Here is a 57,671-nt window from a genome sequence, read left to right on the forward strand (position 1 = left end):
GCCGGACTAACAACCAATTGCCCTGCCACCCCATGATCCGCCATTTCCAATATCTGGCTGTAATACATAAAAGGGTAATGTTCATACGATGGCTGCATCATATTCACCAGCAACTCTGTTCTGCCATCAACCCAGACAGTATCTTTCCAGCCATAATCCTGAGGCTCTGGCCGCACACCGTTGTGGTTGATGACCTTGAATCTGGCACCTTCAATATGGAAAGGTTGTGGAACCGAGGTAGTGACTACCCAACGCTCCCATGCCCCCTGGTGGCTGGTTATATCCATACGGCCTGAATTCAATAATGCGCCATTTATCCCTTGTGTTTCATCCCCTAAAACGATCTGCCGATTGCGAATCGAAGTATTAATTTCCGCCGTATCCACTACAAGCTGAGAGGGTAACGCTTCCGTGACCAGGGGTAATAATCCCCCCGATTTAATGGTCAGAACATTCGTTGAGCGTAATTTGTTGGATGGTTCAAACATCTCTTTCAGGCGATCAATCATGCCAGCAGATTCACCTGCGGTAATAACCACACTATCCACTTTTGACATATCCACCAGCACTTCACGACGTTCTCCCGGTGCAAGAAAAAGTGTCTGTACTGCAACCGGGGCTGGCAACAATCCCTGATCAGTCGCAATCATATAAAAAGGGTTACCATCACTGAGCTGCAATTGGAATCGGCGAGCGTTGGCTGCATTTAATAAACGCAGTCTGATCCAACCTTTGGCAACTTCAATAAAAGGATCTTCCACGCCATTAACAACTAATGTATTACCAAGAAAGCCCTGACCAGCTGAGGCTTTGTCATACCGGGGAGTACCAAAATTATCCAACCGTTTGTCTTGCAGAATAACTGGGAAATCATCAACCCCATAATGTTTAGGCAAAGGCAAGTTACGACTGCTTTCATCTTCTACCAACCACATTCCCGCTAATCCTGCATAAACCTGTCTCGCCATTCGGTGTGGTGTATTAGCGTGATACCAACATGTCGCTGCCGGCTGCTCAATAGGAATGACAGGCGACCAATTTCCGTTAGAGGGGATCAGACGTGATGCTCCACCCATTAATGTTCCGGGTACTTGTAACCCACTTACCGTCATTGAAACAGGCTCTGACAAGCGGTTGCTATATATCAGCTTAACGTTATCTCCTTTACGGACACGAATAGTCGGCCCCAAGTAAAGCCCATTGATACCCAATACCGAAGCCTTATTTTTCCCATCAAAAGACCAGTTGGATTTCTGTAGAGCCAAAAACAGAGGCTGTCCGCCGCGGGATTCCAGCAAAGGGGGAACAGGCAATGCCGTTTGTTGATCTTTATTAGCTCGAACCGCAAAAGGGAGCGCCCCTAAACACATTGCCAAACCAGATGCCTGAATAAATTGGCGCCGACTCAGTGACATATTTTCTCCACGGCAGGAATAATCTCCACGACAAGAAAGAATAGCATCCCAATTGATTGCTTATGCATACTCAATAGATTTCGAGTTACATCACGGTGACAAGTGCATGAATTCCCCAATGTGGGGATATTAGGATTTATTATTCTGTCGAATTATGTTCTGTTGATTACGTTTTATCGATTGCGTTTAATAAAAACGTTAACTTATTAAAAAACAATCATATCGCGAATAGGGGATAAATTCTAAAACTATCTTAAATTTATAGTCAGAATTCATCCCCAAACCAGAAAGGAAGGGACTGTAACGCTAGAATATTTAGTTTTAATTCAACTGACTACGTTTGTTAAGTTCGTCTACTTCTTTATCCAGCTCTTCAATCTTGGCTTGCATCATTTGGCGACAATGTTCAGCCAATTCACGCACCTGCTCTTTTGTATATTTCGCCGTATCAATGGGAGGCAACATCTCAACAATAACAGCACCATTATTCCAACGATTGAGTTTTATTCTGTCATGGGTTGAGGAGACGCAAACAGGTACAACCGGTACACCAGCCGCAATGGCCGCATGAAAAGCACCAGTTTTAAACGGCAGTAAACCACGTCCACGGCTGCGAGTACCTTCCGGGAACATCCAGACAGAAACTCGATTCTTTTTGATCTGATCCACAACTTGTGAAATCGTTCCGTGCGCTTTTGTTCGGTTTTCCCTGTCAATCAGGATATTCCCCGTCAGCCAATACAACTGGCCAAAAAAAGGAATAAAGAGCAAACTCTTCTTACCAACAGTCACCGTGCGTGGCTGCACGGCATTCGACATGGTTATCATGTCATAGTTATTCTGGTGATTACCAATATAGATGCTCGAACCATATTGAGAAGTATCTTCAGGAATGCGCTCTATCAATGTGATACCGAATATTTTGTGTAGCTTGCCAAATGCCCGGCCAAAGGTCATCACATGGCTCGGATTACGCGGATTAAATAAACAGTAAATTCCACCAAATATACAGATCAAAATGGTGAACAAAATAACAATGATCCCACGAATAATGGTTAACATAGTTTTCTCTTGCGGTTTCCTGTAGCAAGGCAGGCCAGCATCATACTGGCCCGCTATTAAGGTTATTTGAGATGTTTCTATTTATTACACACTCAGCACTTCTACACGTTCAACGCGCTGTAATCCGCGTGGCAGTGAAGTTCCTTTGCGTCCTCTCTCTGCCCGGAATTTCTGCAAATCCTCAGGGTGAAGCTGCCATTTGCGCTTACCGAAATAAAGCGTAATTGAAGATTTCGGAGACAGTACCAGCAGCCAGCTCAACATATCTTCTCCTGAAGCGGCCTGAGCAGCGGTAATGGAAACAATTTTGTTGCCTTTACCTTTTGAAAGCTGTGGAAGATCTGTGACCGGGAACATCAACATACGTCCTGCTTTAGTGATCGCCAGTAACATATCATCCTGCTCATTGGTGATCTCCAATGGTGGCATGACCTTAGCATTTTGTGGCAACGTGATCAGCGCTTTCCCCGCCCTGTTTTTAGCAATCAGGTCATTGAAAGTACAAATGAAACCATAACCTGCATCGGATGCCATCAAGAATCTTTGATCTTCTTTCGCCATTAACAGATGTTCAACAGATGCCCCTGCCGGTAATGCCAGTTTGCCGGTCAAAGGTTCCCCCTGCCCTCTGGCAGAAGGCAAGTCCAATGGGTCAACGGAATAACTACGCCCCGTGCTATCAATAAAGACCACCGGCTGATTACTCTTACCACGAACAGCACTACGGAAACTGTCACCAGATTTGTAATTTAAACCCGCCGGATCGATTTCATGCCCTTTCGCACTGCGCACCCAACCCATTTGAGACATAACAACAGTGATCGGCTCAGATGGCAGGATATCGTGATCGCTCATGGCTTTCGCTTCTGAACGCTCTTTCAGCGGAGAACGGCGCTCGTCACCATAGTTTTCCGCATCCGCAATAATTTCTTTTTTCAGCAGGGTATTCAGCTTACGCTCAGAACCAAGGATAGCCTGAAGTTTGTCCCGCTCTTTTGCCAGCCCATCCTGCTCACCACGGATTTTAACTTCTTCCAGCTTCGCCAAATGACGCAGTTTCAGTTCCAGAACCGCTTCCGCCTGTGTTTCCGTTAATCCAAAACGCTGCATCAGCACTGGTTTTGGTTCATCTTCACTACGGATGATATGGATAACTTCATCAATGTTAAGATACGCTGTCAGCAAACCTTCCAGAATATGCAAACGCTTAAGTACTTTTTCCAGCCGGTGATTCAGGCGGTTACGTACCGTTTCACGCCGGAAAACCAACCACTCACTGAGAATTTCGACCAAACCTTTTACACTTGGACGATTATCCAGACCAATCATGTTGAGGTTAACACGATAGCTTTTTTCCAGATCAGTAGTTGCAAACAGATGATTCATAACCTGCTCAACATCCACACGATTCGTTCTTGGCACAATCACCAAACGTATCGGGTTTTCATGATCGGATTCATCACGTAGATCATCTACCATCGGCAGCTTCTTCGAACGCATCTGGCTTGCAATCTGTTCCAACACTTTCGCACCGGATACTTGATGTGGCAGAGCAGTAATAACAACATTACTCTCTTCTTTTGACCACACGGCACGCATACGTATTGAACCACGGCCATTTTTGTAGATTTTGCGGATATCTTCTTTTGAAGTGATGATTTCCGCTTCTGTTGGATAATCCGGCCCTTTCACATACTCCATGACTTCATCAAGTGAACATTCAGGTTTATCCAACATAGCAATCAGCGCGTTTGCTACTTCACGTGTATTGTGTGGAGGTATATCGGTCGCCATACCAACAGCAATACCCGTAGTTCCGTTTAACAGGATATTTGGCAGACGCGCGGGCAGCATTTTGGGCTCCTGCAACGTACCATCAAAGTTTGGCACCCAATCTACAGTACCGTGACCAAGTTCACTCAGCAGTAATTCTGCATATTTAGACAGGCGGGATTCGGTATAACGCATCGCCGCAAAAGATTTTGGATCATCCGGAGCACCCCAGTTCCCCTGACCATCCACCAATGGATAACGGTAGGAGAAAGGCTGTGCCATCAAGACCATCGCTTCATAACAGGCTCCATCTCCATGTGGATGGTATTTACCCAGTACATCACCGACAGTACGGGCAGATTTTTTGAATTTTGCACTGTTATTCAGCCCAAGTTCTGACATCGCATAGACAATACGACGCTGAACAGGCTTTAAGCCATCACCGATAAAAGGCAGCGCCCTGTCCATGATGACGTACATGGAATAGTTCAAATAGGCGTTTTCAGTGAATGTGTGGAGCGGTTGACGCTCTACACCATCGTGAGTTATCTCACTCATGTATTAATTTCCTCAGAATCTGTCTTGACTACCGTGCGCTATGCTTCTGTTGGTTACCCTAAGCGGCGCTATAACTCAATCTCGATGGCATCACCCTTTTCTTGCAGCCAATTACGGCGATCTTCCGAGCGTTTTTTCGCCAGAAGCATATCCATAACGGAGAGGGTTTCCTGATAATTCTCATCGTTGATAGTCAATTGCACCAGACGGCGAGTATTGGGATCTAATGTAGTTTCACGCAATTGCATTGGGTTCATTTCACCCAACCCTTTGAAGCGCTGAACATTCGGTTTGCCACGCTTGCGGCTCAGGCGGTCCAATATCGCACTCTTTTCACCTTCATCCAGTGCATAGTGCACCTCTTTACCAAGGTCAATGCGATACAATGGTGGCATTGCCATATAAACATGACCACGTCTTACTAATATCGGAAAATGGCGGACAAACAAGGCGCACAAAAGTGTTGCAATATGCAAGCCGTCAGAATCCGCATCCGCCAGAATACAGATTTTACCGTAACGTAGTTGGCTGATATCTTCACTATCAGGATCAATACCGACGGCTACAGAAATATCATGCACTTCCTGTGAAGCCAGTACCTCATCTGAAGAGACTTCCCATGTGTTCAGGATTTTACCGCGCAGAGGCATAATCGCCTGAAATTCACGATCACGTGCTTGTTTGGCAGAACCGCCTGCGGAATCCCCTTCCACCAGAAACAGTTCAGTGACATTCAGATCCTGTGACGTACAATCTGCCAGTTTACCCGGTAGTGCAGGGCCGTTGGTCAGTTTTTTACGCACGACTTTCTTTGCTGCACGCATACGGCGCTGTGCACTGGCAATTGCCATTTCAGCCAGTTGTTCGGCTTCCTGAATATGTTGGTTCAGCCACAGACTGAAAGCATCTTTGACAACACCGGAAACAAAGGCCGCAGACTGGCGCGATGATAAGCGCTCTTTAGTCTGTCCGGCAAACTGTGGATCCTGCATTTTGAGGGATAACACATAGGCACAGCGATCCCAGATATCATCTGCGGAAAGTTTAACACCGCGAGGCAGTATATTGCGGAATTCACAGAACTCACGCATTGCATCCAACAACCCTTGACGCAAGCCATTAACATGGGTTCCGCCTTGTATCGTCGGGATCAGGTTAACATAGCTTTCTCCCAACAATTCGCCACCTTCCGGCAGCCAGAGCAAAGCCCAGTCAACCGCTTCGGTTTCACCGCTGAGAGTGCCCACAAATGGCGATTGCGGTAATGTCACCAGCCCATTGACGGCTTCCAGCAAATAATCTGTCAGACCATCGGCATAACACCATTTTTGTTCTGTTCCTGCCAGTTTGTCCTTAAAGACAATTTCCACACCCGGACACAAGACCGCCTTCGCTTTCAGAAGGTGAGTCAAGCGCGAAGTCGAGAAGCGAGGAGTATCGAAATAACTTTCATCCGGCCAGAAATGAACACTGGTGCCTGTATTACGTTTTCCGCAACTGCCGATAACTTCCAGTTCCTGCACCTTATCGCCATTTTCAAAAGCGATCTGATGAACCTGGCTGTCACGACGAACGGTCACTTCAACTCGTTTGGACAGGGCATTAACTACTGAAATCCCCACGCCATGCAAGCCGCCAGAAAATTGGTAGTTTTTATTGGAAAATTTGCCACCTGCATGCAGGCGGGTCAGGATCAACTCAACTGCTGATACTTTTTCTTCAGGATGGATATCAACCGGCATACCACGGCCATCATCTATCACTTCCAGAGACTGATCGCTGTGGAGGATCACTTCAATATGCTTCGCGTGACCAGCTAGTGCTTCGTCCACACTATTATCGATCACTTCCTGTGCCAGATGATTCGGACGGGCTGTGTCGGTATACATTCCTGGACGACGACGAACTGGCTCCAGGCCACTGAGGACTTCAATGGCCTCTGCGTTATAACTAGATTGAGTCATGTTGTAATTCTGTCGGTTGCTTCATGATTTAAAGAGGGTCAATCAGTATTGATTACCCTGCGTTTCCCGGGTTACCGATTTATTGGTTGCGGCCTCACCCGAAAATCCATTGGGTAGATACTGTTGATAATACCAGTCACTTACTTGTTTTTGGCAATTTTTTTACTATCACCACTGGTTAGCCCCAAGAAGTCAATGATTTGAGGAAAATAGTATTCGAAACCAATAAAAGCATGATTCCCACCTGATTCGACCGTCTGCCTGCATTGCATCAGGTATGCAACTGCCTGACGGTAATCCAGCACTTCGTCCCCGGTTTGTTGCAATAACCAGATAAGATCCGGTGACTCCAACGGGTCAATGTGCATCACTTTGAGATCATAGATGTGGCTTTGTTCAAGAGTATACCGCTCTTTGGTATAGGGGTTCACGTTTTCCCCGAGATAATCCTGAAGAATATCGAATGGGCGAACCGCAGGATTGACGACTACGGCTGGCAGGCCAAAACATTGTGAAAGCCAAATCGCCAGATAGCCACCGAGTGAAGAACCGACCAAACCAATGTGTTCCCCGGCACGACTTATTACCAGTTCTTCCAGCAAGGCGGCTGCATCTTCAGGATAAGGAGGTAATTGTGGCACCAACATATCTATTTCAGAATGCTGCTGGTGCAGCCATGTTTTCAGCGTATTTGCTTTCTCTGATTGTGGCGAACTGTTAAAACCATGTAGATAAAGTAACGTTGACATTAATACCCGTCCGAATCTAAATCCGGGCAAAATTCATTACTCTTGAGCCTGTGAAGCTGCGTTTGCAATTTCGCTTCTCCCTCGCCAGTCACAGACAATTCAAGATAACGCCAACCCGGGGCCACTGTATCAAGCATAAAATTAGTACAATGTGGTTTAAATTGCACACAGGTTGATGGCGTCGCCATAACACGAATACCATTCCACATGTCATCCAGTTCCTGATGAATGTGCCCACACAGCATTGTTTTCACCTGCGGTTTATCTTTCAAGAATTCTGCTAATGCAGGAGCATTACGTAAACAGTGCTGATCCAGCCAGGTGCAACCCGATGGTACAGGATGGTGGTGCAACATGACAATCGCATAACGATCACTGTGCTCATCCAGGCATTTTGTCATCCACTCAAGCTGATAATCCGTTAATTCACCGTAAGGAACTCCCTGCACTTGACTGTCCAGCATGATTAATTGCCAGTGTTGACCAATGAATATTTGCTTAGAAAGAGGGAGACCCGCAGCTGCCAGTACATCAACCATTGCAGGCTGATAGTCATGATTACCGGGTAACCAAACGCAAGGGGCAGACAAACGGGCAACGCCTTCAACAAAATGTTGATAAGCACCGATAGTTTGATCCTGAACCAAATCACCTGTAGCAACTACCAAATCGATATCGAGATTCTGCTCAAGGATCGCATCCAGCACAGCATGATAACTGCAGTAGGTATTAACACCTAGCAGCGAGTTACCCTTATTAGCGAAAAGGTGCATGTCGGTGATTTGCAATATTCTTGCTGTGGCACCTTTTGCCACAGGTATTTCAAGCAGGCGTTCCAAATGGTTTCCTTTTCCTGTCGATCATAGGAGATTATTCTAACGTACCTTTTCACATAAGATCTGCTGACTGGGGCACACTTCACGTTTCCCAAGGCAAATTTAGAGATTATATCTCCAACCACGCTTTTTTGAGTTTTTCATGGTGCAACGTCAACCACTGTATTGCAATAACTGAAGCCGCATTATCGATAATTCCCTCCTCTACCCATTGGTAAGCCTGTTCACGACTGACAGTCAGCACCCGGATATCTTCATTTTCACCTTCCAGACCATGAATACCAAAAGCAGTAGAAGAATCGACTTCCCCAACAAAAATATGCATACGCTCTGTTGTTCCTCCGGGGCTTGAAAGGTAACTCAATGTCGGTTGACAACGTTTGACCTCAATACCCGCTTCCTCCATCGCCTCACGGCGAACAACCTTCTCGGCATCTTCCCCTTCTTCAATCATGCCTGCAATCACTTCTAGCAACCACGGCGTCTGACTGGTTTCAATTGCCGGAATGCGGATTTGTTCAATCAGAACTACTTCATCACGTATCGGATCATAAGGTAACAAAACGCCTGCATGACCTCGCTCAAACACTTCACGTTTAATGGTTTCGCTCCATCCTCCACAAAACAGACGGTGCCTGAATTGATATTCCGTCATTTTAAAAAAACCACGGTAGAGCGGTTTGCGAGAAATAACTTCAACATCTTGTTTCGTAAAAGTACGTGGTTTTGTAGAAACTAGAGATTTTGCAGAAACAAGCGGTGAGGTAAGATCTTCACGCATAAAGACTCCTGATTGTTATCTTTTAATTACCTATTATTAAAATGTATTTTGTCATATTGGTCTAAATAAATTCATTTTGAAGATACAAACAGACCGGAAAATAAGGCAATATGGCACAAACAGCCACCCTGTCCTGCAAGTATTCTCTGCTAGAATCTGTAATATTGTTTTTTATGCAGAGGCAACTTAGGCAAAATAGCTGCACAACAAGGAACGCAAATGAAAAAATTGCTATCTCTTTTTATCGCTATAAATCTGGTAGGTTTCAGTACCTCAAGCCATGCAGAAGATCTATTGCAAATTTACAAACAGGCAAAAGAAACTAACCCTGAATTGCTTAAGGCGCTGGCTGACCGCAATTCGGTTTTTGAAGGAATTAATATAGCCCGTAGTCCTTTGTTACCTCAATTAGAGCTAGGGGCGGGAGTTAACTATGGCAAAAGTTTTCGCAATAGCAAACAAGAAAACTATAGTACTGATGCGAAGTTAACTCTGAGCCAGACGATTTTCGATATGTCCATATGGAACAAACTGAGTCAGGCTGAAAAGAATGCGGGAATTGCCGATATTACTTACCAAAAAACCCAGCAACAATTAATTCTGGATACTGCCAAAGCCTATTTTGATGTTCTGAGTAAGATTGATTCTCTGACCTATACCGACGCCCAGAAAGCTTCACTGTATCGACAATTAGATCAAACAACCCAACGCTTCAATGTAGGGCTAGCCGCCATTACTGACGTGCAGAACTCCCGTGCCCAATATGACACCATTCTGGCACAGGAAGTTTCTGATCGTAACAACCTGGACAACTCTCTGGAACAATTACGTCTGATTACCGGAGTTTATTATCCACAGCTGGCTTCATTAAATATTGAACGCTTCAAGACAAATAAACCAAAACCTGCCGAAGTTATACTAAAAGAAGCTGAAACCCGCAATCTGAGCTTGTTATCCGCACGTTTGACACAAGATTTGAGACGCGAGCAAATTAAAGAGGCACAGACTGGCTATATGCCAACCATCAGATTATCGGCAAGTACAGGGGTCGATAATGAACATTCCCGTAACGGTCAATACAGCAATCGATATTCTGGAAATAATTCTGTCGGTGTGTCATTAAATCTGCCACTTTATAGCGGCGGTGCAACCAGTTCTCAAGTTGAGCGGGCCAAATATGATTTTGTCGCCAGTAGCCAAGAGCTGGAAAATACTTACCGCAAGGTAATTCAGGATGTACGTTCTTCCTCCAATAATATTTCGGCCTCTATCAGTAGCATTGAAGCTAACAAACAAGCTGTACTCTCTGCCGAAAGCTCATTACACTCCACAGAGGCTGGTTATCATGTAGGAACCCGTACCATCGTTGACGTACTGAATTCCACCTCTAAGCTGTACGAGACGAAACGGAGTCTCTCTCAAGCGCGTTATACTTACCTGATCAATCTGTTAATTAATCAGCAGGCCCGCGGTACTTTAAATGAAGAGGATCTGGCGGCACTGAACAACCTGTTAGGTTCACAGGTTCCAACTTCCGCCAGCAGTATTATTAAAGAGATGAAAACGCCATCAATTCGATGAATTAATGCACTATCGTTTTCAATTAAAAAACGTTACATTAAAGAAGCTATACTAAAAAAGCAGCCCGCCGTTGTGTGGGCTATTTTTTAATAAGATCCCCGGGAGCCATCCCATTGCGCATCATTGGTGGGATTTGCTCTTAATCTGATACCTTTAAGATGGATGTCCCCTATGACAATGAAACGGACAAAAGAGATTAACCGTGATAATTTTCGTAAAGCATGGCGAAATTATCGTCTTGCACCTGTGGCAATCGCTGTCAGTGCGGTTTTCATGCTTTCTGCTTGTGAACAGAACGATGAAACGGTATCGCTCTATACCAATGCCGATGAGTGTTCCAAGGCAAATCCTTCTCAAAGTGAACAATGCACTATCGCTTATAACAACGCTCTGAAAGAAGCGGAAAAAACGGCACCGAAATATGCAACCCGTGAAGACTGTGTTGCTGAGTTTGGTGAACAACAATGTGCTCAGGCCCCTGCACAGGCAGGCGTTGGTAATCAGGCTCAGGCTCAGGCACAAAGCAGCAGCGGTAGCTTCTGGATGCCGTTGATGGCAGGTTACATGATGGGTCGCTTGATGGGCGGTAACTCAGCCCCTTCACAACCGCTGTTCTCATCAAAATCTGCCAGCAGCCCGGCTAATGGCAAGTTTGTTGATGCAACAGGTAAGAGTTATGGCCCGGCTACGGCTGGCGGTCGTACCATGTCTGTACCCAAAACAGCAATGGCACCAAAACCAGCAACCACAACGACCATTACTCGTGGTGGGTTCGGTGATACAGTAGCAAAACAATCCAGTATGCAGCGTTCATCTGCTGGCTCAAGCTCCAGCTCTTCCCGTTCAATGGGCGGTTAAGTCAACGTGAGTGATTAAATAAAGATGAAACGCATTAATATTACTGAGCGCCCGGACTGGCGCGAAAAAGCAACAGAATATGGTTTCAATTTCCACACCATGTATGGTCAGCCCTACTGGAGTGAAGAAGCTTATTATCAATTCAATCTGAGCCAGATTGAAGAAATTGAAGGCACCACCGAAGAACTGCATCAGATGTGTTTGCAGGTTGTGGAAAAAGTCGTCAATAGTGAAGAATTGCTGACAAAGTTTCAGATCCCTAAGCATTGTTGGGAATTTGTCCGTTCTTCATGGGTAACCAGCCAACCTTCACTCTATTCCCGCCTGGATTTAGTCTATGACGGCCAGAATCCACCAAAATTGCTGGAAAACAATGCAGATACCCCGACATCGCTGTATGAATCTGCTTTCTTCCAATGGATCTGGCTGGAAGACCAGATGAATGCCGGCAATCTGCCTTCAAATGCAGATCAGTTCAATAGCTTGCAAGAAAAACTGATTGAGCGTTTTGAGCAGTTACGTGAAAAACACGGGTTTGGCCTGTTGCATATGGCGTGTTGTCAGGATAGTGAAGAAGATCGTGGCACAATCCAATATCTACAGGATTGTGCCTCAGAAGCAGGTATTGCAACAGAATTTTTGTTTATTGAAGATATTGGTCTTGGTGAAAAGGGACAGTTTACCGACTTGCAGGATCAAGTGATCGGTAATCTGTTTAAGCTGTATCCGTGGGAATTCATGCTGCGTGAAATCTTCTCGACCAAGCTGGCTGATGCGGGAGTCCGTTGGCTGGAGCCTGCATGGAAGAGCATTATTTCTAACAAAGCGTTACTGCCAATGCTGTGGAAGATGTTCCCGGATCACCCAAATCTGTTGCCTGCTTATTTTGCTGATGAACGCCCGTCAGAGATGAACAGCTATGTAATTAAGCCTTTCTTCTCCCGTGAAGGGGCCAATATTCGTATTATCGAAAATGGCCGGGAAGTTGCCAACGCCGATGGCCCATATGGTGAAGAAGGGATGATCGTTCAGCAGTTTCATGCTCTGCCGAAATTCGGCGATAGTCATGCGCTGGTAGGTAGCTGGTTAGTCAATGATCAAGCGGCGGGTATCTGTATTCGTGAAGATCGTGAATTAATCACACAAGATCTGTCCCGTTTCTACCCGCACATTATTCTGGATTAAGTTATTTATCCGAATTGGATTGTCAACATACTCAAAGAGCCGTCTTCAATACCTTCAACAGGCGTTGAAATTGGCTCTTTTTTATCCCATGTTCCCAACACATAGAAAAGTGGCAGAAAGTGTTCTGATGTCGGGTGAGATAACTTACCATCTTCCCTGTCCAGGGCCTGCAATAAAGGATGTGGTTCCTCAAGGCTGGTCAAATTCTCTCGCACAAACTGCTCAAAAGACAGAGCCCACGAATAAGGATCAGCTCCTACCTGCTCTGCAAGCTGGTTATGCACCACATTCCCGCTTCCTATGATCATAACGCCTTCATCACGGAGCATAGATAATTTTTTACCCATCTCATAATAGAAAGAAGCGGATTGATTACGATCTATACTCAATTGGATGACAGGAATATCCGCATCAGGATACATTTTAGCTAATATTCCCCAAGTGCCGTGATCTAATCCCCATTCTTCAAAATCAGTTTCGACCTCAATGGGTTCAAGAATATCCTGTACCAATACAGCCAGTTCAGGAAAACCTTTCGCTGGATACTGTTTCTCATGTAACTCTCTGGGAAAATTGCCAAAATCATGGATAGTTCTTGGTCGGGCCATTGCCGTAACAGCCGTGCCGTTTGTATACCAATGTGCAGAAATCACCAGAATTGCCCTTGGTCTGGGTAACTTTTGTCCCAATCCGAACCAGGCACGTGAATAACAGTTGTCTTCAATGGCATTCACTGGACTACCATGACCAATGAATAATGCGGGTATTCTCAGGAGACTCATTTTCGTCCCTCATGCGGCAAATCAAACACGATAAATTATGATAATGACAAAAAAATTATGGCAAGATTATGAAGCTTCTTCCTTGAATATGACCAATCAAAAAATAATGGAGCACTTCAAAAATACTGAAAGGCCACAGGGTGTGGGCTGCGGCCTTACAAGCGTACATGCGATATAACTGATATATTCTACCCCGTCCGGCGCTTTATGCCGAACTATTTTTACCCTTCATCGTTCAATTTGCAGTTTTATTGGCTGCGTATTGAGAACTATGGGGGATTCCATGCTAGTGGAAGAAAATCTCAGTAGTAAGAAACAACTATGCTGAGTCAACTAACCGCTTTTTCCAGCTTAATACGATAATCAACCAGATCTTCAATGGTGACCACTGGCATATCGTGCTGTTTTGCAAACTCGATAACCTCAGGCGCTCTGGCCATTGAGCCATCATCGTTTGTCAGTTCACACAGCACCCCTGCTGGTTTGAAACCCGCGAGTTTCACCAAATCAATCGTCGCTTCGGTATGACCACGACGGGTTAACACCCCCCCATTCTGTGCCCGCAGAGGGAAGACATGCCCTGGACGATTCAGATCATTTGGTTGTGCATCATCTGCTATGGCTGCACGAATGGTAGTAATACGATCTGCGGCGGAAACTCCGGTTGTCACTCCCTGTGCAGCTTCAATAGTGACAGTGAAAGCTGTCTGATATTGGCTGGAGTTGTTTTCGACCATCATAGGTAACTGCAATTGCTGACGGTGTTTTTCCGTCATACAAAGGCACACAATCCCGCTGCCATGGCGGATAGTTAATGCCATTTGTTCCACGGTCATAGTTTCGGCAACGAAAATCATATCCCCTTCATTTTCACGATTTTCATCGTCCAGTACCATTACACCACGGCCTGCACGCAAAGCAGCTATCGCACGTTCGACACGTTCAAATGGAGTACCATAGGAAGAAAGTAGCGTCTGATTCATGGTAAAGAAGCCTCTTTAAAAATATATGGATTACCAGAATCAGGGCGATTTTGAGGAGTTGATATTGCTTAAAAATATAGCAATAAAAACAACAGACGAGCGCAAGCACCCGGTTGATGCTGTTATTCTCTCCCATCCGGACTATCACCGTCGGCTCCAGAATCACACTGGATCTGCTGACCTCTGTTTTATCCTCAGTTGTTACGATAACCAGTTACGACAATTAGTTTCTGACAACCAATTTTTGACAACACGTTTCTAGCAACAAAAGGATAACGACAAACAGAGCGCTCGCGGGCTTCATGAAATCACCAGAAGTCATTTCACTTTACCGCCGGTAGGGACTTTCACCCTGCCCTGAGATAAACAATTTGACTATAACGTTTATAATTTATCAGGGTAATCGACAAAAGCAAATATAAAACCGCTCTCTCAATCATTCATTTGTGCTTTCGCCAACAGGTATTAAAATAGCGACAACACTGTTTTGTTATTCATTTAACAGCCCTGTCATTTCAACAACGCAGCCATTAAAAGGATTATCATCATGCTTGATCCAAAAAAAATTGAACAAATTGCCCGCCAAATCCACAGTGCTATGCCGAAAGGCGTAAAAGAGTTCGGTGATGATGTAGAGAAAAAATTGCGTACTATATTGCAATCCCAACTGAGTAAACTGGATCTCGTCAGTCGTGAAGAGTTTGATATCCAGACTCAGGTATTACTGCGTACCCGTGAAAAATTGGTTAGTATGGAACAGCGCCTGAGTGAACTGGAAGCCCGTCTCGAAAGCCAACAACCGAGTGCTGAAAAGAAAGCTGAATAACGGTATTAAGGAGAATTACTACAAGACACAATTCTCCCAATTCTTCAAGCAATGCCGTTTATGTTACAAGTTAAATCACGAAAGGAACATAACGGCATTATAATGCAGGTAAACTTACTGATTTTTAATCATTTTGATGATATTGGTCGTTGAGATCCCATCTTCAAAATTTAATACCTTCACTTCTCCACCAGCAGCCCAGACTTCTTTGCTACCGGCAATCTCTTCTGGCTTATAATCCCCACCTTTGACCAGGATATCAGGCAAAATTCCCGCAATTAAGCGCTGTGGAGTATCTTCTTCAAATGCCACTACCCAATCCACCGATTCCAACGCAGACAATACGAGCATCCGTTGTTCCAGTGGATTCACTGGCCGTGTTTCCCCTTTCAGGCGCTTGGTTGAAGCATCACTGTTCACCGCCACGATCAGACGATCACCCAGTTTACGGGCATTGGACAAATAAGATACATGACCAGCATGGAGAATATCAAAACAACCATTAGTCATCACGATACGTTCACCGCGCTGACGCGCCTGTTCGACGACTTCTTTCAGACGTGATTCATTCATCACACCAAAGCCTGTTTCTGCACGACCACGTACTGCGTTTTCCAGTTCCACCTGAGAAACAGTAGATGTTCCCAATTTTCCAACCACGACTCCTGCGGCTGCGTTAGCAAGATAACAGGCCTCCGCCAATGGTTTTCCTGCTGCAATTGCCGTTGCCAAAACACCAATCACTGTGTCACCAGCCCCCGTTACATCAAAAACTTCTTGTGCCTGAGTTGGCAAATGCAGAGGTGGCTGTCCCACACATAGCAAACTCATACCTCGTTCAGAACGGGTGATCAACAGGGCTTTCAGTTCCAGATCCTGCACCAGTTGTGTGCCTTTCTGCACCAGCTCGTCATCATCTTTACAATGACCAACCACAGCTTCAAATTCTGACATATTCGGTGTCAGCAATGTTGCACCCCGGTAACGTTCAAAATCGTTGCCTTTGGGGTCGATCAAAACTGGGACACCCGCGTCATTCGCCAATTTGATCATTGCCTGAACCTGATGCAACGCTCCCTTGCCATAATCTGAAAGCACCAGCGCTCCGATATGTGGCAAGGATTGCTGGATTTTTTCCAACATTGGCTGTGCGTCTACGCCCTGGAACCCTTCTTCAAAATCCAGACGGATCAGTTGCTGATTACGGGATAGAATACGTAGCTTGGTGATGGTTGGATGCGTTGCCACAGGAACAAAATCACACTTAACTTTCACGCTACTGAGTTTTTCGCTCAATGCCCGCGCAGCATCATCAATACCCGTCAATCCCACCAAATGTGAATGGGCACCCAGTGACGCGATATTCATGGCGACGTTAGCCGCTCCTCCCGGACGCTCTTCAATGGTATCGACCTTAACGACAGGAACCGGAGCTTCCGGTGAAATGCGGCTGGTTGGGCCGTACCAATAACGATCTAACATGACATCACCAACAACCAAAACACCTGCGCGGTGAAAATCAGGGAGTGCTACGTTCATCCCATGCTCCAAATATCAAAATAAATTGTTGCGGATATTACCATAACCAGCCTAAATGCCAGCAAGAACCTCAGAAAAAGCCTATTTCTCTCTGGCTTATTCTTCCTGATTAGCGCCAAGCCACTTCTGCCAGCTATTGTGCACCAGTGCTTTCTGCTGGCTGAAACGTTCAGCAGAGACACAATTGGATAACGCCTGCAAAGTAAGATGATGCAGTTCATTGCGCAGGGTGATATAAGCCTGCTTCAATGCCACTGCTTCCTGTTCATCCATAATATTGTGTTCAGCCATGAGTTCAAAAATGCGTACATTATCAGACCAGCGGGTCAATCTGGCATTTTCCTGTGCATAACGCAGTACCTGATATTGAGCGATAAATTCAATATCGGTGATCCCACCGGGATCAGTTTTAATATCAAACTGGCTATCTTGATGACTTCCCAAATGACGATACATTTTTTCCCGCATCTCACGTACCTGCTGACGCAGCAGATCAGGCTCACGTGGCATACATAACGTTTCCCGACGAATACGTTCAAAATCCGCCCGCATTTTTTCATCGCCGAATACCATACGGGCCCGAATCAATGCCTGATGCTCCCACGTCCACGCTTCGTTTTTCTGATAATCATCAAAAGCTTCAAGGGTACTGACCAACATCCCTGATTCACCGGACGGACGCAAACGAGCATCAACTTCATACAACACGCCCGAAGCCGTCCGGGTACTGAACAAGTGAATAATGCGCTGAGCAAGACGCAAATAGAATTGACGGGCATCAATAGAACGAGCGCCATCAGTCATTACGCCCATCGGACAATCCAGTAAAAATACTAGATCCAAATCAGAACCATAACCCAGTTCCCAACCGCCCAATTTGCCATAACCAATAATGGCAAAACCAAGCCCCTGACGCTGAGATAAATGTGTCGGTACACCATAACGTTTTACCATCTGATGCCAGGCCTGTTGAACTACCGCACCGATAATCGCTTCTGCCAGATAAGTCAGGTGATCACTGACTTTCATAATCGGCAGGGCACCTGCTATGTCTTCTGCGGCTATCCGCAATAATTGCGCCTGTTTGAATTGTCTCAACGCCTCCAGCAATTGTTCCTCATCATCTTCGGGGATGCGCAATAAATATTGATACAGTTCATCCCGATAAGCCTCCAGAGGCAAAGGCTCGTATAATGACGCAGGATCGAGTAATTCATCTAATAATAAAGGATGGCGGCTAAGTTGTCTGGCAATCATCGGAGAAGCAGCACACAGACGAATAACGTGGGTCATCACCTGTTCTGATTCCAGCATCAGCTCCAGATAAGTTGTTCGGCTGACAATACTGAGCAGCAAAGGAATAATCCGCTCCAGCACAGTATTTGTATCTTCCCTTGCACTCATTTTCTTTGCAGCAATCTTTGCCAAAAGACGCGGCATCAAATGATCCAGTACATCACGCCCCCGTGGGCCAATGGTGCGCTTACTGATATCGTGGCGTAACAGGGCAACCATATCGAACATTTTCTGAGTTTCAGACTCATTCAGGTGAGGAACAAGTACCATTAGTTCATCCCTGTTCAGGCTTTCCTGCCATAAACTTTTAAACGGTACATGTGCAGCTTCCTCATTATTTTCCTCCGTTTCATCTCCTATAAGATGCTGAAAAATGCCCCGGACGGCAGACATTTTTTTCTCTGCTTCCACGATTAATTCATTCCAGTCAGCAAATCCCATACCCCAGGATAAACGGGCACGATCCAGCTCATTCTCCGGTAAAGTTTGTGTCTGTTGATCACGAATGGATTGCAGCAAATTCTCCAACCGACGCAAAAACAGATAACTTTCTTCCAGTTGCCTGACCTGCTCTGTGGTCAATAACGCCAATGTTTCAATGGATTTCAGTGTCAACAATAATGAGCAGGATTGCAGGCTTGGCTCCCGTCCTCCACGGATCAATTGAAATACCTGTGTGATAAATTCAATTTCCCGGATACCTCCCGCTCCCAGTTTAATGTTGTCTTTTAAACCCCGTCGGCGCACTTCCCGCTCAATCATGCCTTTCATATTGCGTAAAGATTGGATCACGCTGAAATCAATGTAACGACGAAATATAAATGGCCTCAACATCTGACGTAGCTCATGACAATATGCCTGATCATCAGACCCCAAAATCCGGGCCTTTATCAAGGCGTAACGCTCCCAGTCCCGTCCCTGTTCCTGATAATAATCCTCCAGCGCCGGAAAGCTGAACACCAACGGCCCACTGTCACCAAACGGACGCAATCGCATATCAACACGATAAACAAAACCATCCACCGTCTGTTGATCCAATACCTTGATAAGTTTCTGCCCCAATCGGGTAAAAAACTGAGAGTTATCCATCTCGCGGCGACCACCTTGTGTCACACCATTTTCTGGATACGCAAAAATCAGATCGATATCAGAGGAAAAATTAAGTTCTCCTCCTCCCAGTTTCCCCATGCCAAGGATCAACAGCGGCTGCGCTACACCCGCTTGATCAGTCGGTGTTCCCCAATCCTGACAACAATGCCGATACAACCAATCGCGGGCAGCAATAATCAGACTTTCAGCTAACACACTCAATTGTTGCAATGTTTGTTCTGTCGTGCTTATTTGCAGTGCTTGCAACCATGCGATTCTTACCAGCATCTTGTGACGGAAAAGACGCAGAGTCCGCATCAATGAATTCTCATCCCCCACTGCTGACAAAGCCTGATTCAACCAATCTGCGTAGTGTTGCCACTCATCAGGCTGAGGGGGATTCTGACAAATTTCAACCAACCATACAGGACGTGACAGTATGTTTTCTGCGACAAAATCACTCAGTGCCAATACTACCTGTTCATGAGGTGCAAAGACTTCTGTCGTTTCTATCGCTTGCTGGAAATTCGCAATAACATGTTGTAATTGGTGAGTTAAAATTGATGAAAGTGGCAACATAAGTAAGGCTTCCCTTTTTAAATTGTTATTGAGCCATCAACCACTGAATCAACGCCAGTTTGCATTGCAACCATTTTGCGCTGTAACACAATACTTCTGCATCACCTGTAGAAAGTGCCTCTTTTAATTCAGGTAATAAACCCAGTGCCGGAGCCGTTTCACCCTGCTTTTCAGTCAGAAGTTTTACCCATTCCAGAGTCTGTTCTAATCCTGTTTTTCCTGTGGCTATTCCTGCCAACCACTCTTCCTCCTGCGCCTGCCACTGATCCAGAATTCCGGCAAGAAGAACAGATAACGGTTGCTGCCATTCGAGTGCTTCAAGTGCCTTTCCTTCCACCAACTTGGCAGGAGATCTATTACTGGCAAGAGCATATCCCCGTGCAGCCTTACTTTTGTTCGCCAGCCGCAAACCACCCTGTATTGCCAGTTCATCTGCTAATAACAACACATCTGACACATCGCCTGTTTTCAGCTCCAGTTCAAACTCACAAATTGGCGAAGTTCTCTCTCCGGCCCGGATTTCCCCTTGATCCAACACAACTTCAATTTCACTCTGACCATAATTCACAACCCATTTTTCACGGCAAAAATCTGTACTGAACAGTTCAGTCAACTGAGCCTGCAATCGGGTAAGGTCAGTATTCTCAGGCCAGATTTCAGCAGGAAAGCGGGCTAAATCCAGTTCTGGCTGCTGAAGAGCAACATTAAATTCCGGCCGCTGATGGAGACCTCCGATAACTCGCCCCGCTGTTTTGATAGTCATTTCATACTGTTCATCGAAACTACGGATACGCAATCCCATATCCCAACGACGCAATTGACTATTCGGTGTTTCAAAGTAAATATTAGTTAAATGTTGTGGTGAAGTGTAATGATTAGGAAGCTGAAACAACTGGTTACGAATTGCCGATATCGTTTCGGGTTTTACAGACAGTTTCAACTCTATCTCTACAGAACGCATATTTTTTCTCTCTCAATTAACACAGGGCGGATCATGTTTAACCCTAACCACAACTTTTTTCAGGAACAGGAAAAATAAACCACAACTGTGTGTTATCTCAACAATGATTGTGTTATCTCAACAATAATTCTGTTACATCGCCAAGTAATCGTATTACTCCGCCAAAAAAGCGCTAACAATGCCTGTATTCGATCAGTTAAATGAGGATTCATTCTGGTTTACTGATTGCACCCGCAAACTTTACTCTTTACTATCAGTTTGCAACCCTATCAGTTTGTAACCCATACACCAAAAACAGTAGAAGACAGAATGCAAAAACTACATCGATTACTTATTTTATTACTCAGTATTACACTTCCATTATCCGTGTATGCTGAGGAAAAACGTTACGTCTCTGATGAATTATCAGCTTATATTCGCAGCGGCCCCAGTAATCAACATCGCATTATGGGTTCATTGAATGCCGGTGCTGAGGTTATTCTGGTAAATCCAAAATCAGAGAATGGCTATTCACAAATAAGGGATAATAAAGGGCGTACAAACTGGATCTTAACCAGTGAGCTCAGCGCTATTCCTAGCCTACGTGAACGCATTCCCGCCATGGAGCAGAAAATCAAAACTCTGACCGAACAATTGGCTAATATTGATAATAGCTGGAATCAACGTACCGCAGAGATGCAGAACAAAGTAGCGGCCAGCGATAAAATCATTAATGATTTAAAAGCAGAGAATGCGAAGCTCCAGAGCAAGCTGACTGTAGCGGAGAAAAAAGTCGAAATCGCCAACTTACAACTGGATGATAAGCAAAGAGCCATTATCTTGCAGTGGTTCATGTATGGTGGTGCAGTTGCAGGTATTGGTTTATTGTTAGGTCTTGTATTGCCACATATCGTTCCACGCCGTAAACGCAAAGATCGTTGGATGAGCTGATTTAAGGACGGTAAGTTTAAGGACACAAGAGTGAAAGTTTATTTGGTTGGCGGTGCCGTTCGTGATCAACTGCTGGATCTGCCGATTACAGAAAGAGACTGGGTTGTCGTTGGCGGCAGCCTGGAAGAGCTGTTATCTCAGGGATACCAACAGGTTGGAAAAGATTTTCCGGTTTTTCTGCATCCCAATACTCATGAAGAGTATGCGCTGGCACGGACAGAGAAAAAATCCGGTCAGGGGTATACCGGCTTTACCTGTTACTCGGCTCCCGATGTTACTTTGGAAGAAGATCTGTTACGTCGGGATCTGACCATCAATGCCATTGCACAAACTCCTGAAGGTGAATTGATCGACCCTTATCACGGTATAGAAGATCTTAAGTATCGTATCCTGCGTCATGTTTCGGAAGCATTTTCAGAAGACCCACTACGTGTACTCCGTCTGGCACGTTTTGCTGCCCGATTTGCTCATTTAGGCTTTTCCATTGCTACAGAAACTCAAGCACTGATCTCTGAAATGACAGCGAGAGGTGAGTTATCGTCGTTAACACCTGAACGGGTTTGGCGGGAGACTGAAAAAGCGCTCGCCTCACAATCTCCATACGTTTACTTCCAGGTCTTACGCGACTGCGGTGCTCTGGCGATCCTTTTCCCTGAAATCGATAATCTGTTTGGTGTGCCTTCTATGGAGACGGATATGGGGATTCATTCTCTGAATATCCTGCAAATATCCACTCAACTGAGTACTGATATCGATATCCGCTTCGCCTCACTTTGCATTCACACTGGAAACAAGCAGATTAAGCAGATGTGCGAACGGTTGCGCATACCTAATTCAACACGTGACCTTGCCGGCATCGTGGCGCAATACTATGACTGGGTACACACTGCCGAACAGTTACCGGCAGAAAAATTGTTGATACTGTTCAATACCATCGACGCATGGCGAAAACCCCAACGTATCGAGCACTTAGCTGTCTGTAGCAAAGCCGATGCCTTTGCCTGTACAGGGCTAAAAGCGTCTGTTTATCCACCCGAAAAATATTTGCGGGAAGCCTTTGCTATTGCCAGTCAGGTTAATGTTCAACAGATCATTGCCCGTGGTTTTCAGGGGGCTGAAATCCGTACAGAGTTAGAACGACAACGCCAGCTCGCCATTACTCACTGGCAACAAAATCAGCATTAACTCGCTCTGCGTTCAATCACGACACCCACACTTTTTGCTTGTGCTACTGCGCCTGGTTTAGTGACTTTAACTTTGACCCACGGCGCATTAAACTGATTCAGCAAAATATCAGCTACTTCTTCTGCCACGCGTTCAACTAAAGCAAACCGCTGATTTTCCACATGCCAGATCACTGTTTCACTGACTTTGGCATAGTCCAGACAGTGCTCAACATCATCACTGGAAGCTGCACGTTTATTGTCCCAGCCCATTTCGATATCAAACACCAGCTTTTGCTTAATTGTTTGTTCCCAATCATATACGCCAATGGTAGTAATGATGCTTAATTGTTCAATAAATACGATATCCATCACGCCGTTTCTCCGTTTTTCGGTTCACCGGATACCACTTCCGGCTAAATGTGCGTATTATCCATTGTTATAGTAAAGAAAACGACCTTTATTCATTGGAGATATCTTATGAGTGCTATCGCGCTTGGTATGATCATCTTCGCGTATCTGTGTGGCTCTATATCCAGCGCGATATTGATCTGTCGTCTGGCAGGATTACCCAATCCCCGCCAGCATGGTTCCGGTAATCCGGGAGCAACAAATGTACTGCGTATTGGCGGCAAAGCCGCCGCGCTGACAGTACTGATCTGCGATGTCCTGAAAGGCATGATCCCTGTTTGGCTGGCATATAAACTCGACATTCAACCTTTTTATTTAGGCATTATCGCCATTGCTGCCTGTTTAGGGCATATTTACCCAATCTTTTTCCATTTCAAGGGAGGCAAAGGTGTCGCCACCGCATTCGGCTCTATTGCTGCCATTGGCTGGGATTTAATGGGGTTGGTTGCCGGGACATGGGTGCTGACCGTATTATTGAGCGGCTACTCCTCATTAGGCGCAATCATCAGTGCCCTCGTCGTGCCTTTCTACGTCTGGTGGTTCAAACCGGAATTTACCTTTCCTGTCGCAATGCTTTCATGCCTGATACTTATGCGACACCACGATAACATCCAACGTCTCTGGCGAGGTCAGGAAAGCCGCATCTGGCAGAAACTGAAAAAGAAACAGGAAATGACAGATAAAGAGAAACTCCAGGCTGCTAAAGAGCAAGAACAACAAGACGAATGACACATACAGCCCCAACAAGGGGCTGCTTCTGCCCTGCTTCTGTCCTGTTTCACTCCTTCCAGAATCTGCTAAACTTTAAACAACTAGTAACGTAAGTGACAACCATCACCTGTGAAGGGGGTTATATGAAAGCACTTGTTTATCACGGAGCCGGAAAAAAACTCTGGGAAGAAAAAGCGCCACCCCAACTCATCGAACCAACAGATGCTATCGTCCGCATCGTCAAAACAACAATCTGTGGCACAGATCTGCATATCCTCAAAGGAGACGTTCCTACCGTAGAACACGGCCGGACATTAGGACATGAAGGCATTGGGATCGTTGAGTCAGTTGGAAAATCAGTCCGCAATATCAAGGTCGGTGATAAAGTGATTATTTCCTGTATCACCGTCTGCGGTAGTTGTATTCATTGTAAACGTCAGCTTTATGCGCACTGTAAAGATGGGGGCTGGATCCTGGGGCATAAGATTGATGGTACACAAGCAGAAAAAGCGCGTATTCCCCATGCTGATAATAGTCTTCATCTCCTGCCAGAGGGTGTCGATGAAGAAGCTGCCTTAATGCTGAGTGACATCCTGCCAACAGGTTTTGAAATTGGTGTTATTAATGGCAGAGTTCAACCCGGAAATACTATCGCCTTGATTGGTGCAGGGCCTGTCGGACTATCAGCACTGCTGGCATCACAGTTTTACTCTCCGGCACATATCATCATGATCGATACTGATGATAACCGTCTTAGCGTCGCCCGGCAGCTCGGCGCTAACACAATTATCAATCCGACACGACAAAACGTAGTAGCAATCATCAACAAACTGACTGGTGGCTTTGGTGTAGACGTTGCCATTGAGTGTGTGGGTATCCCCGCAACTTTCAAAATATGTCAGGACATTATTGCAGCGGGTGGATTTATTGCTAATGTGGGAGTCCACGGTAAATCCGTCGATTTACATCTGGAAAATCTCTGGATCAAAAACATCACTATTACTACTGGACTGGTCAATACAAGCAGTACTCCGATGTTGCTGAAAAGCGTTCAATCCGGCCGAATCGCACCTGAAAAGCTGGTCACTCATTATTACCCATTGAATGAAATAGAAACCGCTTATGACGTATTTAATAATGCAGCGCAAGAAAAAGCATTGAAAATTGTCTTGTCAGCATAATTGATTAGCAGGAAGTGTAGCTTAACCACACTTCCTGCTAAATCCCTGGCGTTGAGGTCTATCCAAAATTGGCTTTTAGGCATTACAGTTACTTGGGAATTAGTATTTAACCTTATATAGTCGGGAGCATAGATAACCGTATGTTTATAAAAACGGTGACCGGGGTGAGCGCGCACAGCCAACAAAGAGACAACTTGAAAGACAAAGGGTATAAAACACAAACAGCTATTTATTATTCAACAACTGCTTCATGTCCTGCTTTTCAGCTTTTTCCGCCAGCATTGGAAAATCTTTCACTGTCCAATAGCGTTGTGGCACAGGTAGGTTTTTCATCTTATCCGTTGGCCATAACTGGAATTCTGCCAACTTATCCAGCGAGAAATGTTGATAAGATTCAGGTAAAGAAAGACGCAAAGCAGACTTCTCTTTATCAAATGGCATTAATGAATAGCGATCATCCTGGGTTTCATAGTTCCTGCGCAGCAGCAGAAATTTTTTAGAAATCCGCTGATAACTGTTCCACCATATACCATCAACCTGATCAAACATCTCTTTTGTGCCTGATCTATCGTAAGCGCCCAGTTCATGTAATGCGATTGGCAGAATATTTGCGATGGCAGCAGAAAACTGACTGACGGAAGATGCCTGACCTTGCAAAATCAGCGTCAGCGCCAATCTCGCGCCCAACAGATTGGAATAGAGGTCTTCCGGGGAAAATGCCGAAACAGCTTCTGAGAATCCTGGAATAGACTGATAGCCGTACCATTGGGCAATTTCATGCCAGGCGGCTAACTGAAATGCCAGTTTTGCGGCCAGATAAACACTCAGAGTATAACTTTCAGCGGGATCTTCCGGCGGTGTAAATGCAAAAAAGTGGATCTTACGCGCCGCAAGCTCATTATCCAGCGTCAGCACCCACTCTTGCCCAAGGTGAGCATAAATTTGGCTAAAGAAATAAAGGGTATAGTCTGCGGTATCCCTTACATGGGCAATATCAATAAACCCGCCTTTCTCGGTATATAACAAACCGATTTTTTCATTACTGATCCCCAATAACGCAGCACTCGCCCCCAAAACGCTATCGTTATAGTGGTGCTCTCCCAATTTTTCAGCTTCAACGATATTGTCGATACTAAAGAGAGGCATCGGGATCCCCAATGTCTCTGCTTTAAGATTATAACCAAATACACAGCACGCTCTTAACCCTTCCGGAGGATCGAGAGGACTCAGAACTGACCAATCGGTTTCCGCCTGTTCATATGTCTCACTTCTGAGCATTGGCTCGACAGGTGTCGCAGGAGCTGGTTTGCTTTGGCATGCTATCAACAGAAAACTTAAAAACAATGTTGCTAAAAACATTGTTACCAAACACTTCAAAATGCTTCTCCAACCTGAAAATAGAACCCGGTGCTGTCTTTCCCGATACCAAAATCTAACCTGACGTTCATACGTGGTTTAAACTCAAAACGATAGCCCACACCAACTGAAGGGAGCCAATGCCTGTCACCCAATTTTGAAGGGGTATCACTCAATGTTCCCATACCGATCCAACCAACAATACCGTGGCGCCAATCCAGTTTGTGTCTTAACTCCAATTGAGTGGTGAAAATGTTTTTATCACGATAGCGCCCTTCATAGTAGCCACGCATACGCCGACTATTCCCCAACAGGGATAACTGGTTCCACGGTACATCACCTGCACTGAAACGGGCATAATTATCAAAGGCTAGCACAGTTTTTTCAGATAGTTGGTGATAAGTCGAAAACTGTAATTGTGTGACATGGAAATGATGATCGCCCCCTAACTCAGGGGAAAAATAAGTATAAATAAGCTCAATAGTTTGGCCATGCTGAGGGTTAGGCAGAAAATCCCGTGTGTCATAACTGAAGTATGCACTGACACCAGAACTTATGACAGAAGCCCCACCAACGGACTGTGCAAAATATTTTTTCGCCTGAACATCGGTGTCACTGGCATTGACGGATGAGAAATTCCAGCCTAATCCCATATAGGTTGCATCAGCAACGCGATAAAGCACACGGGGACGAATATCAAACTCCTGCGAGCGATAGCTTTCTTTATTACGATTATTCTTCCCGGCGTGATAACCTTGCCCCCAATAATAGGTAGGTATGTTATTTAGCGTACCGGAAATAAATAACCGCCACTGATCATTAGCAAGAAAATTGTAATTGGTAAAATTCAGGCCAAATGCGCCAGTGGATGAGCCAAAGCCACTGAGCCCCAGAGAAGAGTTCTGACTGATATGATCGTTACTGTCAGGGCGATAAAGCCCGACTACCGCCACGCCAATCCCCACTCCCATTTCAGGTGTATAAAAAGGGCCGGGCAGCACACCCCAGTCAATTTTCTTGCTGGCATCAAATTGATTATTGCCACCTAACTTTTCGAGCCAGCCATCAATTTTTTGCCGATCAGGCAAAATATCCGCATGCGCTGATGTGACCGTAAAAATAAGAAGGCTGGATATTACCAGCCTTTTGATCGTCGTAACGCCCAACATTAAAAACGGAACTCCCCAGAAACGTAGAAGCTGTTTCGGTTACCAAAGCCAACTTCAGATAATATATTGAAATTACGAGTGACTTCGAAACGAGCACCGACAGTGTTATTCCATTTATGGGCAAGGTGTTGTTTGACGTCGAATTTGATGTCACCTCCACCCCACATTTCTGTCAAACTAATCCAATTAGCTATTTCAGTGGGTAAGTTATTAAGATTGCGAACATCGCCTTGAAAACGCTGAGTAATATCCTGATACATAGCACCCGTCCACAATTGGAGTTTTGTGTTACCTTGACCATCAAATAATGGATTAAATACAAACTCATAACCAATGCGAGGGCTTATAACAAGAGCACTAAGTTCTCCATCTAAAATATCCAGTTTAGTGCGGGTATAATTAGTATCCAAGACAGCAAAAAACTGGTTATATCCCCCTGCAAGAGTAAAACCTCCACCATAAGTCTTACCCTTAAAATTTAGTACGAAAGGCGTTGTACCATTCTCTAAGATGTTATTTTTCCCTAAGTAGATACCATCCAAGATGGTTTTTGATGTACCTTTGGTTTTTCCATATAAACCATATACATTTAAAAAAGGTAAAACCCAAGTATCTAATTTAAGCATATGAGATTCACTTTTTTGACGAGTATTACCTGTTTTAATAGTAGTTAATTCTTCAAAAGGTTTTAACATTGGGTTATCAAATCCAAACTTAATACTATCTACAATAACATCCTGACGCAGATTCATATACCCATAACCGACACCAAATGGCTCAGGAAGATCATAGCCTTTGGCTCGAGCTTCATCCCCCCAAATCGGCAGAACACGAGATTCTGATTTTGCAGAGCGGGACAAACTACCATCGCTATTCGTTTGCGATACACCAGATTCAGTCATCGTCAATGAAAAAAGTGGGCGCTCATTTTCTGCATAACTGTATGAAGTTACGAGACAGAATGTAGCGGCTAACAATTTGCTAAAGTTAGTTAAGGTCATAATACACTCAAAGTAAAATGAAAGACTCGGCAGACTAGCATGAGCCACCTTGTGCACGATTATCCAAAAGTGCTTGAAATTAATAAGTTATAGAAAATATTTTAATGAGTGACTTTTGTATAAATAATTTCAGATTGATTTTTTTATTCTAATAATTTCTATATGTTCTCGATAAATTGACTGGATCTGAGTAAATAACTATTCCTGATATCTATATCAGAAAAAAATTTTATGGCAGTTGACGAATAAATGCAGTCTCTATGGAATGTGAGTCAGCCAGAATTTTTTGCTAAAAACCGTATTATTAGGGTGTCTAAATGTGTTAAAACCACACTTAATTAGCTTGCTCCTCCCAATATTGATTGCACCGCATTGAAAATGAAGAAAAAACGCGCCGTTTTACAAGATGTTGCAGACCTCGTTGGAGTCACAAAAATGACGGTCAGCCGTTTCTTACGTAATCCAAGTCAGGTTTCCGAAGCGTTAGGGGAGCGGATTGCTGCGGCTGTGGATCAACTGGGCTACATTCCTAATCGCGTGCCGGATATTCTCTCCAATTCCACCAGCCGGACAATCGGAGTGTTACTTCCTTCATTAACCAATCAGGTATTTGCCGAAGTTATCCGCGGTATTGAACATGTGACAGACCGTCATGGCTATCAGACTATGCTCGCGCATTATGGCTATTCAGCACAGAAAGAAGAAGAGCGTCTGCTCTCCCTGCTTTCCTATAATATTGATGGCCTGATCCTGGCCGAACGAACACATACTCCCAAAACCCTGAAAGTATTGGAAACCACTGGTATCCCTGTTGTAGAACTGATGGACAGTGTATCGCCCTGCCTTGATGTCGCCGTCGGTATCGATAATTTTGAAGCAGCACGTCAGATGACAGAATCCATGCTCAGACGTGGTTGCCAGAATATTGTCTATCTCGGTGCACGACAGGATGAAAGAACGTTGATCCGTTTGGAAGGATATGAAGTGGCAATGTGCAGTGCGGGATTACAACCAAGAAAAGTAATGACGCCGGCCAGTTCATCTTATTCATTGGGTGCCCGACTCTTACAGGAAACTTACCAGAAATATCCAGATGTTGACGGCCTGTTTTGTACCAATGACGATATCGCGATTGGAGCAATATTTGAATGTCAGCGTCAGGGGATCAAAGTACCAGGAGACATTGCTGTAGCCGGTTTCCATGGACATGATGTCGGTCAGGTAATGACCCCCAAGCTTGCCAGCGTACTGACTCCCCGTGACCAAATGGGACACAAGGCAGCAGAAGCATTGCTTGCACGCCTGAAGGGCGAAAAACTAGAACAAACCCTTATTGACGTTGGATTTACGCTTTCATTAGGTGAAAGTGTTTAATTTTTGTAGCTTAAAATGATATTTCCCCATCTTCAATTGCGATAGGCTTCACATTTTCCTTTCTTACCAATCTTGATTGATTGCTCACTTTCCTTTGCTGCTGATAATGTTGCTAATAGATAGTTACCGGTAACATTAAACGGATAATATTTCACAAAGAAAATATTGCAGTTCGATCACAAGGACGACCAAGTGACAAAATCTGCACAAAGGAGTTTGATATGAGCGATACCCGGCAGCCAAGCCATGTTTTTATATTGATGGGGGTATCCGGCAGCGGCAAATCTGCCGTTGCCAATGGTGTTGCCCATAAACTGGATACCGCATTTTTAGATGGAGATTTCCTTCATCCCCGCGCCAATATTAAGAAAATGGCAGAAGGCCATGCCTTGAATGACGATGATCGTCAACCGTGGCTAGAAGCGCTTAATGATGCCATTTTTGCCATGCAACGTACCAGTAACATCTCTTTGCTGGTGTGTTCAGCCCTGAAAAAACGCTACCGGGATATTCTGCGTAACGGTAACAAAAACTTGTCATTCCTGTATATGCAGGGGGATTTTGAATTAATTGAGAGCCGCCTGAAAGCACGTAAAGGACATTTTTTCAGACCACAAATGCTGATTTCCCAATTTGAGGCATTAGAAGAACCGACGAGTGATGAGAAAGATGTCCATTTTATTGATATCAAACCAGCTCTTGATGAAGTAATTAAAAACACAATTAAAATAATCCACCATATTACTGAGGAGCATTAATGAGTACATTAACGCTGGTGCTGACAGCTGTCGGCTCTGTTCTTCTGTTGCTGTTTTTGGTGATGAAAGCCCGAATACACGCCTTTATCGCCTTAATGTTGGTTTCAATGGGAGCTGGTATTTTTTCCGGGATGCCATTAGAAAAAATCGCTCAAACTATGCAAAACGGTATGTCAGGCACATTGGGCTTCCTTGCTATTGTAGTCGCACTAGGGGCCATGTTTGGCAAAATCCTGCATGAAACAGGCGCACTTGATCAAATAGCCGTGAAATTACTGGGTAGCTTTGGTGAAAACAGGGCTCATTATGCGCTAGGTATTGCCGGCCTTATCTGTGCATTACCACTGTTTTTTGATGTAGCGGTTGTACTGTTGATCGGCGTGGTTTTTGCTGTTACACGTCGAACTAGCGGTAATGTGGTAAAACTGGCAGTTCCACTGTTTGCCGGTGTGGCAGCGGCGGCTGCGTTTCTGGTTCCGGGGCCAACTCCAATGATGCTGGCTTCTCAAATGGGAGCAGATTTTGGCTGGATGATCCTGATTGGCCTGAGTGCAGCAATCCCCGGTATGTTACTGGCAGGCCCAATATATGGCAATTTCATCAGCAAATATGTCACTCTGGATTTACCCAAAGATTTGAGCACACCAAGCATTAGTAAGAACCAAATGCCTTCTTTTGCGTTCAGTCTGGCACTGGTGCTATTTCCATTAGTATTAGTTGGATTGAAAACCATTGGTGCCCGTTTTGTTGATAAACAATCTGTACTGTATCAGTGGCTGGAATTTATCGGTCATCCTTTCACCGCGATTTTAATTGCCTGTCTGGTGGCGATTTATGGCTTGGCAATTCGTCGCGGCATGAGCAAAGAAAAAGTAATGGATGTCTGCTCTGCGGCAATCCAACCAGCGGGAATTATCTTACTGGTCACAGGTGCGGGTGGTGTCTTCAAGCAAGTGTTGATTGATTCCGGTGTAGGGCCTGCGTTGGGTAACGCATTGATTGGTATCGGCCTGCCAATCGCATTGGCATGTTTTATTCTGGCAGGTGCTGTACGTGTAATACAAGGCTCAGCCACTGTTGCCTGCCTGACCACTGTCGGCCTGATACTGCCTGTTATCGGTGAACTCGGCTATTCCGGTGCACAAATGGCAGCACTCTCTGTATGTATCGCTGGTGGCTCATTGATCTTCAGCCATGTCAATGATTCTGGTTTCTGGTTGTTCGGTAAATTTACTGGGGCAACAGAAGGACAAACCTTAAAAACATGGACAATCATGGAAACTATTTTAGGTACAACAGGAGCAATTGTCGGCATGATCTATTTCGCGATGTTATGATGTTCTAACGGTTTTTAGACTATCATTATAAAAAATAATCCACATTGTAATTAATACAGTGTGGATTATTGAAAAGTGACCATATTACTCATATTTATTGGCAATCACTTCCCGTATTCCTGTACTTGTGAAATCAATTCCTTATTGCCATTAAATACCTTATGTAAATAACGATTATAGCCAGCACCTAATTCGGAATAACCTTTAAGATGATCGATCAGTTTGCTGGTATTAAGTGGCACTTGTGCTATTCTCTGCCTTACACGTGAAGTACGCAGTGACTCATAAGCACGATGCGTATTCATATTTTTCATATAGGCGACGACAGAGTCTTCAATCGAATCATAAACTGAATAACCTTTAATTTTCCCTTTAGCCTTGCCGCATGAGCGACAACGCATTCCAAACAGGTTATTGTTTTTCTGCGCAAGTTCTGATGTTCCCCATCCTGATTCTGCGGCAGCCTGAGTAGCAACAAAATGGGTCGGAATAATATCAACCCTACTCAACAAATTATGCCAATCAACCCGTTTTAGTAAGGTACAAGTCATTTTGTAATCTGTGCAGATCCTCTGCAATCTCTTGATATCCTGTGCAGACCATTTATGTGATTCATGGTGTGACAGGAGCCATGTGCGGTCTTGCATAATCTGTTGATTATGCTTATCAATTACAGGGACAACAATATTTAAAAACGCTTTCTTCCTGGGTGTACCTGAAGGATATTTTCGCAAATCAGGCAAATGATGCTTTATGCCATTGTGAGAATACTCTTTCACTTTTGAGCTATTGGTTGAAGCATCGCTCAATCCAGTAAAGATTAAAGAGAGAAAGAAAGCGAAGACCGCAGTTGTCCTCATCATCATTCGAGAGGGCATTTGCTTCTCCTCGTTTTATTACTCTGGATAAAAAACACACGAATATTAACAAAGCAATCAATGTATAGCTATCTTTATTCGCGATTCGTAAGGTTAATTACGTAACGAATATTAGCACGTTACTGACAATAATCTATATTTTTTACTTAATACCGTAAATAAGTGTAATAATTATTGAGATTTTATCTGGCAAATAGTGTTATTTATCGCATATCTTCCTACTATTTTTTATCTAAAATAAAGAATATTTGATTCACAACATTATGATTAACTCATTTATTTTTAATAAAAAAATCATTTCGCACCCATCTTAAATCATCAATGCAGAAATTAATTTTGTTATGTGAATCATCAGATATGATTTTATCTATTTTTAGTTATCTATTTTAGTGGTCAATTATGTTTTAATAGTTAGATTAAATAAATAAGAAAGCAATATTAAATCAATTGATTTAATATTACCTCCTTACATCTTCTCTTCTTAGTGAAAGAAATATCTTTAAGCTTCTATTCTGATCTAACGCATTTTAGAATTAACAATGCACTGGCAATATCGAGAAAAATATTATTTTCACAATAACTGGTGTATAAAGCATAAAAATTAAAAAAGAGATTTTTATTGGGAAGTAATTAGGGGGCCTTAGCCCCCTAAATTAGACATAATAAAAAGTCACCGGAAAACTATAACCATTTGGCGACACCACCGTGGCGTGAGCATGCGCCTTTACGCGATTTGCTCTTACTATAAGTTCCATCTTTACAAAGCGCAGTATTCACACCTTTTTTAGCTTTAGTTTTTCCTTTCTTCGTTGATTTCTTGCTGTTTTCACCCGCTTTCTTTTCTAACGAACTCATTTTATTTTTGGTCTTTTTGACACTCTTTTCCACTGTTGTGCCAGTTTTGGCAGTGTGATCTGTTGATACCATGGGCGCTGCAATTACTGCACTTGAAAACAACACCAGTAATACTGCAACTGATAACTTCAAGCTTTTCATAATATGTATCCTCTGGTTAGAGTATTTAACCCGAAATCAACTCTTGTAGTTTGGAGTATAGCTTTGAATGATGCGATTACAAATCTGATATAAACAACAATTATCATTTGAAGACTCATAAAAACAGCTTTCTAATTATGCTGTATTTAGTAATAATACTCCTTAAACCAATTTCATTGAATCATAAAATTTAAAACCGATATCAGTTCAGTTTTATTTCTACCGGATAAATCTATTGATTAAATGAAAGTAATAAAAATAAAAGAATGATATGCTCGAATCTCCATAATGTATTCACTTCTCGACCAACGATTAAAACAAGCCAAAATGGAGCTTGGTATATATTTTATTTAAACGGATAAATACTGTGAAGGATTACCACAAAAAGCCAAAGCTAAGGACTAAGCACAGGACCATTCAAGAGCAATCATCTGACTAAAAATAACTTTAACGTCAATAACCCCTGAAATACCCCCAAAATTTTAAATCAAAAAATTATTATGTTTATCTATTAAATGGAAATACCATATTCTTAAGTGAATTGGTTTTAAACAAACAGAAAAAATCGTATAATATTCTTTATATTATACCTAGTTATGCCCTATGGATTTCAAGACAGAGCGCGATGGTAAAGGAACTCAACCAACCCACAAAGCTACCACTTGAAAAACAACGGATATACATTCATTTTACAATTGGACTACTTCATGAATACGGAATCTATGCCTATACCATCGTTCGATCGCCAAACCAACTCTACACAACTCGCGGATCGGATTGATCAGGAAAAAGTCAACGCTCTGATAGAGAAAATTGATATTTTCCAACCAACTGCGGTCATTAGCTATGGCGCTAAACCTATGGGTGAGATTGCCCGCTTTGCTGATTCTTTACTGGAGAATGTTCGTTCAAAAGAAGCCGGCGCTGTCGGTAAGAAATTATCTGATCTGGTCATGTTTGTACGTGAGAATGGCGCACTGACCGAAGAAGAAAAAACAAGTAGTTTTTTCAGAAACCTTCCTCTGATTGGTGGCCTGTTCAAAAAAGCAGAGTGCGCAGTTATTGATAGCAGAACCTTAACTCAACAGGTGGATACAATTACCGTCCATCTTGATAATGCAATGACTACGCTGGTTCGGGATATTAATGTACTAGAACAGCTCTATACCCGCAATTTGGATTTTTATAAAAACATTACACTCTATGTTGAAGCCGGTAAACAAAAGCTGGAACAGGTGAGAAACGAACTTCTGCCTGAACTGCGCATGAAAGCAGAGATGTCCAAAGACATGATGGATGCGCAGAGTGTGAAAGATCTGATGGAAAACATCACCCGGTTTGAGCGCCGTATCCATGACTTGGAACTATCAAAAGCCGTAGCGGTTCAGACTGCACCGCAAATCCGTATTGTACAAAGCAATAACCAACAACTGGCTGAAAAAATCCAAAGCAGTATCCTGACTACCCTGCCAATCTGGAAGAGCCAGTTAGTATTGCAATTGTCTCTGAATGCACAAGGCAAGGCAGCCAAATTGCAGAAAGAAGTTAGTGATACTACTAATGAATTACTGCGCAAAAATGCCGAAATCCTGCAACAGAACAGCATTGCCGTAGCGACAGAAGTTGAACGTTCCATTATTGATGCAGAAACCTTACGTGAAGTGCAAGACCGTCTGGTCAATACAATTGAAGAGACTATGCGCATTGCCTCTGATGCGAAAAGCAAGCGTACTCAAGTGGAGGTTGAACTTGCCAATATGGAAGAAAATCTACGCCAGCGTTTAAACGCCGCAGTGACAAAATATCAATAATCGGCTTGTTCATAAAGACATGTTAATTTTTTAAAATAGGAGCTTTCCTCTTACGGGAAGGCTTTTAAGGAATGGCTTTATTGTGGATACCATAAAAGCATTTATTAAGCGCTTGTTAATTCATGTCATGGGGCTGTTTACTAGCTCTATAGTCATTGGTATAACGACAAATTCGAAACTTTGGGAAGGGACTTATAACTCATCTATTGAAGGACTAATTGCTCTCTCTAATTATATTGGCACGGTTGCTCTTTGGCCTCCTCGTAATGAGCATAGTTCCGATGTTCGGCAATCTTTCATTATCGTATTACTGTTGATATTGTGTGCGTTTGCTAACTTATTACCTGTGTTCATTCTACTTACAGGCCTTGCTATGTTGCTTATCAAATCCATTGGTAAGCAATCAGTAAAAGGTGGGCGGTTTGCTCTATTGATAATGGGATGTCTTACTCTCGCATCAGCATTAATACAATATTTTCAACTATTTCCAACCTGGTTCTGTATCACATATGCTGTTCTACTTTTTGTAGCCTGTAATTTTGAGCGAAAAAAACTCAATGAAGAAATAAAAAAAGTTGAAGATGAGATAAAAAAAGCAGCAGAAGAGACCACAAGAAAAACAGTTGTTAAAAACCACGAACAGGAAGAAGAAAATACACCAGATGCTTTTAGAGAATATTATCATCAATTAGCTTTAATCATGGCCTACCAGCCTAATGTTTCGGATGAGATGTGGCCTTACCTTGGGAAAATAGAAGAAAAAACTCGAGCAATCATCGACTGTATGAAAGAAGATGAACGGGATATCCCACAGGGAACAACATTCCTTAACCGCTATTTACCTATGATCAGGAATGCCGTGGAATCTTTCACGACACTCAAACAGCATCAGGCTAGCAGCTCTCAATTCCAAGAAGCTAACTTATTGACCATACAGAGCTTGCAGGAAATGAGTGTTGCGTTTAGTGAAATGCACCAAAACTTGTTGAGTAACAATGTCGATGATCTAATGGCTGATTTGAAATCAATGAACCAATTGATACGTGCGCAGGGCTTTGAATTGAAAAAATAGCTAATCTAAATAATAAGGCTGATCAAAACCAGCCTTATTATTTAAAAATCAGGCTTTAAATGTGATCCACGGTCTGACCCTTGCTACTGATTGAATCAGCCCCGCTTGTTCCCATTGAACCGGGAATTAACGCCAATTCACCTGCTCGCGCTGGCGTTGCACCTTTACGGTGGAGCTTCATTCCCTGCTCAGGAAAAATAATATTATATGAGAGGTCAACAAGCAGCCGACTTTTGTCCTGAGCAGGTTGTAAATAGAATTATCCCATCACCCAATCTTCAACTCTTAATCCTAAAACTCATTCAAATTCACGGATATTATTTGTCACAAGCACCATAAATTAATTCCATCAATGTGATGAGCTGATGCATAGCTGACCATAATGTTGATAAAAAGCTTCCCTGACCTGTTCACCTGGTTGTTATCTATCAATCATAAAATCAGGAGTGACATCTTCACCATCAAACCAGCTATCCCAAGTTTCTCCTGCCGGAGTGATGATACTGGTTTGACCAATAGCAATAATATCAACGTGTTTTACATCTTTCGGTAAAGCAACTGCTTTGGGTAAACGTACAGCCTGTACCTCCAAAATATAAACCTTCCGATTAGGTTCATCGAAAAGAATAGCTTTTTATGGGATAGGTTAATGGGATATACGTTGCTTGATTTGTCTTAGTTCCATTGAATACCAGATAGTACTACTCATTCAACCAACACCTTGCCCTTCACCACTTTTGCGAGCATGATCGCAATACCTTTATCCATTAATCAAACAACTTACATGTCTACAATCAAAGAACTACAAGTTGCGATCTCAAACCTTTCTGTATGGCGCAAGGGTGATCAACGTGCACCACATAAACCATTATTGTTGTTGTATGTACTCTCTCAATACCAGAAAGGCCATGAACGACTGTTTGATTATGGAGAGGAGATCCACCAGCCATTACTGAATCTCCTTAATCATTTTGGCCCAAGACGTAAAAATCACTATCCCACCTTACCTTTCTGGCGACTGCGTGGTGATGGTTTTTGGGAGTTGCAGAATACAGAACTTTGCACACCACAAAAAGGCAGCAAAGAGCCACCGAAACGCGAGTTGATTGAATTCAGCGTCAAAGGCGGTTTCGACCAACAAAGCTATCAGTTATTACGTAATAAACCTGCCTTAATCGATAAACTGGCACAACAAATTCTCAGTGAACATTTTCCTGATAGCGTACAGGAACTGCTCGCCAATCAATTGAATTTCTCTTTGAGTGATATCCGCAGAATACGTGATCCCCATTTTCGCCAGCAGATACTGCGCGCCTATAATTATGAGTGTGCAATATGTGGCTACAACCTGCGACATGACGACACACCTGTCGGTCTGGAAGCAGCACACATCAAATGGAAACAATATGGTGGACCATGTACCATAAATAATGGGCTTGCACTATGTTCACTGCATCATTCTGCATTCGATATGGGCTCTATCAGTATTGACGATAATATGCAGTTACTGGTTTCAGAAAGTATTAATGGTGGCCCGATGGTTAAGCAACTTTTCTGGAATTTTGCAAAACAGCCAATATTACTTCCTAAAAACAGAGACTATTACCCCTTGGAAGGTTTCACTAACTGGCATCGTAACCAAGTCTTTAAACAGTAATCCGTAAGAATTAAAAAGGGAGCCAGACTCTCCCTTTCATTCTAATTAAATCCCGGATCACTGACCCGCTTTCAGTTTTTGGAAATAGTTTTCATATAGGACATTAGCATTGCCAACGTCGCTCTGCCATTCCCCTCTCTGGATCATTGCTTCATCAGGATACAGTGACTTATCCCCTGATACAGCGGCTGGCAGCAGTTTTTTCGCAGCCAGGTTTGGTGTCGGGTAGCCAATTTTTTCAGCAACCTGTGCCGCAATCTCCGGGCGCAGCAGGAAGTCAATCAGCTTCATCGCTCCATCGACATTCTTAGCATTTGCCGGAATAGCCAGGCTATCCATCCAGAAAATTCCGCCTTCTTTTGGCCAGATAATATCGATAGGTGTTCCAGCCTGACGCGCAACATAAGCAGAGCCCGTCCACATCATGCCGACATCAACTTCACCTTCCATAAATGGATTAGCAGGGTTATCAGAATTGAATGCCAGTACATTTGGCATTAGCTTTTGCAGTTCATTATACGCCGCTTCAATCTCTTTCGGATCAGTAGTATTACCAGAATAGCCCAGTTTCAACAGCGCGATCTGGAAAACTTCACGGGCATCATCCGTCAATACCAAACTATTTTTATATTCAGGCTTCCAGAAATCAGCCCAGGAAGTAATGGTTTTGGGATCGATACTGTCACTGTTGACACCAATAGCAGTCGCTCCCCAAATATAAGGGATGGAATATTCGTTTTTCGGGTCAAAAGACTTATGCAGCAGATTAGGATCAAGATTGTGGAAATTGCTGAGTTTGCTTGTATCGATTTTTTGCAACATCCCTTCTTTACTCATTTTGGAGATAAAGTAAGTGGATGGCACAACTAAATCATAAGCCCCATCTTTATAGGTTTTCAGCTTGGTATACATGCTCTCATTGGATTCATAGGTGGAATAAATCACCCTAATCCCAGTTTCTTTAGTGAACTGGTTGAGCAAACCAGGCGGAACATATTCAGTCCAGTTGTAGAAATAGAGTGTCTTGCCATCATCAGCGGCAGCAGCATTCACCGAACTAATGCTCAATGCCATCATCCCAGCGGCTAACAGATAGAACCACTTTTTCATGCTGTTTTTCATGTAGTGTTTCCCCGCAGTTAGTGCGTAATTATCGCGTTATTACCGTACATAGCAGGTTCGACATGAACCTACCCCAAAAAAACGGCTATTATAAGAGCGTCATTTCATGGGGTAAAGCCACTTATTCCTTGTTAAATTGGAGATTGGGAAAGAAATTCTGGTTAATTGAGATAAAAATGATGTTATTAGTGAAGTAAAAGCGCAGCCAACTTGTGACTACGCTTAAATTAAAGTTAAGACTTACCTGTACGATCACGCATCACAAGCTGACTAATCAGCACTAATACCAGTGACATAGCCAATAAAATAGCGGCTAGTGCGTTTACTTCCGGTGAAATGCCCACTTTTACCATTGAATAGATCTTAAGTGGCAGGATTTCATAACTCGGCCCCGTCACAAATGAAGAAACAACGACATCATCCATCGACAGGGTAAAACTCAGCAACCATCCCGCCATAACTGCTGGCATCGCCAACGGCAGGATAATATTACGCAGGATAGTCAGTTCACTCGCTCCTAAATCGCGGGCTGCTTCCAGCATTTTGACATCAAAATCTTTCAGACGGGAATAGACAGTCACCACCACAAACGGTAAACAAAAAGTGATGTGAGAAAACAGTAGTGACCAGAATCCCAGTGAAACGCCCAGCAGCATAAACAGCACCAGCAATGAAATCGCCATCACAATATCCGGCGACATCATCACCACAAACAGCATACCGCTAACAAACTTTTTGCCACGGAATGAATAACGATACAGGGCAACCGCAGTCAATGACCCAATCATCGTAGCAAATGTGGCGGAAACAACCGCCATTGTCAGAGAATGCCCTGCGGCTTGCAGCAGGCTGTCATTACTGAATAACAGGCTATACCATTCTGTCGTGAACCCCTGCCAACTAATACCAAAGCGTGACTGGTTAAACGAACTTACCAGCAGAATAATAATCGGGATATACAGGTAAGCGTAAACGATGATCATAAAACCACCGCGCAACAGGCGTCCGATCATTCCAGTTCCACCTTCTTGTTCAGCAGTTTAGCCGCACGATAGTAAACCCATAACATCAGCCCCATGACCAACGTCAGACAGATACTGGTCGCTGCGCCAAACGGCCAATCGCGAATGTTGAGGAACTGACTTTTAATCACATTACCAATCAGCAGGTTTTTCGCCCCACCCATCAAATCAGCCACGTAGAACAGCCCCATCGCAGGCAGCAGAACCAACAGGCAGCCAGCAATAATACCCGGCATAGTCAGCGGTATGATGATACGGATAAAAGTCTGCACTTTTCCTGCTCCCAGATCACGTGCCGCTTCCAGACAGGATTTATCCAGCTTCTCAATACTGGAATAGAGAGGCATCACCATAAATGGCAGCAGAATATAAACCAGACCCAACACCACTGCTTCGGGGGTATACATAAGGCGCAGCGGTTTATCGATAATCCCAGTCCACAGCAAAAAATCATTCATATAACCGCGGGTACTGAGAAACATCTTCAAACCATAAATACGGATTAAAGAATTCGTCCAGAATGGCAGGATAAGCAGGAACAATAGCAGTGGGCGCAGCTTTTTCGGCATCCGCGCCATAAAAAAGGCAAATGGATAGCCAATCACCAGACAACACAACGTTGCAACGATAGCCATATTCAGCGAGTGTATCAGCACCTCGGCATATAGCGGATCGAACAAGCGGGTATAGTTATCCAGCGAAAAGACCATCTGTACCAGATTAGCATCATCACGAGTCAGAAAGCTGGTTCCGATAATCATCAAGTTCGGCAGAAAAACAAACAGCATCAGCCAAAAAACTATGCCTGTAATGACAATATTCTGGAATAGTTTACGCGTCTTCTTCATCAACCAGCACAACCTCCCAGCTTTCTACCCAAGTGACAGCAATCTTCTGGTTCAGGGAATGGTCAACATCGGGATCATCTTCATTGAAGAACTCACTCACCATGACCATTTTGCCGTTTTCCATCTCGACCACGGAATCCAGCGTCATGCCTTTGTAGTTACGTTCACGCACATAACCAATCAGACCTGATACCTGCTCACCATTGTTGATCTCCTCTACACGCAAATCTTCCGGGCGTAGCAGTACCTTCAACGTTTGTCCGGCGGTTACTGGCAGAGGTGTGAAGATGTCACATTCATGACCTTCCACATCAGCACGTATGCGTTGCTCATCAACACGATGCAATACTTTGGCATCAAAAATATTGATTTCACCGATAAAGCGGGCAACAAACAGATTTTTCGGCTCTTCGTAGATCTCTCTGGGTGTGCCATCCTGTTCAATATATCCATCACGCATAACCACAATACGATCAGACATCACCAGCGCTTCTTCCTGATCATGCGTCACGAAAATAAAGGTGATACCAAGTTTACGCTGGAGCGCTTTCAATTCGTTCTGCATCTGCTTACGCAGCTTATAATCGAGCGCAGACAGCGATTCATCCAACAGAAGAACCTTCGGTTTGTTCACAACCGCACGGGCAATCGCCACACGTTGCTGCTGCCCGCCGGAAAGCTGGGCGGGTTTACGCTGGGCAAACTCTTCAAGCTGCACCATACGTAATGCTTCTTCAACACGCGGAGCAATCTCTTTTTCCGGTGTTTTTTGCATACGTAGCCCAAAAGCAACATTTTCAAATACGGTCATGTGGGGGAACAGGGCATAACTCTGGAAAACCGTATTAACGTGACGGTGCTCGGCGGGAATATCGGTAATATCCTGCCCTTCCAGTAAAATTTTGCCGCTGTCAGCATCTTCCAGCCCGGCGATCAGACGAAGCACTGTGGTTTTACCACAACCGGATGGCCCAAGAATGGTCAAGAACTCGCCATCATTGATTGTCAGATCGAGCTGTGAAATAACTTGTTTGCCGTCGAAGCCCTTACTCAAGGCTTTTAGTTCAACGAATGGTATCAGAGAGGTATTCTCAGTCATTTATGCTATCATCTATCCCTTGGAATAATGCAGATAGAACCGCCACGGGAAAAGACTGTGTCAGCTAGCAGGAGGCATCATTTCTCCGCAGAAGCTCAAAGCCAGTGGCGCCGGTTGAAATTACGAAGCGCGCATAATAAACGCAGTACGCCGAAATTGAAAGCTGAAATAATGGCAATAAGCCATTTTTTATTAACATTTCATGAATGGTGACATTTCATGCCATTCTGAACCCAAATTATCCAGTTGGAAATAATTTTTATTGATTATTTTTTACACTAAAAAACCTTTTTTCTTTCAAAAGATTACTAAGACCATCAAAACCTTCCTTCACCTCAATCATTTCATTATCCAACTCACTAAAGCCACCAACCAACAGGATACTGATATTCTCCTTTCGTCATAACATACTGACGCCTTTTTCATACCAATGATCACCATACAAAAAATTCTTTTCTGTTGATGTAATACATTCGTTTATTAGAATTATTTTTTATTATTTTAATAATGAATTTTATAATTAATTATTTTCACTGAGATACAAATAATTAAGATCGCTATCACCCTTTAGAAAAATAATCAAAAACCTTACTTTACTCTTTAACGCTTTAGAGATACTTTCCAAATAATATAGATAATTAGCAATATCTGTTTGTATTGTTAAAAATCAAAAAATAAATAATTAATTAGTAACTTTGAAAAATTGTCATCAATTAAGATCGCATTATACTCTTGCTCTTCTAATATTGGCCAGCATTTATTAGCCAGCATTAGTATTAATGCGATCTCAATATGAAAAATAAAACTATTCGGCTTATTCAATAACAAAAATAACGTGAATTTATTCAATGTCATTCTTTCTTTCACTCAAAAAGCTGAATCGTTTCAATAAACTGTATTCCCTTGGGTTTCAAGATGCAGCGTAACCAACAACACTGCAACTTGAAAGATAACAGGGAAAGGGAGGAAAAATGTTTCATCTAACATTACAAGATATCCATCTGGCAGCACATGCTGACAACAAAGAAAATGCTATTCAACAAGTTGCCAACGCTCTGGCTGCTGCGGGATATGCCAGTAAAGAGTACGTTGACGGGATGCTGGAACGTGAAACGCAGTCTTCAACCTATCTGGGTAATGGTATTGCCATTCCACATGGAACCCATGCCACCCGCAATGACGTGCTGAATACAGGCGTACAAGTCATGCAATTCCCAAATGGCGTTACATGGAGCGACAGCCAAACCGTCTACATCGTTATCGGGATTGCTGCAAGATCTGACGAACACCTTGAACTTCTGCATCAACTGATCCCCATTATCAGTGATGAAAACTGTACCAAACAGATGGCAAAAGCCACCTCAGTTGATGAGTTATACCACTTATTCATGAACCCAAGACAAGCCTACCTGCTGGACACTTCCACCATCACATTGGATATTGATGCACATGATCTGACAACTTTGCAGGCTCTGAACATCGCCCGCTTGCAACAAGTCAGCTCAGTAACTACAGAATTTATTGCCGATATTCTCACCACCCCACCAATATACCTCGGACAAGGGATCTGGTTAAATGACAGTTCGCAAGGCAGCCTGCGTAATACTGTTGCCATCGCCCGCCCTAAAAAACCTTTTACTATAGATACAAACACTATTGATAAACAGCCTGTCGGGCTGCTATTCACCATCGCCTACGCCGACGAGCAACTGCATAATCTGTTGAACCATCTCAACACCCTGCTTCAACAAGGGAATGGAGAACATCTGATATGCGCTCAGGATCACGCAGCTCTTATTGCACTACTAACAACAGATATCCCCCTACAAAAACCAGTACCACAAAAAGAAAACGCCCTGACCGCAGATTTTATTCTGCCCAATGAACATGGCCTGCATACCCGCCCTAGCGCACTGCTGGTTAACACCATCAAACAATTCCGCAGCCAAATCACCATCGCCCATCTTGACGGCAATAGCATTCCCATTGATGGACGAAAACTGATGCAAGTCGCTGGATTGGGAGTCAAACAAGGAGAACGAATTCGCTTTACCGCTATTGGTTCAGATGCCAAAGAAGCACTGACCGCCATCGAATCTCTGATTGACAACAAACTGGGTGAGGAGATGGCATGAGTACGGACAGCATCAATAAAAGAGTCGCAACCATTACCCTGAATCCGGCTTATGATTTGGTCGGATTAACCGGAAATATTAAAATCGGCGAAGTTAATCGTATCCAGACTGCTGGATTATATCCGGCTGGCAAAGGTATCAACGTTGCGAAGATCCTCAGAACCCTTGGCATTGACGTTACTGTGGGGGGCTTTCTGGGTAAAGAGAACCAAACCAGCTTTCAAAAAACCTTCGCAGAGCTCGGCATGACCAACCACTTCCAGATAGTGGAAGGCCGGACACGCATCAACGTCAAACTTACCGAACAAAACGGCCTTGTCACCGATTTCAACTTTTCAGGCTTTACTGTCAGCAAAGAAGAGTGGCAGCACTTTGCCGAAAATTCCCTCACATGGCTTCGAGCATTCAACATGGTATGCGTCAGCGGCAGCCTGCCAGTAGGCGTTGAACTGGATGACTTTACCGATTGGATGCAGCGCCTGCGCGAAGTTTGCATGTGTGTCGTGTTCGATAGCAGTCGGGAAGCCTTCACTGCCGGAATCAAAGCCCAACCTTGGATGGTCAAACCGAACCAACATGAACTAGAGCTCTGGATTGGCCGACCTTTGCCCACACAAGAAGACATCATTTCGGCCGCCCATCAACTGCGCACGGAGGGGATCTCACATGTCATCGTCTCTTTAGGGGCAGAAGGCGCCATTTTAGTCAACTCAACGGGATCATGGCTCGCCAGACCACCACACTGTGAAATCGTCAGTACCGTCGGCGCGGGCGATGCCATGGTCGGTGGCCTGATTTACGGCCTGATGATGGGACAACCTTGCGAACATACATTACGCCTCGCCACCGCCATTTCAGCCATGACCGTCAGCCAGAGCAATGTTGGCAATATCGACCGCCAACAACTCGCTCAATTGATGACAAAAGTAGAACTCATTTCGTTAAAAAACCAATCACCGAAAAATTAAGAAAAAACAATAAAAAGAAGAGAATTTCATGAAAACATTGATTATTAGCAACGATAAACAGAAACAGGCTCGCGCTTACCTCGCCAAACATACACTAGAAAATATCGCTGCCCAACACAGCTTGATCCTCACTACCGATATAAACAAGGCCAAATTGGTAATCATCATTGGGGGATCTGCACCAATTAGCCTTAACCTGCACGGCAAAAAAGTTTTTATCGGCTCCGCAGAACAAGCGATCCGCGAACCTGTAACGTTTCTCCACCATGCCAAAACAGAAGCCAGTGTTTATCAACAACAGTACACAGCCAACACAACAGAGAATGTCACTCAGCAAAAACCAATAAACATCGTTGCCATCACCGCCTGCCCGACTGGTGTCGCCCATACCTTTATGGCGGCCAAAGCATTGGAAACGGAAGCACAAAAACGCGGTTGGAAAATCAAAGTGGAAACCCGTGGCTCCGTGGGAACCGATAACACCCTAACCGATACTGAAATCGCGGTAGCGGATTTGGTGATTGTGGCGGCAGATATCGACGTAGATCTCTCACCATTCTCCGGCAAGTGCCTTTATCGTACCTCCACAAGCGCAGCCTTGAAAAAAACTGCCAATGAGCTGGACAAGGCCCTGACCGAAGCCAAGACTTACACCGCCACAGACAACAATCCCGTATCCGACAACAAAAAACAGGAAAGTACCAGCGTCTATCAACACCTGATGACCGGCGTTTCCTATATGCTCCCGATGGTCGTCGCGGGTGGACTGTGCATCGCCTTGTCATTTGTCTTCGGTATCGAAGCATTTAAAGAACCTGGCACACTGGCGGCAGCCCTGATGCAAATCGGCGGCGGCTCCGCACTTGCCCTGATGGTGCCCGTACTCGCAGGTTACATCGCCTACTCCATTGCAGGACGTACCGGACTGGCTCCCGGCCTTGTCGGCGGTATGCTCGCCATCAGTACCGGGGCGGGATTTCTCGGCGGGATCATCGCAGGATTCCTTGCCGGTTACGTTGCCAGACTACTGACAACCAAACTGTATCTACCGCAAAGCATGGAAGCATTAAAACCGATTCTGATCATTCCGCTGGTCGCAACGTTGGTAACAGGATTAACCATGATTTACGTTGTAGGAAAACCCGTTGCAGCAATTATGGAGTGGCTGACCCATTGGCTGAAATCAATGGGAACCACCAACGCCATTATCCTCGGCGCAATACTGGGCGGCATGATGTGTACTGATATGGGCGGGCCAGTGAACAAAGCAGCTTATGCGTTCGGTGTGGGATTGTTGAGCGCACAGAGTTATGGCCCGATGGCGACAATTATGGCGGCGGGCATGGTTCCACCATTAGCCATGTGGCTGGCGACAGTAATTGCGAGAAATAAATTTAACCAAAGTGAACGTGAAGGCGGAAAAGCAGCACTAGTGTTAGGGCTGTGTTTTATTACCGAAGCGGCAATTCCCTTTGCGGCGAAAGATCCGGTAAGGGTATTGCCGAGTTGCATTCTGGGCGGCGCGGTGACCGGAGCACTCTCAATGTACTTCGGAACACAACTAATGGCACCACATGGCGGATTGTTTGTGTTGTTAATTCCGGGAGCAATTACACCTGTGTTGCCGTATTTAGGGGCGATTTTGGTTGGCACGGTGTTGACGGCAGGGGTTTATGGGGTGGTAAAGAGAAAAAATGTTGGGGGAATTAGTTGAGGTTTTTGCGGGGAGGAGTTGCGGTTATCTGCAACTCCAAAACTCCTCTAATTACCGGATAGATATACCTAACAGAGTTAGAACAACGCCACAATAGAACAAAAAACAGACATTGACCATGGTCTTTATATAGACTAAATTAAAACCTATTATTGAACGTAATGTCACTCTAAGTGGTGCGAACAGGAGATGCTCACCAGGAGCTTTAAATGAAAATTGAAACTATTTCCTTTATAAAAAAAGCACGCTGCAACACTAGAATTATCAGAACCAATATTAGTCACTCAGAATGGCTTACCAGCTTATGTAATTGAATCATATTAAGAAAGAAAAAAAAGAGATGATGCAATTGCATTATTGAAACTATTGGCAATTTCTCAAAAAGATAAAGATGCAGGAAAACTATATTCACGTGAACAGCTATTGGAAGATCTGTAAATAATAAATGGTTAGAAAAAATACCTGATATTTTAATTAAGTATACGGAAACTTTTAAACATTCTTTGGGTGAAATTGCATCGTATTTACATGCAAAAGAACTTGAACCATTACCAATCATTCGAAAAATATTGGATGAGTTTGAGAAAAAAGTCAATTTTTCACCAACCTGCTGCCAAATATCACCTGAATTGGCCAAGTTAGGTGTAACAGACTATCGTAAATGTAATACTCAAAATGGTTATAAAGCAATCTACTCTATTGATTCTTACGAGTCTTCAGATATTGTTATTGCCCACGTCATTATTCATAAAAGGCAGGATATACAAGAATTGCTTTTTAATAGGATTATTTTATATTGATACAATTCCAATTGTTAATTTATATCAATACAGTGGGAATCTGAAGAATAATATGATGCAAACCCATTAGCCCTGCACCAATTAACCAAACCTATCTTTAAATTTTTTCGAGCTAATTCTTCTGTTCATCTGACTATTACAGTTAGGGCATAAATACTGTTTTTTACCTTCGATTTTCCACGTGTAATATTTTCTTTTGAAATTAGCGTTACAAACGTCACATCTACTTGGCTTAAAAATTGCTCCCAAAACCACCAATAAAATTATTACACCAATAACCCATTCCACGAGTTTCCTCCCATTTTGTCGAATCAGGTTTACCAAGGCTAATGTACAGCAAAGAAAATTATGAATACCCGGATACAACCTCATAGAGTTTAATTTACTACAATCTCTGCGTCATATGATAGAAACATCCTACTAAGAAGTTTAGCGTGATATTTTCAGAATTTCTGTTGGTTACCTATCCACAAAAGCGATTAGCGATTTAAAAAGATCAACCAATTGCAGTGTGTCAATTTTTCCCGTCGTTTTCAGGCATTGGTTGAGCGTTATAACGAGAGCCTATACGTAGATTTGTGTAATTACCAGATCAAATATTACATGCGATCCCATAATCACTTTTCAATTATTACGATCAACTCTAATGCTATACACTCTCTTTGGGTGGTCAAGTCTAGTACAAAGAAAACCATATGATACATTTCGCCACACTCACAACTTTGTCTGTATAGAATATATTCAATAACAGATCTTCATATCCGGGAAAAGGGAACCCTTTGTTTAAGCTCGATACAAATTTTATGCTCCAGCGTCGCATACATCATTAAACAGCATATCATGACCATCAATAACGCCTCTATCCGTTCTTGGTTTTTTCAGGAATCGAAAATCCCGCTTAACCTTTTGTTGGGCCTTATAATTAGCTAGCAATGCTTCAATATCGAGCCGTTCGTCAGCCATTCCATTGGTAGTTAAACTCCATAATCAAATACCTTACAATTATGTTGTTGAGTTATTTCTTCCATTATCATAGATATCCATAACATTATTATGGTATTTTGCTGCTTTTATTAGTTTCTCATTTGTTTTTGGCGGATTTTCTAACGCTGCAAATAGCGCATTTGCGCCAGCCATTGAGAGTTGTAATGTTTCAGTACGCTCAATAACATTAACATTTTTGGCTCTATCCATTGGCGCTTCAATAAGAAATTGAGAAAACGTTGCGCCAGAATAATCGGCTGTTCTTTGTATAATCTCTTGTTTTTCTAAAGATGTTTGTGCAACTAAATGGATTTCTTTGCGTTTTGAGTAGATGGGCATTTCAGCAACAGGCAGGCCATTATCTGCTAGTGCGTGACCAAGAGGAATGATATCTCTGGCTTCTTCAATAGCTATCACCGGCACGATTTTAATCTGACGCAAACGTATTATCATTTCTTGCATTTTAGTTATCTCCTAAAAAACGCGCGGTAACTCCTTGTGTCACTGCCTGCGGCACAATCGCACCTTTATGCTGTATTACAACTCCTGCGAGCTGATGTCCCATTAATGCTGAATCATAAATGGATTTCCCATTTAACAGCCCCGCGATAAAACCCGCATTAAAAGCATCACCTGCCGACGTGGTATCAATGACAGGTGTAACAGGTTGAGTCTTAATATGTTGCGTGGCATTGCAACCGCTTAAGTCACGATAAAAACAGCCCCGTTCACCCGCTTTGATAACAGCTTGTTTAACCCCCATTCTTTTCAGGCGATTAAAACTCTCCTTAATTGAAGTATCTCCCCATAGGCTCGCTTCATCATCGTCAGTGACTAACGCAATATCAGTGATGGCATACATTTGCTGATAATACTCACGGGCTTGCGCTTCATTTCCCCATAAGGCCGGACGATAGTTACTGTCAAAGAAAATCACTTTCTCTTCAGAAGATAACTGTTTCAAATCAATTAGCAGCAATTGGCGATCATGTTCAGGCAAAATAGCCAGGCTGATCCCGCTGAGATAAAGCACATCCATGTTCTGCAATTGCTGGCGCAATCTGGGGTAATCAGGATGGCGCAAGAGATAACGCGCCGCCGAGTTATTGCGCCAGTAAAGAAACGTGCGCTCACCTTTTTCATCAAGTTGGATCAAGTATAAACCGGGTTGATGCGCGCTATCACGCAACACTAACGATGTATTAATGCCTTCTTGCTGCCAATGTGAGATCATGCCTTCACTCAAGGGATCAGTGCCCATCACCGTGGCGAAATGAACATCAACCGTATCGCCTCCAGCGCGAGCCAGATAAACCGCACTATTCAGCACATCGCCGCCATAGCTCTGTATCATGGCACCAAATGGGATGCCATTTAACTCAATCATACATTCGCCAATCAGGGCAATTTTCCGCATCTGCATTCTTTAATCCTTCACGGCCTGAAAATAACGTTCAGCATTATTGAAGCAGATATCCTGAACTATCTGCCCCAGTATTTTTTCATCATGAGGGATTTCGCCATTTTCTACCCAGTTCCCCAGCATATTGCAGAGAATGCGACGAAAATATTCATGGCGGGTATAGGATAAGAAACTACGTGAATCTGTCAGCATACCGACAAACTGGCTTAATAAGCCTAATTGGGAGAGTTGCTCTAATTGACGCTGCATACCGTCTTTTTGATCGTTAAACCACCAGCCCGATCCAAATTGGATTTTGCCCCCGAGATTTTTCCCGCCTTGCACAAAGCTTCCGCCCTGAAAGTTGCCCGTCATGGTAGCTATCACTTCATTATCGCGAGGGTTTAAGCAATAGAGGATGGTCTTCGGTAATTGGTCTGTTTTATCCATCTCATCCAGCAAGCGAGATAATGGGTAAGAGATATGATTATCCCCGATGGAATCAAAGCCACTGTCTGGCCCTAACCGATTAAACATACGTGTGTTGTTATTACGCAAGGCACCAATATGCATTTGCATTACCCAGCCGCGTTTTGCGTACTGCTTACCTAACCAAACCAACACCGCTGTTGTGAATTGCGCGATTTCTAATTCACTGAGTGATTGCCCTTGTCTGCGCTTTTGCAAAATGATATCTAACACTTTTTCGTCAGGTATCGGCGCATAACGTAAATGTTCAATTCCATGATCCGATGCCACACAACCGTGATCCTGAAAGTGTTCGAGGCGACGCTCTAATGCTTGCAATAAATCAGCAAAACGCCCGATAGCGACATCTGCGGCTTCTCCTAACCATTCGAGATAGTCACAAAAATCCGGTAATTCAATTTTGAAGACTTTATCCGGGCGCCAGCTTGGTAAAACTTTGATGGTGAAATCTTTATCTTTAGCGATCTGTTGATGATATTCGAGATAATCAATGGGATCATCCGTCGTTCCTGCCATGCGTACCTGCATTTGCTGCATAATGCCACGGGCAGAAAATTCAGGTTGAGAGAGTTTCTCGTTCGCCTCATGCCAGATAGCCTTTGCGGTATCAGGCCCAAATAATTTTCCGTTGATGCCAAAGGGGCGTCGCAACTCCAGATGTGTCCAGTGATAAAGTGGATTGCCGATCGTCAGGGGAACGGTGTTCGCCCATGCGAGGTATTTTTCGTAATCACTGCTTTCCGTACCAGTAATAAGCGCTTCTTCAATTCCTGCCGCACGCATCGCACGCCATTTATAATGATCGCCCTCCAGCCAGATTTGACCAAGATTGTGGAAACTGCGGTTTTGCGCGATCTCTTTTGGATTGAGGTGACAGTGATAATCATAGATAGGCATCAACGCCGCGTAATCATGGTAAAAGCTGCGGGCAACGTCGTTATTTAACAGGAAGTCTTCACACATAAAGGTTTTCATTATGTTTTTCCTCTATGGTCAAAGGGCGGCAACCGCTTGGCGTGCGCCAAAATTCAATAAGTTCTGGTAGGCTTTGGTTACGTTGTCGATAAACTCACAATTTTTTATTAATTTTTTACCGAAGATCGATTCAATTTCCAGCAGCTCTTTCACCATATCTTCCACCACAGCAACAGAATAATCGTATTTGGTAAAAATCGCAGCAAAGGTTTCTTTTAATGGATCTCGCACATCAATGGGTTGGCCTTGCTCATCCACGCCGCTGATATAACGCATCCAACCTGCTACACCGAGAGTTAAATGGCGATAATCGCTTCCTTGCACGAGATGCCATTCAATGGAATCAATCATGCGCTGTGGCAATTTCTGGCTGCCATCCATCGCAATTTGCCATGTCTGGTGTTTTAACGCTGGGTTAGTGAACCGTTCGATCAATTTATCCGCGTAAGCCATTAAGTCGCTATCTTCTGGCATCGGCAGTGTTGGTGCTTGTTCATTCAGCATCAGTGCATACACTGCCCGACGATAATCAGCATTCTTCATGGTATCGGAAATATACGTATAACCGCCCAAATAACCCAGGTAGGCCAGAAATGAGTGAGCGCCATTTAACATGCGTAATTTCATCATTTCAAATGGTGCCACATCATCCACAAATTGCGCACCAGCCAGATCCCAATCGGGACGCCCATTCACGAAGTTATCTTCAATCACCCATTGACGGAAAGGTTCGCAGGTAATAGCACACGGATCTTCAACACCTAGCTGTTGGGCAATTTCGGTTAACGTTTCTGGTGTAGCAGCCGGCACAATGCGATCCACCATCGTGCAGGGAAATGTCACTTGTTTTTCTATCCATAGTGCCAATTCTTCATCCTGCAAACGCGCCAGACCTAACACGGCCTCACGGGCAACATGCCCATTTTCCCGAACGTTATCGCACGACAAAATCGTCACGGCAGGCAGGCTTCGTTCAAAACGCAATTTTAATGCCGCAGTGATATATCCTATGGCTGATCTCGGCACAGCAGGATTAGCAATATCTTTAATAATCAACTCATTATTTGGATCTAAACGCCCTGTTGTGGCATCGGTACAATAGCCTTTTTCAGTTATTGTTAAAGAGATGATTGCGACATCAGGGTTCGCCATTTTTTCGATAATTGCCTGAACACCATCAATTAATGGGTGCATCCCTTCTTTCATTGAGCCAATAATTTTTAATGTGTTTTCTCCCTGCCCTTTCTCTGAGACGGTATAGCGCATGGATTGTTTTTTAAGATTTTTAATCAGTGAAGCACCATTTAGCGTCAGATTAACTTCACAGTATCCCCAATCACTGTCTGTTTGTTCTAATACATGATGGGTATAAAGCGCCTGATGCGCACGATGAAATGCACCGCAGCCTAAATGCACAATGCGGGAAGTCAGGCGTTCGGTTGTCCAGTGAGGGCCTGGAACAGAGGTTATCGCAGTGACAAGATTTTTTTCCATGATGGCACGATGGATACCCAACTCAAGGCCACGAATTTCAGCCAGCCCTTTCAGGCGGCCGATTGCCGAATAGCCGGGGTTAATTTTCTTTTTCAAATCATCGAGTATTTGATGACCATGATCAGGCCGCATTGGAATCAGGTGATTTCCACCAGCCGCCAACCGACGATGTTCTTCTTCCGCAACCGCTTTGATCACTTCATACATATCCACATCACCAGCAAGATGTGCCGCTTCGTGGAACGTGGATGGGTTTTCTTCACGCACGGTTGAACGCAAATGGAGGAAATAGATACGGGAACCAAATGATTTGATCATCTTCACTAAATCATTATCCGCACGCACGCCATAAGATCCGGTGCACATCGTATAACCATTGGCATTGCTGTCTATTGTTTCGGCTATCCAACGCATATCCTCGATCGTAGAAACAATGCGTGGCAGGCCTAAGATCTCACGCGGTGGATCATCAGGATGAACGGCCATTTTGATACCGATTTCTTCCGCTACCGGAATGATCTTTTGCAGGAAATAAGCAAAGTGCTCACGCAATTTGGCCTTATCAATTCCTGTATAACGTTTTAGGTGTTGGCGAAATTGTTCTAAGGTATAGCCTTCCTCTGCACCAGGAAGACCAGCGATAATCGTGTTTGTCAGTTTTTGTTTTTCTTCTTCTGTCATTGAAGTAAAGCGCGATTGCGCTTGCACAATTTCATCATCGGAATACGCTTTTCCTGCCCCACGGCGTTGCAAAATGTGGATATCAAAAACCGCAAATTCAATTTGATCAAAGCGCAGCGCTTTTGAGCCATCAGGTAATTCATATTCAAGATCAGTACGTGTCCAATCCAGAACAGGCATAAAGTTGTAGCATATCGTTTTGATCCCGCAGGCGGCGAGGTTACGCAAAGTTTGTTGATAATTTTCAATCCATCGATCGTACTCCCCGGTATGTGTCTTGATATCTTCATGAATGGGAACACTTTCTACAACTGTCCACTCAAGTTGACTGGCTTCAATCGGTGCTTTACGCTGTTCTATCTCCTCAATAGGCCAAACTTCGCCATTAGGAATATGGTGCAACGCCGTCACAATCCCTGTTGCTCCCGCCTGACGGATATCCGCTAATGAAACAGGATCTTCAGGCCCATACCAACGCCAAGTTTGTTTCATAATTCCCCCTATAACTAACTCAAGACTAATTCAGGTAACCATAAACTCAATTGCGGCAGATATGTCACCAGCGCCAGCGCAGAGATCAGTGCAATATACATCGGGAGCAGTGGCTTCAGTACCTTATCAATACTCACATCCCCCACAGAGCAACCCACAAATAAGGCACTGCCTACAGGAGGGGTACAAATCCCAATTGCCAAATTAAATGTCATGATGATGCCAAAATGAACAGGATCGATACCCATACTCATCGCAACGGGTAAAAAAATCGGCGTGAAGATCAAAATGGCAGGTGTCATATCCATAAAGATCCCCACAATCAGCAGGATGATATTAATGACTAGCAGAATGGTCAGCGGATTATCAGAAACCGTCATCAACGCATCCGCAATCAGATATGGCAGATCAGCATTGGCCATCGCCCAGGACATGCCCATTGATACGCCAATCAGCAGTAAAACAATAGATGTGGTAACGGCAGAATCAAGAATAATTTTGGGCAGTTGTTTGAAACTCACTTCACGATAAATAACTACTGCGAGAATAAAACTGTAGAGAACGGCGATAGCTGATGCTTCTGTCGCCGTGAAGATCCCCGCAATAATCCCGCCCATAATCACCACAATTAGCATTAATGACGGTATTGCTTTCCACGCTGTAGCAAAAAATTCGCTCCATGTTGGCCGAGCAGCAACAGGATAGCGCTTCCTCTTGGCGAGAATGGCAGACACAATCATGAGTGAAATCCCCATAATAATGCCGGGGATATAACCCGCTAAGAACAAGGCAGCAATAGATGTCCCTCCTGAAACCAACGAGTACACAATCAAGGTGTTGCTGGGCGGGATCAGCAAACCAGAAGGACAAGAAGCGATGTTTACAGCAGCAGACAACTCAGGATCGTATCCTTCTTTTCTCTGCATCGGCGCCATTGTTCCCCCGACCGCAGCAGCAGATGCCACTGCCGAGCCTGAAATAGCCCCGAACAACATGTTCGCCATAATATTGACGTGCATTAATGATCCCGGCAAACGGCCGCCAATCACTTTAGCCAGATTGATCAAACGTGCAGCTATCCCGCCTTGGTTCATAATATTTCCGGCAAGAATAAAGAACGGGATCGCCAATAAAGAGAAATTATCTACTCCCGCAGCCATACGCTGTGCAACAACCGTGATCGCAGATTCCAGCGGCAATGTCATCGTAATGGCGACCAATGAAGATAAGCCGATTGCAAAAGAAACGGGGACACTCAATACCAATAATATTGTAAATGTACTAAAGAGTGCGGCAATGACATACCAATCCATACTCTACCCTCTTATCTACCCTTCATCTTGCAAGTTAATGATTCTCAGACACAACGGGTGGTTGACCAGAAAAATGTTGAACAATTGAGATCACATCAACGAGCGCATAGAAAATCATCAATATTCCACTAATAGGTAAACATAAATAGACATACCCCATTTTCCAGCCTAATACAGGTGTTATTTGACCATTTTCCAGTGTCGATGAAACAAGCAGGCTGCCACCATAAAGCAGTACAATGGAAGAAAATGAAATAATTGCTGCTTGAATAATCAGGCCGATAATATTTTTCTTTACTCCTGTTAATTTCATCATCAGCAACTCGATAGCAAGATGACGATGCTGCCCGGTGGTATATGCAGCACCAATCATTGCGACCCACATAAACAGATAACGTGCTAATTCATCTGTCTCGGTACTCGGTACGTCTAAGACATAACGTGAAATTACCTGCCATGACACACATAAAACCAGAAAGGCCAGCAGGCAGACGGTAAAAAACGCCAAACTTTTATTGGTAATCGTTACAAGGTTTTTCATTTATCCCATTCCTGTCATTTTGGTTTACCAATTAAAAACCACATAGAGATTATAATCTATACTAATCGCAACTAAAGATTTTGAAATAAGCACCTGAAAGGAATGTAATAGACCAAAAAATAAAAAAGGCAAACCAATAACATCTATTTTTGTGACAATGGAATACCAATCTTGATTTTGTTCTTTGCCCAATAAATGAAATCTGATTATTATTTACCCACAGAAGAAAATAACAAAAACCTATGCTCATTTCTGGAGAACCAATCATGCAGAACAACAAACGACAGGTTTTAGGTATAACAAGCATAGCGGCTGGCGTAATGTTTATGCTGAGCGCATCTCAGGCTTTCGCCGTGACAACGCTGAAACTTAGCCATAACCAGAACCGAGACCATGCTGTTCATAAAGCCATGACCGAGTTCGCTAACGAAGTGAAAGAAAAAACCAATGGGGAACTCCGTATTCGCATTTATTCTGATTCTCAATTGGGCAACCAACGTGAATCCATCGAATTGATGCAAAACGGTGCTTTGGATATTGCTAAATCTAATGCGGCAGAATTAGAAGCCTTCTCTCCGGCTTATTCCATTTTTAACCTGCCCTATTTATTCCGCGATAAAGCACACTATCAACAAGTCATCAATAGTGATATCGGTAAAGAAATCCTCGATTCAAGTCAAAACGTGGGATTTATTGGTCTCACTTATTATGATGCGGGTGCACGCAGTTTTTATGCGAAAAAACCGATTAGAACGCCTGAAGATCTAAACGGTTTGAAAATCCGCGTACAACCCAGTCCAACAGCAATTGCGATGGTGAAAGGATTGAAAGGAAATCCAACGCCATTAGCTTATGGTGAGCTCTATACCGCATTGCAACAAGGGGTTGTAGATGCGGCTGAGAACAACATTACTTCTTTTACGCTAAGCCGCCATGGTGAAGTGACAAAATTCTTTTCCCTGGATGAGCA

General features: G+C 43.7%; 49 protein-coding genes, 3 pseudogenes and 1 riboswitch (2 of these 53 running past the window's edge). Of the genes and pseudogenes, 20 read left to right on the plus strand and 32 right to left on the minus strand.

The annotated features are described in order from the left end of the window. The 7 genes from ftsP to nudF form a co-directional block, all read right to left on the minus strand. On the minus strand, positions 1–1,415 hold the 5' portion of the coding sequence (gene ftsP, locus HGO23_RS17010) for a cell division protein FtsP (RefSeq protein ID WP_209027332.1). Its footprint begins 10 nt before the window's first position; only the first 1,415 of its 1,425 coding nucleotides appear in the window; the start codon lies at positions 1,413–1,415; its stop codon lies off the left edge, out of view. Positions 1,416–1,736: 321 nt separating this feature from the next. Next, on the minus strand, positions 1,737–2,477 hold the full coding sequence (locus tag HGO23_RS17015; RefSeq protein WP_209027333.1) for a 1-acylglycerol-3-phosphate O-acyltransferase: 741 nt from the start codon (positions 2,475–2,477) through the stop codon (positions 1,737–1,739). An 84-nt stretch (positions 2,478–2,561) separates the two neighbouring features. Next, positions 2,562–4,808 (minus strand): DNA topoisomerase IV subunit A, encoded by a 2,247-nt coding sequence (parC, locus tag HGO23_RS17020; RefSeq protein ID WP_099135083.1) that lies wholly within the window; start codon positions 4,806–4,808, stop codon positions 2,562–2,564. 68 nt (positions 4,809–4,876) lie between these two features. Then, positions 4,877–6,772, minus strand: coding sequence for a DNA topoisomerase IV subunit B (gene parE / locus HGO23_RS17025; RefSeq protein WP_099135084.1), 1,896 nt, complete (start codon positions 6,770–6,772; stop codon positions 4,877–4,879). Positions 6,773–6,912: 140 nt separating this feature from the next. Beyond that, on the minus strand, positions 6,913–7,521 hold the full coding sequence (gene yqiA, locus HGO23_RS17030; protein WP_099135085.1) for an esterase YqiA: 609 nt from the start codon (positions 7,519–7,521) through the stop codon (positions 6,913–6,915). After that, entirely contained in the window at positions 7,521–8,360 is an 840-nt protein-coding gene (cpdA, locus tag HGO23_RS17035) for a 3',5'-cyclic-AMP phosphodiesterase (protein WP_099135086.1), read from the minus strand. Before cpdA ends, yqiA begins: the two co-directional genes overlap by 1 nt. A gap of 106 nt (positions 8,361–8,466) precedes the next feature. Continuing rightward, positions 8,467–9,138 (minus strand): ADP-ribose diphosphatase, encoded by a 672-nt coding sequence (gene nudF / locus HGO23_RS17040; RefSeq protein ID WP_209027334.1) that lies wholly within the window; start codon positions 9,136–9,138, stop codon positions 8,467–8,469. A gap of 219 nt (positions 9,139–9,357) precedes the next feature. Here nudF and tolC point away from each other — a divergent pair, with 219 nt between their 5' ends. The 3 genes from tolC (at position 9,358) to HGO23_RS17055 (ending at position 12,762) form a co-directional block, all read left to right on the plus strand. Then, positions 9,358–10,719: an outer membrane channel protein TolC gene (tolC, locus tag HGO23_RS17045; RefSeq protein WP_099135088.1), complete on the plus strand. Its 1,362-nt coding sequence runs from the start codon at positions 9,358–9,360 to the stop codon at positions 10,717–10,719. Between the two features lie 171 nt (positions 10,720–10,890). Beyond that, positions 10,891–11,577, plus strand: coding sequence for a DUF1190 family protein (locus HGO23_RS17050; RefSeq protein ID WP_209027335.1), 687 nt, complete (start codon positions 10,891–10,893; stop codon positions 11,575–11,577). 24 nt (positions 11,578–11,601) lie between these two features. Continuing rightward, positions 11,602–12,762: a glutathionylspermidine synthase family protein gene (locus tag HGO23_RS17055; protein ID WP_099135090.1), complete on the plus strand. Its 1,161-nt coding sequence runs from the start codon at positions 11,602–11,604 to the stop codon at positions 12,760–12,762. A gap of 5 nt (positions 12,763–12,767) precedes the next feature. Here the strand turns inward: HGO23_RS17055 and ygiD are convergent, their stop codons facing one another. Together ygiD and ribB are read right to left on the minus strand one after the other, a co-directional pair. Beyond that, the gene (gene ygiD / locus HGO23_RS17060) at positions 12,768–13,544 is read right to left on the minus strand and encodes a 4,5-DOPA-extradiol-dioxygenase (RefSeq protein ID WP_099135091.1); all 777 of its coding nucleotides are present in this window, start codon (positions 13,542–13,544) and stop codon (positions 12,768–12,770) included. Positions 13,545–13,873: 329 nt separating this feature from the next. After that, positions 13,874–14,527, minus strand: a complete 654-nt coding sequence (ribB, locus tag HGO23_RS17065; RefSeq protein ID WP_099135092.1) for a 3,4-dihydroxy-2-butanone-4-phosphate synthase — start codon at positions 14,525–14,527, stop codon at positions 13,874–13,876. A gap of 120 nt (positions 14,528–14,647) precedes the next feature. Then, positions 14,648–14,896, minus strand: a riboswitch (FMN riboswitch). A 178-nt stretch (positions 14,897–15,074) separates the two neighbouring features. On the opposite strand from ribB, the gene ubiK reads away from it, so the two are divergent. Continuing rightward, positions 15,075–15,353: a ubiquinone biosynthesis accessory factor UbiK gene (gene ubiK, locus HGO23_RS17070; RefSeq protein ID WP_099135093.1), complete on the plus strand. Its 279-nt coding sequence runs from the start codon at positions 15,075–15,077 to the stop codon at positions 15,351–15,353. A 114-nt stretch (positions 15,354–15,467) separates the two neighbouring features. Here the strand turns inward: ubiK and hldE are convergent, their stop codons facing one another. The 3 genes from hldE to HGO23_RS17085 form a co-directional block, all read right to left on the minus strand. Then, positions 15,468–16,892, minus strand: a complete 1,425-nt coding sequence (hldE, locus tag HGO23_RS17075; protein WP_099135094.1) for a bifunctional D-glycero-beta-D-manno-heptose-7-phosphate kinase/D-glycero-beta-D-manno-heptose 1-phosphate adenylyltransferase HldE — start codon at positions 16,890–16,892, stop codon at positions 15,468–15,470. Between the two features lie 96 nt (positions 16,893–16,988). Further along, positions 16,989–19,856 (minus strand): bifunctional [glutamate--ammonia ligase]-adenylyl-L-tyrosine phosphorylase/[glutamate--ammonia-ligase] adenylyltransferase, encoded by a 2,868-nt coding sequence (gene glnE / locus HGO23_RS17080; protein WP_209027336.1) that lies wholly within the window; start codon positions 19,854–19,856, stop codon positions 16,989–16,991. A 25-nt stretch (positions 19,857–19,881) separates the two neighbouring features. Then, a complete protein-coding gene (locus tag HGO23_RS17085) occupies positions 19,882–20,817 on the minus strand; it encodes a CYTH domain-containing protein (protein WP_099135096.1) in 936 nt (311 codons plus the stop codon). Between the two features lie 309 nt (positions 20,818–21,126). On the opposite strand from HGO23_RS17085, the gene HGO23_RS17090 reads away from it, so the two are divergent. Beyond that, positions 21,127–21,747 carry a TIGR04211 family SH3 domain-containing protein gene (locus HGO23_RS17090; protein WP_099135097.1) on the plus strand — a complete coding sequence of 207 codons (621 nt, stop codon included), beginning with the start codon at positions 21,127–21,129 and terminating at the stop codon, positions 21,745–21,747. A gap of 30 nt (positions 21,748–21,777) precedes the next feature. Continuing rightward, complete coding sequence (locus HGO23_RS17095; RefSeq protein WP_209027337.1) at positions 21,778–22,932, plus strand: multifunctional CCA addition/repair protein; 1,155 nt, start codon at positions 21,778–21,780, stop codon at positions 22,930–22,932. On the opposite strand, the gene folB is transcribed toward HGO23_RS17095, so the two are convergent. Then, the gene (gene folB, locus HGO23_RS17100; protein ID WP_099135099.1) at positions 22,929–23,282 is read right to left on the minus strand and encodes a bifunctional dihydroneopterin aldolase/7,8-dihydroneopterin epimerase; all 354 of its coding nucleotides are present in this window, start codon (positions 23,280–23,282) and stop codon (positions 22,929–22,931) included. The two genes, HGO23_RS17095 and folB, sit on opposite strands and share 4 nt — an antisense overlap. A 108-nt stretch (positions 23,283–23,390) precedes the next feature. Here folB and plsY point away from each other — a divergent pair, with 108 nt between their 5' ends. Beyond that, positions 23,391–24,050 (plus strand): glycerol-3-phosphate 1-O-acyltransferase PlsY, encoded by a 660-nt coding sequence (plsY, locus tag HGO23_RS17105; protein WP_209027338.1) that lies wholly within the window; start codon positions 23,391–23,393, stop codon positions 24,048–24,050. Between the two features lie 125 nt (positions 24,051–24,175). Then, positions 24,176–25,213: a zinc-dependent alcohol dehydrogenase family protein gene (locus HGO23_RS17110; RefSeq protein ID WP_209027339.1), complete on the plus strand. Its 1,038-nt coding sequence runs from the start codon at positions 24,176–24,178 to the stop codon at positions 25,211–25,213. Positions 25,214–25,438: 225 nt separating this feature from the next. On the opposite strand, the gene HGO23_RS17115 is transcribed toward HGO23_RS17110, so the two are convergent. The 3 genes from HGO23_RS17115 to HGO23_RS17125 are packed head-to-tail and all read right to left on the minus strand — an operon-like array spanning position 25,439 to position 28,739. Further along, positions 25,439–26,572, minus strand: coding sequence for a DUF4056 domain-containing protein (locus HGO23_RS17115; protein WP_209028815.1), 1,134 nt, complete (start codon positions 26,570–26,572; stop codon positions 25,439–25,441). A 14-nt stretch (positions 26,573–26,586) separates the two neighbouring features. Continuing rightward, on the minus strand, positions 26,587–27,738 hold the full coding sequence (locus tag HGO23_RS17120) for a BamA/TamA family outer membrane protein (RefSeq protein WP_209027340.1): 1,152 nt from the start codon (positions 27,736–27,738) through the stop codon (positions 26,587–26,589). After that, the gene (locus HGO23_RS17125) at positions 27,738–28,739 is read right to left on the minus strand and encodes a hypothetical protein (RefSeq protein WP_099135105.1); all 1,002 of its coding nucleotides are present in this window, start codon (positions 28,737–28,739) and stop codon (positions 27,738–27,740) included. Before HGO23_RS17125 ends, HGO23_RS17120 begins: the two co-directional genes overlap by 1 nt. A gap of 378 nt (positions 28,740–29,117) precedes the next feature. On the opposite strand from HGO23_RS17125, the gene gntR reads away from it, so the two are divergent. The 3 genes from gntR (at position 29,118) to gntU (ending at position 32,208) form a co-directional block, all read left to right on the plus strand. After that, positions 29,118–30,113, plus strand: coding sequence for a gluconate operon transcriptional repressor GntR (gntR, locus tag HGO23_RS17130; RefSeq protein ID WP_209027341.1), 996 nt, complete (start codon positions 29,118–29,120; stop codon positions 30,111–30,113). Between the two features lie 221 nt (positions 30,114–30,334). Further along, on the plus strand, positions 30,335–30,871 hold the full coding sequence (gene gntK / locus HGO23_RS17135) for a gluconokinase (protein WP_209027342.1): 537 nt from the start codon (positions 30,335–30,337) through the stop codon (positions 30,869–30,871). Beyond that, positions 30,871–32,208: a gluconate transporter gene (gene gntU / locus HGO23_RS17140; protein WP_209027343.1), complete on the plus strand. Its 1,338-nt coding sequence runs from the start codon at positions 30,871–30,873 to the stop codon at positions 32,206–32,208. Before gntK ends, gntU begins: the two co-directional genes overlap by 1 nt. Positions 32,209–32,312: 104 nt before the next feature. On the opposite strand, the gene HGO23_RS17145 is transcribed toward gntU, so the two are convergent. Further along, on the minus strand, positions 32,313–33,086 hold the full coding sequence (locus HGO23_RS17145; protein ID WP_099135109.1) for a protein bax: 774 nt from the start codon (positions 33,084–33,086) through the stop codon (positions 32,313–32,315). A 681-nt stretch (positions 33,087–33,767) separates the two neighbouring features. Further along, a complete protein-coding gene (locus HGO23_RS17150) occupies positions 33,768–34,082 on the minus strand; it encodes a DUF3761 domain-containing protein (protein ID WP_209027344.1) in 315 nt (104 codons plus the stop codon). A gap of 707 nt (positions 34,083–34,789) precedes the next feature. Between HGO23_RS17150 and HGO23_RS17155 the strand changes: the two genes are divergently transcribed. Both HGO23_RS17155 and HGO23_RS17160 read left to right on the plus strand, forming a co-directional pair. Then, positions 34,790–35,893, plus strand: a complete 1,104-nt coding sequence (locus HGO23_RS17155; RefSeq protein ID WP_099135111.1) for a toxic anion resistance protein — start codon at positions 34,790–34,792, stop codon at positions 35,891–35,893. A gap of 82 nt (positions 35,894–35,975) precedes the next feature. After that, positions 35,976–36,965, plus strand: coding sequence for a 5-bromo-4-chloroindolyl phosphate hydrolysis family protein (locus HGO23_RS17160; protein ID WP_209027345.1), 990 nt, complete (start codon positions 35,976–35,978; stop codon positions 36,963–36,965). Between the two features lie 55 nt (positions 36,966–37,020). Here the strand turns inward: HGO23_RS17160 and HGO23_RS20135 are convergent, their stop codons facing one another. Both HGO23_RS20135 and vapB read right to left on the minus strand, forming a co-directional pair. After that, the gene (locus HGO23_RS20135; protein ID WP_244967836.1) at positions 37,021–37,146 is read right to left on the minus strand and encodes an RtcB family protein; all 126 of its coding nucleotides are present in this window, start codon (positions 37,144–37,146) and stop codon (positions 37,021–37,023) included. Positions 37,147–37,386: 240 nt separating this feature from the next. Then, positions 37,387–37,560 (minus strand): type II toxin-antitoxin system VapB family antitoxin, encoded by a 174-nt coding sequence (vapB, locus tag HGO23_RS17170; RefSeq protein ID WP_209028817.1) that lies wholly within the window; start codon positions 37,558–37,560, stop codon positions 37,387–37,389. Between the two features lie 189 nt (positions 37,561–37,749). Here vapB and HGO23_RS17175 point away from each other — a divergent pair, with 189 nt between their 5' ends. Next, entirely contained in the window at positions 37,750–38,622 is an 873-nt protein-coding gene (locus HGO23_RS17175) for a phosphorothioated DNA-binding restriction endonuclease (protein ID WP_099135113.1), read from the plus strand. 57 nt (positions 38,623–38,679) lie between these two features. Here the strand turns inward: HGO23_RS17175 and potD are convergent, their stop codons facing one another. From potD to potA, 4 genes are all read right to left on the minus strand, one after another. Continuing rightward, positions 38,680–39,732: a spermidine/putrescine ABC transporter substrate-binding protein PotD gene (gene potD / locus HGO23_RS17180; protein WP_099135114.1), complete on the minus strand. Its 1,053-nt coding sequence runs from the start codon at positions 39,730–39,732 to the stop codon at positions 38,680–38,682. 245 nt (positions 39,733–39,977) lie between these two features. After that, entirely contained in the window at positions 39,978–40,757 is a 780-nt protein-coding gene (gene potC, locus HGO23_RS17185; RefSeq protein WP_099135115.1) for a spermidine/putrescine ABC transporter permease PotC, read from the minus strand. Then, on the minus strand, positions 40,754–41,614 hold the full coding sequence (gene potB, locus HGO23_RS17190) for a spermidine/putrescine ABC transporter permease PotB (protein ID WP_099135116.1): 861 nt from the start codon (positions 41,612–41,614) through the stop codon (positions 40,754–40,756). Before potB ends, potC begins: the two co-directional genes overlap by 4 nt. Continuing rightward, a complete protein-coding gene (gene potA / locus HGO23_RS17195; protein ID WP_209027346.1) occupies positions 41,598–42,713 on the minus strand; it encodes a spermidine/putrescine ABC transporter ATP-binding protein PotA in 1,116 nt (371 codons plus the stop codon). Before potA ends, potB begins: the two co-directional genes overlap by 17 nt. A gap of 971 nt (positions 42,714–43,684) precedes the next feature. On the opposite strand from potA, the gene fruB reads away from it, so the two are divergent. From fruB to HGO23_RS17215, 5 genes and pseudogenes are all read left to right on the plus strand, one after another. Further along, a complete protein-coding gene (fruB, locus tag HGO23_RS17200) occupies positions 43,685–44,848 on the plus strand; it encodes a fused PTS fructose transporter subunit IIA/HPr protein (protein ID WP_209027347.1) in 1,164 nt (387 codons plus the stop codon). Between the two features lie 11 nt (positions 44,849–44,859). After that, complete coding sequence (fruK, locus tag HGO23_RS17205) at positions 44,860–45,816, plus strand: 1-phosphofructokinase (protein ID WP_209028818.1); 957 nt, start codon at positions 44,860–44,862, stop codon at positions 45,814–45,816. A gap of 28 nt (positions 45,817–45,844) precedes the next feature. Next, positions 45,845–47,530, plus strand: coding sequence for a PTS fructose transporter subunit IIBC (gene fruA / locus HGO23_RS17210; RefSeq protein ID WP_209027348.1), 1,686 nt, complete (start codon positions 45,845–45,847; stop codon positions 47,528–47,530). Positions 47,531–47,739: 209 nt separating this feature from the next. Then, positions 47,740–47,968, plus strand: a pseudogene (locus HGO23_RS19810) (type II toxin-antitoxin system Phd/YefM family antitoxin). Between the two features lie 65 nt (positions 47,969–48,033). Further along, on the plus strand, positions 48,034–48,330 hold the full coding sequence (locus HGO23_RS17215) for a type II toxin-antitoxin system RelE/ParE family toxin (protein ID WP_209027349.1): 297 nt from the start codon (positions 48,034–48,036) through the stop codon (positions 48,328–48,330). Between the two features lie 797 nt (positions 48,331–49,127). Here the strand turns inward: HGO23_RS17215 and HGO23_RS20105 are convergent. From HGO23_RS20105 to HGO23_RS17260, 8 genes and pseudogenes are all read right to left on the minus strand, one after another. Beyond that, positions 49,128–49,308, minus strand: a pseudogene (locus HGO23_RS20105) (IS1634 family transposase); the annotation flags it as partial. A gap of 24 nt (positions 49,309–49,332) precedes the next feature. After that, positions 49,333–49,776, minus strand: a complete 444-nt coding sequence (locus tag HGO23_RS17225) for a type II toxin-antitoxin system TacA family antitoxin (protein ID WP_244589856.1) — start codon at positions 49,774–49,776, stop codon at positions 49,333–49,335. Position 49,777: 1 nt separating this feature from the next. Beyond that, positions 49,778–50,737, minus strand: a complete 960-nt coding sequence (locus tag HGO23_RS17235; protein WP_209027350.1) for a sugar kinase — start codon at positions 50,735–50,737, stop codon at positions 49,778–49,780. A gap of 3 nt (positions 50,738–50,740) precedes the next feature. After that, positions 50,741–52,180 carry a glucuronate isomerase gene (gene uxaC / locus HGO23_RS17240; protein WP_209027351.1) on the minus strand — a complete coding sequence of 480 codons (1,440 nt, stop codon included), beginning with the start codon at positions 52,178–52,180 and terminating at the stop codon, positions 50,741–50,743. Positions 52,181–52,198: 18 nt separating this feature from the next. Continuing rightward, the gene (locus HGO23_RS17245; RefSeq protein WP_209028819.1) at positions 52,199–53,674 is read right to left on the minus strand and encodes a fructuronate reductase; all 1,476 of its coding nucleotides are present in this window, start codon (positions 53,672–53,674) and stop codon (positions 52,199–52,201) included. After that, positions 53,666–54,847, minus strand: a pseudogene (uxuA, locus tag HGO23_RS17250) (mannonate dehydratase); the annotation flags it as partial. The gene HGO23_RS17245 and the pseudogene uxuA, both read right to left, overlap by 9 nt. Before the next feature lie 14 nt (positions 54,848–54,861). Continuing rightward, on the minus strand, positions 54,862–56,160 hold the full coding sequence (locus HGO23_RS17255) for a TRAP transporter large permease (protein WP_209027352.1): 1,299 nt from the start codon (positions 56,158–56,160) through the stop codon (positions 54,862–54,864). A gap of 34 nt (positions 56,161–56,194) precedes the next feature. Next, positions 56,195–56,701, minus strand: coding sequence for a TRAP transporter small permease (locus HGO23_RS17260; RefSeq protein ID WP_099135128.1), 507 nt, complete (start codon positions 56,699–56,701; stop codon positions 56,195–56,197). A gap of 266 nt (positions 56,702–56,967) precedes the next feature. On the opposite strand from HGO23_RS17260, the gene HGO23_RS17265 reads away from it, so the two are divergent. Then, positions 56,968–57,671 carry the 5' portion of a TRAP transporter substrate-binding protein gene (locus tag HGO23_RS17265; protein ID WP_099135129.1) on the plus strand. The gene runs 289 nt beyond the window's last position, so only the first 704 of its 993 coding nucleotides appear in the window; it begins with the start codon at positions 56,968–56,970; the stop codon falls past the right edge of the window.

This window comes from Xenorhabdus budapestensis (assembly GCF_017743015.1).
Classification (GTDB): Bacteria; Pseudomonadota; Gammaproteobacteria; order Enterobacterales; family Enterobacteriaceae; genus Xenorhabdus; species Xenorhabdus budapestensis.

Coding starts and splice junctions, on each gene's coding strand:
- HGO23_RS20135 (WP_244967836.1), bottom strand. CDS start 37,146: ATGAAGCTCCACCGTAAAGGTGCAACGCCAGCGCGAGCAGGTGAATTG.
- HGO23_RS17150 (WP_209027344.1), bottom strand. CDS start 34,082: ATGAAAAGCTTGAAGTTATCAGTTGCAGTATTACTGGTGTTGTTTTCA.
- potC (WP_099135115.1), bottom strand. CDS start 40,757: ATGATCGGACGCCTGTTGCGCGGTGGTTTTATGATCATCGTTTACGCT.
- ygiD (WP_099135091.1), bottom strand. CDS start 13,544: ATGAGTCTCCTGAGAATACCCGCATTATTCATTGGTCATGGTAGTCCA.
- HGO23_RS17255 (WP_209027352.1), bottom strand. CDS start 56,160: ATGGATTGGTATGTCATTGCCGCACTCTTTAGTACATTTACAATATTA.
- HGO23_RS17110 (WP_209027339.1), top strand. CDS start 24,176: ATGAAAGCACTTGTTTATCACGGAGCCGGAAAAAAACTCTGGGAAGAA.
- ribB (WP_099135092.1), bottom strand. CDS start 14,527: ATGAATCAGACGCTACTTTCTTCCTATGGTACTCCATTTGAACGTGTC.
- HGO23_RS17050 (WP_209027335.1), top strand. CDS start 10,891: ATGACAATGAAACGGACAAAAGAGATTAACCGTGATAATTTTCGTAAA.
- tolC (WP_099135088.1), top strand. CDS start 9,358: ATGAAAAAATTGCTATCTCTTTTTATCGCTATAAATCTGGTAGGTTTC.
- ubiK (WP_099135093.1), top strand. CDS start 15,075: ATGCTTGATCCAAAAAAAATTGAACAAATTGCCCGCCAAATCCACAGT.
- HGO23_RS17235 (WP_209027350.1), bottom strand. CDS start 50,737: ATGCAGATGCGGAAAATTGCCCTGATTGGCGAATGTATGATTGAGTTA.
- gntU (WP_209027343.1), top strand. CDS start 30,871: ATGAGTACATTAACGCTGGTGCTGACAGCTGTCGGCTCTGTTCTTCTG.
- HGO23_RS17015 (WP_209027333.1), bottom strand. CDS start 2,477: ATGTTAACCATTATTCGTGGGATCATTGTTATTTTGTTCACCATTTTG.
- HGO23_RS17260 (WP_099135128.1), bottom strand. CDS start 56,701: ATGAAAAACCTTGTAACGATTACCAATAAAAGTTTGGCGTTTTTTACC.
- folB (WP_099135099.1), bottom strand. CDS start 23,282: ATGGATATCGTATTTATTGAACAATTAAGCATCATTACTACCATTGGC.
- yqiA (WP_099135085.1), bottom strand. CDS start 7,521: ATGTCAACGTTACTTTATCTACATGGTTTTAACAGTTCGCCACAATCA.
- HGO23_RS17120 (WP_209027340.1), bottom strand. CDS start 27,738: ATGTTGGGCGTTACGACGATCAAAAGGCTGGTAATATCCAGCCTTCTT.
- gntK (WP_209027342.1), top strand. CDS start 30,335: ATGAGCGATACCCGGCAGCCAAGCCATGTTTTTATATTGATGGGGGTA.
- HGO23_RS17245 (WP_209028819.1), bottom strand. CDS start 53,674: ATGGAAAAAAATCTTGTCACTGCGATAACCTCTGTTCCAGGCCCTCAC.
- nudF (WP_209027334.1), bottom strand. CDS start 9,138: ATGCGTGAAGATCTTACCTCACCGCTTGTTTCTGCAAAATCTCTAGTT.
- HGO23_RS17085 (WP_099135096.1), bottom strand. CDS start 20,817: ATGCGTTCTGTAGAGATAGAGTTGAAACTGTCTGTAAAACCCGAAACG.
- potD (WP_099135114.1), bottom strand. CDS start 39,732: ATGAAAAAGTGGTTCTATCTGTTAGCCGCTGGGATGATGGCATTGAGC.
- HGO23_RS17145 (WP_099135109.1), bottom strand. CDS start 33,086: ATGCCCTCTCGAATGATGATGAGGACAACTGCGGTCTTCGCTTTCTTT.
- HGO23_RS17225 (WP_244589856.1), bottom strand. CDS start 49,776: ATGCAAGAAATGATAATACGTTTGCGTCAGATTAAAATCGTGCCGGTG.
- potB (WP_099135116.1), bottom strand. CDS start 41,614: ATGAAGAAGACGCGTAAACTATTCCAGAATATTGTCATTACAGGCATA.
- HGO23_RS17125 (WP_099135105.1), bottom strand. CDS start 28,739: ATGACCTTAACTAACTTTAGCAAATTGTTAGCCGCTACATTCTGTCTC.
- fruB (WP_209027347.1), top strand. CDS start 43,685: ATGTTTCATCTAACATTACAAGATATCCATCTGGCAGCACATGCTGAC.
- HGO23_RS17155 (WP_099135111.1), top strand. CDS start 34,790: ATGAATACGGAATCTATGCCTATACCATCGTTCGATCGCCAAACCAAC.
- potA (WP_209027346.1), bottom strand. CDS start 42,713: ATGACTGAGAATACCTCTCTGATACCATTCGTTGAACTAAAAGCCTTG.
- parE (WP_099135084.1), bottom strand. CDS start 6,772: ATGACTCAATCTAGTTATAACGCAGAGGCCATTGAAGTCCTCAGTGGC.
- glnE (WP_209027336.1), bottom strand. CDS start 19,856: ATGTTGCCACTTTCATCAATTTTAACTCACCAATTACAACATGTTATT.
- HGO23_RS17055 (WP_099135090.1), top strand. CDS start 11,602: ATGAAACGCATTAATATTACTGAGCGCCCGGACTGGCGCGAAAAAGCA.
- fruA (WP_209027348.1), top strand. CDS start 45,845: ATGAAAACATTGATTATTAGCAACGATAAACAGAAACAGGCTCGCGCT.
- parC (WP_099135083.1), bottom strand. CDS start 4,808: ATGAGTGAGATAACTCACGATGGTGTAGAGCGTCAACCGCTCCACACA.
- hldE (WP_099135094.1), bottom strand. CDS start 16,892: ATGAACGTAGCACTCCCTGATTTTCACCGCGCAGGTGTTTTGGTTGTT.
- gntR (WP_209027341.1), top strand. CDS start 29,118: ATGAAGAAAAAACGCGCCGTTTTACAAGATGTTGCAGACCTCGTTGGA.
- HGO23_RS17115 (WP_209028815.1), bottom strand. CDS start 26,572: ATGTTTTTAGCAACATTGTTTTTAAGTTTTCTGTTGATAGCATGCCAA.
- HGO23_RS17090 (WP_099135097.1), top strand. CDS start 21,127: ATGCAAAAACTACATCGATTACTTATTTTATTACTCAGTATTACACTT.
- uxaC (WP_209027351.1), bottom strand. CDS start 52,180: ATGAAAACCTTTATGTGTGAAGACTTCCTGTTAAATAACGACGTTGCC.
- plsY (WP_209027338.1), top strand. CDS start 23,391: ATGAGTGCTATCGCGCTTGGTATGATCATCTTCGCGTATCTGTGTGGC.
- HGO23_RS17175 (WP_099135113.1), top strand. CDS start 37,750: ATGTCTACAATCAAAGAACTACAAGTTGCGATCTCAAACCTTTCTGTA.